Below are 55275 nucleotides of genomic sequence, written 5' to 3' on the forward strand. Positions count from 1 at the left end.
TTCATTGCGCAGCTGCTCCAGCTGAGCAAGCAATTGCTTGTCCATATCAAGTCCACTCCACCTATCTTTTCCACTTCGGGGGTATCCCTCTTAATAAGGACATTATACGACGAAGGGGTCAAAAAATACTGTCAGATGGAGTCGATCGAATTGTTACAATTATGTTACAAAAAACGCTACATTTTCGCGATAAATGCTGTAACAAGCCCTAGAAATTGGGACTTGACGCGTTCTGTTGTTTCCATCACTTCGCTATGCGACAAAGGCTGATCCAGAATGCCCGAGGCCATATTAGAGATGCAGGAAATGCCGGCGACTTCAATTCCCGCATGCCGGGCCGCGATAACCTCGGCGACCGTCGACATTCCGACAGCATCCGCGCCCAAGACGCGAAGCATGCGAATTTCCGCCGGCGTCTCGTAGGACGGTCCCATAAGGCCGGCATACACACCCTCTTGAAGCGGTATGCTGCTCTCTTCGGCAATTTCCAGCGCGAGCTTGCGCAGCCGCTTGCTGTAGGCCTCCGACATATCGGGAAATCTTGGTCCAAGCTGGGAATCATTCGCGCCAACCAGCGGATTTCGTCCAGTCAGATTAAGATGATCGGAAATCAGCATCAAATTGCCTGACGCATAGGATAGATTGATGCCTCCCGCCGCATTGGTAACGAGCAGCGAACCTGCGCCCAAAGCCTTCATAACGCGAACGGGGAAGGCGGTCAACTCCGGACCGTAGCCTTCGTACATATGGAATCTGCCTCGCATAAGCATCACGGCCCGATCTGACAATCTCCCCAGCACGAGCTCGCCGGCATGTCCTTCTACTGTCGATACCGGGAAATGCGGGATATCCTGATAGGGAATGATCACCGGCTGCTCCAACTGATCGCCGAGCACACCAAGACCCGAACCCAGAATCAGGCCGATTTCAGGCTTGATTGCGGTTATTGCGCTTATGTATTCAGCCGCTTCTTGAATATGGGCCGAGGTTATTGTATTCATCTTTTTAATCTCCTTTATGATTGATCTTTAGCATGAAGCATACTCAGAAAGCTGCTTCCGTTCGGCGGAGGAGGCGCATCGAAATTATCCGCGATCGTCGCGCCAAGATCCGCGAAGGTCGAGCGCGGCTGCAGCTCGCCTCCATTGCCGAAAGCAGGACTGTACAACAGAACCGGCACATATTCTCTCGTATGATCCGTTCCGGCGTAAGTGGGATCATTGCCGTGATCGGCCGTAATAACAAGCAAATCCTCCTGGGTCAGCTGCTCCAGCAGCGCGGGAACAGCCTGGTCGAATTGCTCCAAGGCTGCCGCGTAGCCCTCCGGGTCGCGGCGATGTCCGTACAGAGAATCGAATTCGACCAGATTCGTAAAGAGCAGACCGCGGAAAGGCTGCCCCAATCGCTCGATCGTTTGCCTGATGCCGTCTTCGTTGCTTACTGTGGAGGAGGCCTCCGTGATGCCCTCTCCATCAAAGATGTCATTAATCTTGCCGACAGCGATGACATCGAGGCCCTTATCCTTCAGCGAGCTGAGCACCGTCGGCTGCGGAGGCTTGACCGCATAATCATGGCGATGAGGAGTACGCTGAAAGCTTCCCGGCATCCCGATATAGGGCCTTGCTATGACGCGGCCGACCGCGAATCGTTCTTCGCTCGTAAGCCTTCTTGCCAGCTTGCATGCCTCGTACAGCTCCTCCAGCGGAATAATTTCCTCATGCGCGGCGATTTGAAACACGCTGTCCGCGGAGGTGTACACAATCCATGCTCCGCTTTTCATTTGCTCTTCCCCAAGCTCATCCAGGATAGCGGTTCCGCTCGCCGATTTGTTCCCAATTACCTTGCGTCCCGTTCCTCCCTCGAAGGCTTGAATAAGCTCTTCAGGAAAACCGTCCGGGAAGGTTCGGAAAGGAACCTCGATCTTCAGTCCCATCAGCTCCCAATGTCCGGTCATCGTATCCTTGCCTGATGAAACCTCCGCCATCTTCCCGTAATAGGCCGAAGACGACAGCTTCGGTTCATGACTCCAATCCGCAATGGGAGCGATTCGGCCGAGGCCGAGACTGCGCATATGCGGCAGCTTCAATGACGGAACTCGTTCCGCGATATGTCCTAATGTGTTGGAGCCCGCATCGCCGAAATCCGGCGCATCGGGCAATTCGCCAATGCCTACGCTATCGAGTACGATAACGGCTATTCTTCGAAATTTCATCCTCTGCCTCTTTTCTATTGACCGCGCAGCCTTGCCTTCAGAAGCATGCGGAATGAAGCTGCATGCTACGCTCTTGGATGCGCGCTTATGTATTGCTCCTTCAGTCTGCCTCTGGACAGCTGCGAATATTTCAAAGTTGTCGAGATATCCGAATGCCCGAGAAGCTCCTGCACCGTACGAACATCCGCTCCATTGTCGAGCAGATGCGCCGCGACGGAATGACGCAGCGTATGAGGGGTAATCTCATCCTCGATCTGCGCTTCGCGGGCATATTTTTTGATCATCTTCCAGAAGCCTTGTCTCGTCATGCGCGTTCCGAGATGGTTAAGGAACATCGCCGACTGGGAATCCCGGTCCGTTATTAATTGATCTCTTCCTTCGTCCAAATAGTCGGTAAGCGCCGTTCGAGCCGGCTTGCCTATGGGCACGATTCTCTCCTTCATCTGACTTCCCAAGCATTGAATGAAGCCAAGCTGCAAATTCAGATGCTCCACGTTGAGCGCGACCAGCTCCGACACCCGGATGCCGGTCGCATAAAGCAGCTCCAGCATCGCCTTGTCTCTCTTGCCTGAAGGATTGCAGGTCTTTGGCGTATCCAGCAATGCGTTCGTCGTTGCTTCTGTGATGACGTTCGGCGTCTTCTTCTCTTGCTTGGGCGATGCGATGTGCAGCGTGGGATCGCCGGGAATAATCCCGTTAAGAGTCAGATACAGGAAGAAGGCCTTAAGGGATACAAGATGGCGAGAAATCGTGGCCGTCTTCCTCCCCTGCTCCTTAAGCTCCAGCATATAACGGGAAAGATGGCTGCGTTGCACGTCGCAGACCTCAGCTATCCCTTGCCGCTCCAAATAGTGAAGGAACAAATTCAAATCCCGTTCATAAGAGGTAATCGAATTGTAGGAGAGTCTCTTCTCCTCTTTCAGATGATTCATGTAAGCGGACATATGCGTTCTCATCATAACTTCCTTTCAAGCTGCTTTCTTCTCCTGTCCAAAACATTCAACATTCGACGCGGCATTTCCTGCTTGAAGCTGCAACTATTCCCCGTACCAATAAAACCAGCGGAGCCGATCGGCTGAATTGCCGCCTTCCGGCGCTGCCGGGTCTGTGACGAACACTTTCATCGCATCCCCTTTCGGCTTCGCGTACGGATGAACGGGAGACACGACTTCAATGAGCCACCCGTAGCCTCCTGCGGCTAGCAGGAGCAGTGCAAAAAACAAAGCGATGAACAGCAGCCTGCTTGCCCATCTGCGCAAGGATACAACCATCGGACACCCTCCTATCCCTTCCTGCTATTAAGAGCCTGCTCCTAACAACTTATGAAGGACAAGCGTGGTTTATGAGCAGGAGCTTCGCATAGAAAGAGAGGGATTAGAAACATCCCGCTACCTGCGCGCTAAGGCTGGGGCAAGTTTCCAGTGGCACTGTCCGCCCAGTTCGAAAAGGATATATAATTCATGTTCGTCGCAGCCGCAACCTGCTCGTTCATGACCGTTCCTGCATGAGTGTTCACTCCGCGCTGCAGCGGCTTGCTCATCGTTACTTCATACATGCCGTGATTGGCTAATTCCAGCACATAAGGCATAGTGACATTCGTCAAGGCAAAGGTCGAGGTTCTCGGCACCGCTCCCGGAATGTTGGCGACCGCATAATGGATGACGTCATGCTTCACATAAATCGGATTCTTATGCGTAGTTGGCCTGTCGACCGTGGCGATCGACCCGCCCTGATCCACCGCGACGTCAACGATAACCGTCCCTTTTCGCATTCGCTTCACCATATCCTCGGTTACGAGGTGCGGCGCTTTGGCCCCTGGAATAAGCACCGCCCCGATGACAAGATCGGCCTTGCTGACCGCTTCCGCGATATGATACGGACTTGACATCAGCGTCCGGAGTTGTCCCCGGTGCATATCGTCCAGCGCTCGCATGCGATCTGCGCTTTTCTCGATGACGACGACATTCGCTCCCAATCCAAGAGCCATTCTCGCCGCATTAACGCCCACAATCCCTCCCCCGATTATGACCACCTCTGCCGGAGGAACTCCGGGCACGCCGCCAAGCAGCACGCCTCTCCCGCCGTTGAAGGCTTCCAAAAATTGTGCGCCCACCTGCACGGACATGCGTCCCGCAACCTCGCTCATCGGCGTCAGAAGGGGCAGACTGCCGTTATCCAGCTGTATCGTTTCATAAGCGATCGCTGTCACTTGCTTTTCGACCAGTTCCTTCGTCAGCCCGGGAGAGGCCGCAAGATGAAGATACGTGAAGAGCAGCAAATTCTGCTTGAAATAGCCATATTCCTCCGGAAGCGGCTCCTTCACCTTCATAATCATATCCGCCGCAGCCCATACAGCCGCAGCTGAATCTTCGATCGAGGCGCCTTCACGCAAGTAATCCTCATCGGGAAAGCCGCTTCCTTCCCCCGCGCTTTTCTCGACAACAACCTGATGTCCTGCCGCGACAAGCATGGTCACTCCTGCCGGCGTTATCGCAACGCGGTATTCGCTCTCCTTGATTTCCTTCGGAACGCCTATAATCATTTCAGCTCGCCTCCATATTTATAACTTCCTCAGCGATACCTTATCCAGCTTGCTCCCTATTTATGCCGCGCCATACTTCATCCTATGTGCGACAAGACGATGCGGAAGAATTGAAAAACGACCGCGATCCCCGTCAATCGGTTCACACAGTCGTCTATTTGGATGAGTCCTTGCTATCTTCTCTATCTTCTTGTTTTTCCTTCTCTCTGCATCTGCGGCAAACGCCTTGAAAATCCAGTCGATGATCCACGACAAAGAAGTTGAACTCCTTCTCCAGACGTTCCTCAAGCGGAAGCAGCCAGTCCTCCTTGATCTCGTCCATCGCTCCGCATTGCACGCAAATCAGATGATGATGATGATGCTTGTTGCTGTCCGTACGCAGATCATATCTGGCAACACCGTCACCGAAATTCATCTTCTCGACAACATGCATCTCGCTGAGCAGCTCCAGAGTTCGATAGACCGTCGCAAGCCCGATATCGGGAGCGATGTCTCTTACGAGCATGAATACATCCTCGGCGCTTAAATGATCTTCCTCGTTCTCCAGCAGTATGCGCACGGTTGCTTCCCGCTGCGGGGTCAGCTTGTAGCCCTGCGACTGTAATTGTTGCTTTATCTTCTCAATCCGGGCTTCCATAACTCTCCCCCTACGATGGTCCAACACATTAAAGCAGAAATAACTTCAACCCATTATAGAGGCTAAAAGGCTTCAAAGTCAAACCTTTTGACATCACGCGAGGGGAGCGGGCGGCTCGAGCAACGAGACAGCCCAACTGATGAAGGAAGGAGACACATACGCCTCGAACAGCGAGACACCCGCCAACAGCAGCAACATCAGAATGACCGTGGAAGCGAGCGAGCCCAACTGAGGCATGAGCTCGCCGCCCTTCTGCAGCAGCCTGTGCTTAATCAAAAACAACGAGAACGAAATCGCCGCTCCGCTCGTAATGATTATGGCGGGCACGATGACCACATTTTGCGGCGCCACGGCCGCCATGGCAATCAGAATACCCTTCCAGGCATACTCGCTGACAATCGCACCTACCGAGAAGCCTACCAGAGTTCCTTTCAAAAAATTCAAAATTAATATCCCCGGCGATCCAATAACCGTAACTCCGAGCACGCCGATCAGTATAATCCATTTCATGTGAAAGAAAAACCGGTTCCAGAATATCTCGGTTTCGCTCATGCCAATCCCTGTACCCGATATATCCATATATCTTTGAAGCTCCGCTGTCAAATCCTGCTGTTGCTCGAAGGTCAGCGCATGGAAGAGCAAAGCGCCGAACATGCCGCCGACCAAGAAGAGAACAGAAACGAATACGTACAAATTCAGATGGGTTTTCACCAGCGCTTGTCCCTCCTAAGCAGAATGGCCGATCCGAAGCCGGCAGACAGCCAAGCTTGCAGCCTCTCCCTTAGGATATGTCGGGACAAGGACGGGTATGATGAATCTTTATCCTTGCCATTGCCCACGCGCAATATATAGCTTCCAGGCGTACACGGCAAGCACGGTCTTCGCGTCGTCAATACGCCCTTCCGCCAAATACTTCTCCGCTTGCTCCATCGTAATAGCCTTCACGATCAATTCTTCGTCCTCATCCGGATTCTGAACGCCTTGTTCAAGCTCATCCGCAAAATAGAGATAGAGCTTCTCGTCCGCAAATCCCGGCGATGTATAGAACGAGTTAAGGAGGGTCAATTTTTTCGCGCGATAGCCCGTTTCCTCCTCCAGCTCCCTGGCAGCCGCCTCCATCGGATCTTCACCCGAATCGAGCTTGCCTGCGGGAATTTCGATCAGACATTTCTCAAGCGGCTTTCTGAATTGCTCCACAACCAGCAACTTTCCATTCAGAAGCGCCATTACCGCTGAAGCCCCCGGATGCTTGACAATTTCCCTCGTCGCATGTTTGCCGTTTGGCAGAGCGACAGTATCTACTTGAAGCGAAATCATTTTCCCCTTGAAAATTTCGTCGGATTTCACCGTTTCTTCCCTATTAAGCTCACTGTTCGAGTCCGTGTTCATGCGCATCCCACCTCCGCTGCTTTTCTGGCATAACTTGTCCGTGCCGTTCATATCATGGTCTATAACCTTTGGATCGGAGTGATTATGAATGAAACAATATATATCGCATCGACACTTGCGTCTTGTCGGCAAAGGCTGGGAGCTGCGCCATCAGCTGCGAAAGCTTGCCTCATCCGCCGAAGGCGCATCTCTGCTCGCTCATCTCACTAACTGCCGCTCTTCTATCCGTACTCAGTCCGGCTCCTCCATCGCGATCGATCGAAAAAACCGGGCATGGCGCAAGCTTAAGCTGGCAAAGAAGCGGCTTGTTGAATAATTGAAACGACCAGTTCAGCCACCTTCGCCAAGTCATCCGCTTTGATCTGTTCCTTGGTCGTATGGATATGCTCGTACCCAACAGCCAGATTAACCGTAGGCACGCCCAGCCCGTTAAAGACGTTCGCATCGCTGCCGCCTCCCGAATGGAAAGTTCCCGGCACAGCGCCAATCGCCTCAATCGCCCTGCTAGCCAGTTGGACGACAGGATCGCTGTCGTCATACCGATACGCCGGATAGACAAGCTCGCTGTCGAATTCAGCCCGCGCGCCATGCTCCGCCGCCGCAGACGCGACCGCATTGCGCATGGCCTCAACCTGCGCGTCCAGCTTATGCTGGACGATGCTTCGAGCTTCCGCGCTCAGCAGTACATAATCACAGACGATATTGGTCGCGCCGCCCCCTTCGAATCGACCGATATTGGCTGTTGTCTCTTTGTCGATCCTGCCAAGCGGCATCTTCGAGATCGCCTTCGAAGCAACTTGAATAGCGCTGATGCCATCTTCTGGATTCACGCCGGCATGGGCTGATTTGCCGAACATCTTGATCGTAATCTTCGCCTGAGTTGGCGCGGCTACTGCAATATCTCCAATTTTGCCGTTCGAATCCAGAGCATATCCGAATTTCGCCTTCAGCTTCGTTCGATCCAGCGACCTCGCTCCGAGCAAGCCCGATTCTTCTCCGACCGTAATGACGAATTGAATCCTTCCATGAGAGATTCCCTGCTCCTTCACGACGCGAATCGCTTCAAGCATTGCCGCAATCCCCGCTTTGTCATCGCTTCCGAGAATCGTCGTGCCGTCGCTGCGGATGTATCCGTCATCGTCAAGCTGAGGCTTGATGCCTTTGCCGGGCGCAACGGTATCCATATGACAGGTGAAGAAGATCGTACCCGCATCGGCATGCTCGCCGAATCCCTCCAGCATCGCGAACAGATTGTTCGCGCCATGACCCGTCTTGGCAGCCGCATCATCTTCGCTGATGGCGAGGCCGAGAGCCTCGAATTTTTGTTTGAGCACCTTGCTGATTTGCTCCTCATGCTTCGTCTCGCTGTCAACCTGCACGAGCTCCATGAATTCCTGAATCAATCTCTCCTTTTGAATCACAGGGCTTTCCACCATCCTTCCGTTTCGTATACAATAGCAAGACAGGCATCTTGCTTCATGCCCATACTATTCTCTCCAAGGAAAGGAGCTTTCTTCACTATGCGTCAACAAAAAATCGTCCGCATTGTCGCCATTGTCGTGGTGTCCGCTCTGGTTATCTCCACTTTGCTGGCCGGAATCGGCTCATTATTCGGCAGTTAAGGTTCAATCTTCCTTACAGTTTGCCGAATTCCTTCTGGAAATAAGGCAGCAGTTCCATGGAGGCTTCCTCGACGGATAGAGACAATCCGGTCAAATCATTAAAGGATGTCACGCCGTATTGCTGAATGCCGCAAGGCACAATTCCCGCGAAGCCTTCCGCCGCAATGCCGGATTTAATATTGAGCGCAAAGCCGTGACTTGTTATAAAGCCTCTGCGATGCTTCGCTTTGTTGAATTTCACGCCAATCGCGGCTATTTTCTCGTCACCGACCCACACCCCTGTATATTCCGGCTTTCTGCCCCCTTCTATACCATATTGCGCGAGCCAGTTGATGATAACCTGCTCCAGCTTTCGCAGATACGCGTGCAGATCAAGGCCGACCGCATCCAGATAGAGCAAGGGATAACCGACCAACTGTCCAGGTCCATGATAGGTAATATCGCCGCCGCGATCAATCTGGAACAGCGATATGCCCCGTTCGTTCAACTCGTCCTCGCCGAGAAGCAGATGCTCCGGATGCTTGTCCGAGCCCATCGTATAGGTGGGCGGATGCTGAAGAAGGAGAAGCGTCTCCGGACGCTCCTCCTTATCGATTTCCTTCACGTATGTCTTCTGCAGGTCCCATGCTTCCGCATACGGAAGGGTGCCCAAATAATTCGCTTCAATGATTCTGGTCTCCGTCGTCATGCCTTCGCCTCCAGCCATGTTGTACTCCATACCTCTTAATACAGCTTGCTCTCCAGATTGAAGCTTTCAAGATTATCCTTCACCCGCTGCAGAAATCTGCCGCATATAACGCCGTCAAGAATACGATGGTCGAGAGACAAGCAAAGATTCGCCATGGACCGCACAGCAATCATGTCGTTGATAACGACCGGGCGCTTCACGATCGATTCGAAGGTCAGAATCGCCGCCTGCGGATAATTAATGATCGGGTAGGAAAGCACGGAGCCGAAGGAACCGGTATTGTTCACCGTGAACGTACCGCCCTGCATATCGGACAACGAAAGCTTCCCTTCCCTTGTCTTGCGAGCCAGCTCATCAATTTCCTTGGCCAGGCCGGCTACGTTTTTGTGATCCGCATTTTTGATAACCGGCGTCAGAACCGAATCCTCTGTGCCCACCGCAAGCGAAATATTAATATCGCGCTTCACGATAATCTTGTCAACCGCCCAAGTGGAATTCATGATGGGATAATCCTTGATTGCGTTGACGACAGCCTTGAGGAGGAATGCCAGATAGGTCAAATTAATGCCTTCCCGCTTCATGAATTCATCCTTCAGCTTATTTCGCAGCATGACCAGATTGGTGACATCCACTTCGATCATCGTCCATGCATGCGGAATTTCGCTGGCGCTATGCTTCATATTTCTCGCTATCGTGTTGCGCAGCGGCGTCACATCGATAAAGGTCTCGCCGCGACCCGGATTCGAGCCGTTTTCCACCTCAATCTTCGGAATGCGCGGTGTTTCGGACAGATGGATGCCAGAGGAACGCACCTGCGACTTCGGATCGAAGGAAGCGGCAGAGCTGCCGACTGCGGATGTTTGCTTCGGCTTGGATGCGGCAAACGCAAGCACATCCTTCCTGGTAATCCGTCCCCCGAGTCCTGTTCCGGGAACATCCGCAAGACGGATGCTGTGCTCCGCGGCCAGCTTCTGAACAGCAGGCGAGAAACGATTGCGCATCGGCGCGTCTTCGTCGAACTCGACAGTCTGCTGCTCAACTCGAACATCCGACGCCGCGGACTCCCGAACGTCCGAATCGCTTGCGCTCCCGCTATCTGAAGAGGAAGAAGGCAGCTGACCTTCCGTCTCAATGATGCATACAGCCGTCCCGACAGGCACAGTTTCGCCATTGCCTACAAGTATCTTCCGCAAGGTTCCCGACACAGTCGACGGCAGCTCTGCGTTGACCTTGTCCGTCAATATCTCGCAAATCGGCTCATAGATGTCCACATGATCTCCGGGCTGCTTCAGCCATTTATCGATTGTGGCGGATACTAGCGACTCCGCCAGTTGAGGCACGGCAATCTCTATCATTGTTTTCAATCCTATCAACTCCCAACTGATACCCATGCTATTCGCGCATAATGAATAAATTAATATTGCGCCAGCTTTCGCATTGCGGTTATAACCTTTTCTTTGTTCAGCATGAAAAACTTCTCTCCCGGCGGGTTGATCGGCATGGCGGGCACATCGGGTCCGCACAGCCGCATGATCGGCGCATCAAGCTCGTAGAGCAGCTCCTCGGAGATCATCGCGGCTACTTCCGCGCCGACGCCGCCTGTCTTGTTGTCTTCATGAACAATAAGCACTTTCCCCGTTCTGCGAACCGCCTCGAGAATCGCTTCCTTATCGAGCGGCTGCAGTGTTCTCAGATCGAGAATATGCGCGCTGATACCCTCTTCCTCAAGCTCCTTGGCAGCCTGTTCAACGAAGACCAGCGGCATGCTGTAGCCGATAACCGTAATATCTTCGCCTTCTCGCAGTACATTCGCCTTGCCAATCTCGACAATATAATCCTCTTCGGGCACTTCGCCGTTAATCAGCTTATAGCATTTCTTGTTCTCGAAGAACAGCACAGGATCTTCATCGCGTACCGCCGCCTTCAACAAGCCCTTCGCATCGTACGCCCGGTATGGCGCGACAATCTTGAGACCCGGCGTGCCGAAGAAGACCGATTCCGGACACTGAGAATGATAGAGCCCGCCGAATATCCCTCCTCCGATCGGTGCGCGAATCACGAGCGGACAGCTCCAGTCATTATTGGAGCGGTAACGGATCTTCGCCGCTTCGCTTATGATCTGATTCGTCGCCGGGAACATGAAATCCGAATATTGCATCTCCGCTATCGGCTTCATCCCGTACATCGCGGCGCCGATCGCGACTCCAGCTATTGCGGACTCCGCCAGCGGAGTATCGAGAGACCGCTCCTCTCCGAACTGCTCGCTGAGGCCTTTGGTCGTGGTGAATACGCCGCCCTTGGCTCCGACATCCTCGCCAAGAACGAAAACATCCTCATCCCGTTCCATCTCTTCCTTCATCGCCAATCGAATGGCTTCAATATAATCCATAACCGCCATCAGCGTCTGCCTCCTTGCTCCATGTCATTGGCGTATACATGCTGCAGAATCGACTCCGGCGCGGGAAATGGCGCTTTATCGCCGTATTCGGTTGCTTCATCAAGCTCCTTGCGAATTGCGAGCTGCATCTCCGCATCCTGTTCCTCGCTCCAGATACCGCAATCGATCAAATATTGCTTGAACAACGGAAGGCCGTCTTTGCCCCGATGAAGATCAACCTCTTCCTTCGTACGATACGCAAGATCATTGTCGGAAGTGGAGTGAGGCGACAGGCGGTACATCATCGCTTCGATCAAAGTCGGACCGCCGCCGTTCGCCGCTTTCTCGCGTGCCTTCTTCACGATGCTGAATACCTCCAGCGCGTCATTTCCATCGACCCTCACGCCATCGAAGCCATAGCCCTGCGCCCGATCGGAAATTTTCCCGGCAACCTGCTTGTTCAGCGGAGTGGAAATCGCATATTGATTATTTTCGCACATGAAGATGACGGGCAGCTTATGTACGCCCGCGAAGTTGCATCCCTCGTGGAAGTCGCCTTGATTGCTCGAGCCTTCGCCGAACGTCACGAAGCTGACGAAACTTTTCCTCTTCATCTTCGACGCCAGAGCAAAGCCTACAGCATGCGGCACCTGAGTCGTCACGGGACTTGAGCCTGTCACGATTCGAAGCTTCTTCGAGCCGAAGTGTCCCGGCATTTGACGTCCGCCGCTGTTAGGATCCTCCGCTTTCGCGAAAACGGACAGCAGAAGCTCTCTGAGGGTCATGCCGACCGACAAAACAAAGCCATAGTCGCGGTAATACGGCAAGAAATAATCCTGCTCCCGATCGAGCGCGAAGGCCGCCGCTACCTGCGCCACCTCTTGGCCAATGCCGGAAACATGGAAATTGATTTTGCCAGCGCGCTGCAGCAGCAGCATTCGCTCGTCGAACTTTCTGGCGGCATTCATAATCCTATACATATCAATAGCTTGCTCATCGCTTAATCCTAAGGCGGAGTGACGATTATCATTCTTCGTTGATGCTTGGGCCATAAAGATATTCCTCCTTATTCGCCTGATATTATAACCTGGTACTAAGACCACATCATATTCATTATAACCTGTTGCGGGGCAAAAAGAAAACAGGCTTGCGAATTGAATTTAGAACGCAATCGCGTTGCCGTCAACCGCCAACATCGCTTCACCCAGCGCCTCCGCCAAAGTCGGATGCGGGTGTATCATCGCGCCAACTTCCCATGGCGTCGCGTTCAGCCAGCCTGCAAGCGCAGCCTCGGAGATCAAATCAGTCGCATGCGGTCCGATCATATGGACCCCAAGAATGTCATTGGTCTTGCGATCCGCAATTACTTTGACGAAGCCTTCCGCTTCGCCGAGTACAAGCGCTTTGCCAATCGCCTGAAAGGGAATTTTGCCGATTTTCATATCATGGCCCTTCGTTCTGGCGCCATCCTCCGTCAAACCGTAGGAAGCGATCTCCGGCTTGGAGTAGATGCATCTCGGAATAAGATGAGGCGGCGTGTGCGCCGGTGTGCTTCCCGTCAAATGCTGCACGGCAGCTATGCCTTCATGCGAAGCGGCATGAGCGAGCTGAACGCCGCCGACAACATCGCCAATCGCGTAAATATGGGGCTCGCTTGTTTGCCCGAATTCATTCGCATAGATGAAACCGTCGACAGTGCGGATATCGGTATTTTCCAATCCGATGCCCTCTACATTCGCTTGTCTGCCAATCGAAAGAAGCAGCTTCTCCGAGGTCAGAATAACATCCCCATCCGGCGTTGTCGCCGAAAGCGTAATTCCTTCATCGCCCGATTGATACGACTCCGTCTTCAAGCTGGCGCTCGTTATGATCCTTACGCCTCTTCTGCCAAGCTGCTTTGCAAGCGCTGCAGACACTTCCGTATCTTCGCCGGGAAGCAGTCTCGCACCAGCTTCAATCAGCGTTACTTGAACGCCGAAATCCTGCAGCATGGACGCCCATTCCACGCCAATGACGCCGCCTCCGACAATCAGAATCGAAGTCGGCAGCTCCTCCAGCGCGAGCGCATGATCGCTTGTCAGAATATGTACGCCATCCGGTTCGAGGCCTGGCAGCAGCCTCGGTCTTGAGCCTGTTGCGATAATCAGATTCGTTGAAACAACCGATTCCATCTCGCCATCCTCCAGCTCCACCGCCAGCGAGCCGCTTCTGGGTGAGAAGATGGACGGACCGATAATCCTGCCTTTCCCCTTCACAATCGTAATGCCATGCTTCTTCATCAAACCTTGCAAGCCTCTATGAAGCTGCTCCACTGTATCATCCTTGCGCCTTTGAACCTGACCGAAATCAACAGCAATATGCGAACGATCTACCGCAATACCGAATTGATCCGCGTCTAGCAGCGTCCGATAGACCTCTGCGCTTCTCAGCAGTGATTTGCTTGGAATACAGCCCTTGTGAAGACAGGTGCCTCCGAGCCTGTCCATCTCAACCAAAGCAACCCTCTTGCCTTCCTGAGCCGCACGAATTGCCGCCGTATAGCCCCCTGGGCCTCCGCCTAATATGGCTACATCTACTTCAATTGTCATCCTGCCGCCTCCAATATGCATCCATGTTCTTTCGATTATTATTAATAAATGCCGATATTCAATCAAACTCCAACTCTATTGTACCCCTTTTGGAACAGCATTTCACTTCACGATTGTCAAATAGACACATTTCCCCGAAAGCGTTATGATGATAAGAGCCGTCAGGCTTCTTTTCAATTCTTTTGTAAGAAGGAGCAGCAGTCGTTATGAGAATGATTATGTCCCGCTTTATCGCTGTTTTATTGCTTGTTATTCCAGGCGTTATAGCATGCATCGGTTTTTTGAAAATGAAAGATTCGGTTTTTAATTATTTCTCCGAATTCGGGGATGATACGATTACGCCTGATTTTCATTGGCTAACCTTTCTGCTTGGGTTGCTCATGTTTGCCGTAGGAGTCGGGTTTATCGGAGGCTGGACCTTCTTCAGAGATCGGAAACGGAATTACGTTGCGCCTCGATTCAAAGAGAAACGCCCGCGTCCGCCGAAGCCTCAAGGCTGAACCGGTTCGTTAACATGGAGATAATGATTAAGCATAACTTTTACAAATTTCAGGATTGCGAATAATACAGCAGAAATCTTACATGCGTATGATGGACAGAGTCCAGTAGGAATGAGGTGATCCCATGCGTATCGTTTTCGATGTTTTTGTTGAAGGAAAGGTGAAAGAAACAATACAGCCGCGTCAACAACGCCTGCAAGATATTCGCGGATTTGTCAAAGAAGAATCGAATCGTTTAATTCAGCTTTACGGCAGCAATGTTTATCTGAATCGAAGAGTCGATTACAAATAGGGTATCCCGCAAGGGCCTTATTTTTTTGCCATCATAAGATGAATCAGGAAAAAAAGAAGCCTCCGGCCGTCCAATGGACAACATAGAGACCCCTCCTATTTGCAAATAACCTTTCATGCACGCATTCGGCTATCCCTGGTCCTTGCGCATATATCAGCCTTGTTCCCGGCAGTCTAACGCTTTCATGAAACCTTATGCTCAATCCTCAGCTTATCCGCCACCATCGCGATAAATTCGCTATTGGTCGGCTTCGACTTGCTGATGTTGATGGTATATCCGAACAGATGCGAGATGGAATCAATGTTGCCGCGCGTCCAGGCGACTTCAATGGCATGGCGGATGGCGCGTTCGACGCGAGATGGCGTCGTTTTGAATTTCTCTGCAATTGCCGGGTAGAGCGTCTTCGTGATGGCGCCAAGAATTTCGATGTTATTATACACCATCGTAATCGCTTCGCGAAGATACTGATAGCCCTTAATATGTGCGGGAACGCCAATTTCGTGAATGATGCTCGTAATATTGGCGTCCAGGTTTTTCCCTTTGCCAAGCGGCACAACATTGGATTTGACTGTCGCCGAACCCGTGTTGTAGCTGGCGGATGAAGAGAAACCCGAGGTTCCCACCAATTGACGGATGCGATTGGCAAGAACGTCCATATCAAACGGCTTCAATATATAATACGATGCTCCGAGCTGTACGGCTTTCTGAGTAATATTCTCCTGACCGAATGCCGTCAGCATAATAATCTTAGGCATGGGTGAGAGGTTCATTTCCCTTAGGCGTTCAAGCACGCCAAGTCCATCCAAATGAGGCATGATTATATCAAGGATAAGCACATCCGGCACATTCCTGTCCTGCTCGAGATGTCTTATCACCTCCTCACCGTTATACGCAACGCCGCTTACATTCATATCACTTTGTTCGGATATGTATTCCGATAACAGGTTTGTAAATTCTCTGTTGTCATCTGCTAACAATACCTCGATCTTCTGCAAAGTTTTATCCTCCCTTAAATGATATTTATGCATGAATTCATTGGCTGTCTGACTTAAGTTTTCGACATTAAGAATGGAATTCCTTCTGTCGAAAATCTTTTTTCTTTATTTTTTTATCCTTCTTCGATATAATAAATATTTTGTTCCATGTTTCGAATTTATTCGCTTCGCTTCGACAGACGATGTCGAAAATTATAGTCAATGAAAACAAACGCCTTCGCAATGCCTACATTGCTGAAGACGTTTCTTTTTTGAGAAAACCTCTATCGAGGCCTTCCTGATGTGGTAAGGAAGCTTGACTCAGCTTTCCATAATCATGCCGCTTCCTTCAGCCAATTGGGAGAAGATTTCATCAATATGCCCGCATCTTGGAGCATCCATTCGATAAAACAACCGTAACCCGAGGTTGGATCATTCACGAATACATGCGTTACTGCCCCGACCAGCTTACCGTCTTGAATGATCGGGCTGCCGGACATGCCCTGCACAATGCCGCCGGTCTTCGTAAGCAACCGCTTATCGGTAATCTTGATAACCATGCCCTTCGTAGCCGGTCCCGTCTGCTTCGACACATGTGCGATTTCAATATTGTAACGCTCCACCTTCTGACCATTAACAACCGTAAGAATCTGAGCGGGCCCTTCCTTTACATCCTCCGCGAATGCGACCGGCATTGACTTGGGGCTGTAGCTGTGTTCAGGAGCGATCGCCATCTTGCCGAAAATGCCGAAAGGCGTATTCTTCTCGATATTGCCGAGAATGCGGCCTTCTTTGACGAATGTGGCATGCTTTGATCCTGGATCCCCAGTCTCGCTTTTGTTAATTGAAGTCACGCTGGATTGCAGAATTTGACCTGTCCCCACTTCAATCGGCGTCTGAGTATCCATGTCCGTAATCACATGTCCCAGCGCTCCGTACACGCCATGATCGGGAGCATAGAAGGTCAATGTGCCAACGCCGGCAGCCGAGTCGCGAATATACAAGCCTAATCGCCAAGCTTTGTCGTCCGCATCGAAGATTGGGCTCAGCGTTGTGCTGCTTAATTTCCCATCGCGCTTATAAGTAATATGAAGCGGTTCTCTCGTTTCGCCGAATTGCTCGCAGATCGCCCCCACTTTGTTCACTTCATTGATCGGCGAACCATTGATCGAGGTAATCAAATCGCCAAGCTTTAATCCGGCCGCTTCCCCGGGCGATTGTTTATGCCCTGATTCATCCATCACTTGATGATGCCCAACGATTAGAATCCCTGCCGACTTCACCTTGACTCCGATGGTTTGCCCCCCCGGAATGACTCGTAAATCTGGTACGACATTTACTTTGACCGTCTTAAAAGGAATTTTACCAAATAATTTCACCTTCATGTTCGTCTGTCCGCTTTGATTTGGCTGCACCGACAGCGGTTCGTTTAAATTAACGGATAAAGATTGCTTTGTTGATCCGTTAATTTGCAGCATCTGTGGATCAACCGTTACCTCAGCATGCACAGGAACTCCATATTGAAGTCGTTTCATCTGGCCGGAGAATAAACGCAGTTCATTCGGAAATGCGGCGAATTGCTGAAACGGAGAAGAGAACCCGACCGTGCAAATGAAGATAACGAGAACCAGTCCAAACCATCGCTTCCTTTGATTGGAGTTCAATGATTTCACGCTCCCTGTCATTCCATCGCATGACGAAAAAGGATAATCGCCAATGGCGTACCTTTAAGTTACCCTTCGCCCCATCTTTTATGTCAGCAAAAACATTCCCAGAATGCCTTCCATTACGCTCCCTTCAATTCAAGCGCCAAATCAAGCATTTCTTGAGCATGATGCCTTGTTTTTTCCGTGATTTCCACGCCTCCGAGCATTCTCGCCAATTCGTCAATGCGCTGTGCAGCATGCAGCTCGCTGACGGAAGTCGATGTTCGTTCGGCTTTCACCGCCTTGCGAATTTCATAATGATGATCCGCCATGCAGGCCACCTGAGGCAGATGTGTTATGGAGAAAACCTGGCATCTCAAAGCAAGAGCCGACATCTTCTCCGCAATGGCTTGCGCTGCGCGTCCGCTCACACCCGTGTCCACTTCATCGAATACAAGCACCGGCACCTGATCAATCTCGGCGAATATGCTCTTCAGAGCAAGCATAATTCGCGACATTTCGCCTCCGGAAGCGATTTTGTTAAGCGGCTTCATCGGCTCTCCCGGATTCGTCGTCAGCATGAACACGGCCTCGTCCAAGCCGTTCGCATGGAGCTTCCGTTCCGGATTCTCTTCCGAGGAGCCTTGCATAAAGCCCACTTCAAACTCGGCATTCATCTGCAATTGACGCAGCTCCTCTTTTATATGCCCTGAGAGACGTTCCGCCGCTGCTCTGCGAAGCTTGGATAATTGACCGGCAAGCTCGAGCGCCTGTTCGCGAAGCTTGATCTCCTGCTGCTGAAGCTCCTCGAGCATGCAATCGCGATTCTCGATTTTGTCGCGCTCCAGCGTGATCTCTTCAAGATAAGCGAGTATATCAGGTATGGTCTCCCCATACTTCCGCTTTAATCCATGAATAGTATCAAGCCGATCCTCGACAATGGCCAGCTCTTCCGGATTCGATTCAATCCCGTCGCGATAATCGCGCAACTGGAAGACAGCATCCTCCGCTTGGTAATACGCAGACTGCAATTGTTCGATAATTGGACCGAGAACGGCCGAATCGTAGGTAATGATATCATTAAGCTTGGTTATCGCACGATTCATGACGTCGAGGCCTTTCCCGCCGCTGAGCGACGCATGCGCTTCCGCTGCCGCATCCATCCGCTTCTCGGCGTACATCAGAATCCGCTTCTGTTCCGTCAATTGTTCATCTTCGTCTTCTTTCAACTCCGCCGTCGATATCTCTTCAATCTGGAATCGGTACAAATCAAGCATTTGTTCATTCTGCCTGGTAGATTCCTCCATGCTGCGCAACTCATTGCGTACCCCGGTCAGCTTCGTATAAGCCTGTCTATAAAGAACCCTCTTCTCCAACAACGCCTTGCCTCCGAACAGATCAAGCCATTCCAAATGCCGGTCCGTACGAAGCAGTGACTGATGCTCATGCTGTCCGTGAATATTGACCAAAGTTTCCCCAATCTCTCGAAGCATGGTTAAGGTTACAAGCTGCCCGTTCACTCGGCTGCTGCTCTTCCCGCCCGACGTTAGCTCCCGTCTTATAATAAGCATGTCCTCGGCGCTGTAAGCAACGCCAAGACTGTCTAGAATAGCCCAGACGGGATGGACTGCCCCAAGATCGAACATGGCTTCGATTTCGGCTTTGTCGCAATGATAACGAACCATGTCCGCTGAGCCTCTGCCTCCAACAACCAAGCTGAGCGCATCGATCAAAATCGACTTGCCCGCGCCCGTCTCGCCTGTTAATACATGAAATCCATTATGAAATAAAACATTGACTTGTTCGATGACCGCTAAGTTTCGGATGGACAGCTCCCGCAGCATGGCTGATGCCTCCCTAATTGAGTAGTGACAGCAAACGTTCTACAACTTGATCGCTTTCCTGCTTCGATCGGCAGATGACAAGGATGGTGTCGTCGCCGCATATGGTTCCCATGACTTCCTTCCACTCCATGCTGTCGAGCATCGCGCCTATTGCATTGGCCGTTCCCGGCAAGCACTTCAGCACCACCAGATTATCTGTATAGTCGATGCTGGTGAAATGATCGAGCAGAGCTCGCTTCAATTTGTGAATCGGATTGAACCTTTGATTGTCTTGAGGAAGCGAATATTTCGAATGGCCTTCCTCCAGCGGCACCTTAATGAGCATGAGCTCCTTAATATCTCTCGATACTGTCGCCTGGGTAACCTGCATCCCCGATTGCCGGAGCGCTTCGACTAACTCCTCCTGCGTTTCGATTTCCTGATTCGATATGATTTCTTTTATTTTGAACTGTCTGATTCCTTTCATACGCAGCAACCTCTCTTGTTCTAATCGATAAGGTGAAACACAATCTTGCGAACGATGCCTTCCTTGGCATCCACGAAGAGCACGCCGCTGCAATCCGGCAGCAGCAAGGCATACACGAGCAAGCGATCTCTCACACCGCTGGCCGTCCAATCCATCGGCATCCGCTCGCGGGCCGTCTTCACCAGATATGCGCTGTCGTCCTTCTCCGCGATATAATCAATGTACAACCGAGTACCGCTGCCAAGCGGTGAGTCGTCCATCTCGATCGGGATGCGAATCACATGCTTTCCCGACGTAACTTCATAGCCCCTCTTGCGAAGCAGCTTCACATTCTCGTCATTCGAAGAGACAGCCCCGCCTTTGCCCAGCTTTATTCGATTCACATTAGCCGGCTCATGCAGCCAACGATAGAAGGCTCGATATAACCAAAACAACAACAAACCGCCTGCAATCAGCATAATGAACCAATCGCCGTAAGTGCCCAGACGCCTCACCACCAATCATGAAGGTCAATCCATTAAGCGAACGTTTGTTTGGTATCAGTCTATCAAATTTTGCATCGATCTGTAAAGAGATTGTTTAAAAAGCTCACTTTGATCCTTCGCTGTAAAGCAAAAAAAGATGTCCATCAGCTGTTCACTGTCGACATCTCTTGCTGTCCATGCTCTTATTTGCTCCAACGAAACGTTTGATTCGCTTCTTTCACAAGCTCTTCAAGTTTCACTTTATCAGGAAACTCAGCCTCCGGAGCATCCATCCATTTCCAGTAAGCGAGAAACTCGATATTGCCCTCTCCTCCCGTTATCGGCGAGAAGGTAAGTCCCTGCAGCTCATACCCGAGTCCGGCGGCCATGCCAAGCACGGCTTCGAGCACTTCGAGATGCACGGAAGGCTCCTTCACGACGCCGGACTTGCCAACCTTCTCCCTGCCGGCCTCGAATTGCGGCTTGATCAAGGCAACAACACCAGAGCCTTGAGGCAGCAACGTCGAGAGAGTAGGCAGAATCAGCTTGAGCGATATGAATGAAACGTCAATTGTAGCGAAGCCCGGCGGAGGACCCGTGAGATCCTCTGGCGTCATGTAACGAAAATTCATCCGCTCCATCACGCCGACCTTGGCATGCTGTCTGAGCGACCAATCCAATTGGTTGTAGCCGACATCGATCGCATAGACATAAGCAGCGCCGCTTTGCAGCGCGCAATCCGTGAAGCCGCCCGTCGATGCGCCAATATCCAGCATGACGACGCCATCAACGCTTATCTCAAACTCGCGAAGCGCCTTTTCCAGCTTCAGTCCGCCTCTGCTTACATAAGGATGCAGCGCTCCCTTCACTTTAATAGGGGCTTCGCGGTCAACCTTCATGCCGCTCTTGTCGACAGGCTCGTTGTTCACAAGCACAAGACCCGCCATGAGCGCCTTCTTCGCCTTCTCGCGGCTGTCGAAAAATCCGCGCTCCACGAGCAATACATCGATCCGTTCCTTGCTAATAATAGTCATCGTACTCCTAACCGTAAGTGCCGACCGATCAGGCTTGGCCGGTTACCCTCTTCATTCTTCTCGGAAGCATGGTTCGAATTTCGTTCGCAACGCGCTCCGAGGTTAATCCGACCTCTTCCCTCTGCTCTTCAATCGAGCCATGCTCCACGAACAGGTCGGGCACGCCGATAATTCGGACTGGAACGTCATAAACGGCTTGCAAGGAATAGAATTCCAACACAGCGCTTCCGAGTCCGCCGAGCACCGAGCCTTCCTCAAGCACAATCAGGCGCTTGCCCGCCTCCGCCATCTTCATCAGCATAGCCTCGTCCAGAGGTTTAATGAATCGGGCGTTGACAATGCCGACATTTACGCCTTCGCGCTTCATCGAATCAGCCGTTTCCTCGGCTACGCCGATCATCGGACCGATCGCCAGAATGACATAAGTATCGCCTTCTCTCAGCGTCTCCCAGCTGCCGATCGGCAGCAGCGGCGGATCGGCATCAAGCTCTACGCCGAGCGCGCTTATACGAGGATAACGTACGGCGATAGGCCCTTCCTCATAGGCAATGGCCGTCTTCATCATCGAGCGAAGCTCGTTTTCGTCCTTGGGCATCATCAATACCAGATTAGGAATATGTCTCAGATAGGCTATATCGTAGACGCCTTGATGCGTTTCGCCGTCCGGACCGACAAAGCCCGCTCTGTCGATAGCAAATACCACATTCAAATTTTGGCGGCAAATGTCATGAACCACTTGATCATACGCGCGCTGAAGGAAGGTCGAGTAGACTGCGAATACAGGCTTCAGGCCTTCGATTGCCAGGGCGGCGCTCATCGTAGCCGCATGCTGTTCGGCAATTCCGACATCGATCATGCGTCCAGGGAAGCGCTCCGCAAATTCCACCAGCCCGGAGCCGCTCGGCATGGCGGGCGTCACGGCGACGATTCGCTTATCCTTCTCCGCGAGCTCGATCAGCATGTCTCCGAATATTTTCGTATACATCGGGGGACCTACCGCCTTAATCATCTTCCCCGATTCGATCTTGTAAGGCGAAGCTCCGTGCCACTTGTGCGAATCGGCTTCCGCAGGCGAATATCCCTTTCCTTTGACGGTAAGCACGTGCACCAGCACCGGACCTGGAATCGAGTCCGCCTGTTTCAGAATGTCCATCAAGCCAGCCAGGTCGTGGCCGTCGACAGGTCCGAGATACGTTAAGCCGAATTGCTCGAACAGTATGCCGCTGACCAGCAAATATTTGAGGCTGTCCTTGAATCTCTCCGCAGTCTTGGCCAGCTTGCCGCCAATTGCCGGCACCTTGTTCAGCAGGCTGTACAGCTCTTCCTTCGCCTTCTGATAATGCCGGTCGGAACGGATCTTGCCGAGATAATGATGCATCGCCCCCACGTTCGGCGCAATCGACATTTCATTGTCATTCAACACGATGAGCATATTCTTCTTCTCATGACCGATATGGTTGAGCGCTTCAAGCGCCATCCCGCCCGTCAAAGCGCCGTCGCCAATAACGGCCACCACGCGGTTCTTCTCCCCGCGCAAATCGCGGGCAAGCGCCATGCCCATCGCAGCGGACAGCGAAGTGCTGCTATGTCCGGCTTCCCATACATCATGCTCGCTTTCCGCTCGCTTCACGAAACCGCATAAGCCTTGATATTTGCGCAGCGTGTCGAAGCGGTCCATTCTTCCCGTCAATATCTTGTGAACATAGGATTGATGGCCGACATCGAATATGAATTTATCTTGAGGACTATTGTATAAATAATGCAGAGCGATCGTCAGCTCGACAACGCCCAGATTGGGCGCCAGATGACCTCCGGTAATCGACAGCTTCTCAATCAGAAACTGACGTATTTCCTCGGCCAGCTGCTCGAGCTGTTCGATGCTTAAGCCTTTCAAATCCTTTGGATCCTGTATTTGTTGGAGCAGCACGTTTCTTCCTCGCTTTCGAAGACAGCTTAAGTAAGGTGTCTTATGAACGTCAACATCTTAACTGATTATAGCACACCGCTTCGAGATTCCCAACCAATTCACGGCTTTCATGCCGTTAATGGTCGCGTGATACGAGGAAATCCGCTATTTGCAGCAATCGCTCCGGAGCATGCAGTCCCGCATCGAGTACAGCTTCTTTGGCATCCCGTGTCAACTGCCGAACAAGGGACTTGCTCTCCTCGAGTCCGATGAGATACGGATAAGTCACCTTCTGCTGCGCGACATCGCTGTTCACCTTCTTGCCCAGCTTCTTCTCGTCCCCGATCAAATCGAGAATGTCGTCTTGAATTTGGAAAGCAAGTCCGACATTTGTTCCGAAGCGAGACAGAAGCTCCAGCTGTTTCTGCGACGCTCCTCCAACCCGTCCGCCCGCTTTCACCGAGAATACGATAAGATCGCTGGTTTTGTGCTTATGTATATATTCGAGCTCTTCGATTGTCGTCTGGCCTTGCTCGCCCAGAATGTCGGCGGCTTGACCGCCTACCATGCCCGACGCCCCGGCAAGAACCGAAAGCTCCTCCACGATAGCAAGCGCTGTTATCGCGTCCAGCTCGCCTTGCTTCCCCGCATGGGAAATCAGGCGGAAGGCATGCGTGAGCAGCGCATCCCCGGCAAGGATAGCCATTGCCTCGCCGAACACCTTATGATTGGTCGGCTTGCCTCGACGGTAATCATCATCATCCATCGCCGGCAAATCATCGTGAATCAAAGAATACGTATGAATATACTCGACTGCCGCGGCAACCGGCAGCGCCTGCACTCCTGCGGCCCCTTCGCCTCTAACGGCTTCGGCTGCCATCAGGACCAGGCAAGGCCGAATACGCTTGCCTCCCGCCTCCAGAGAATAGCGCATGGATTCTCTAAGAGGCTCCGGAATGCTCCACTCCGGCGGAAGCGAAGATTTCATGTACTGCTCCGTTTGCTCGGCGCATTGCATCAGATAGGCTTCAATCGACGTGCTTACGTTCAAGCTGTTCCCCTCAATCCTCATTTGCGGCCGCAAACGGTTTTTTCTGAAAGCCTTCGTCGGCTTCCAATAACAGTTCAATCTTGTTCTCCACTTGCTCGAGCTTGCCTCCGCACAGCTTGGAGAGCTCCATGCCTTCCTGAAATAACTCAATCGCCTTCTCGAGAGGAACATCTCCGCTTTCGAGCTTCTCGACAATGGTTTCGAGCTGCGTCATTGCTTGCTCAAAGCTTAGCTCCTCGTTCTTCTTGCCCGCCATATCTTTCGTCTCCCCTCTTCGAGTTCACTTGACAATCCAGTTTCCCGTCGCTCAGCTTGATCGTAATACGATCGCCGGGAGAAGCGTCCTCAATCGATTTCAGCAGCTTCCGCTCCTGATCGTCGTACACCAGGCTGTAGCCCCTTGACATTACCTTCAAAGGACTTAACGCGTCCAGTTGTCTCATCTGCCCATGAAGCGCTTGCTTTCGCTCTCTCACAATCGCCGCCGCAGCCGCTTCTAATTGGCGCGAAGCTCCGCCGAGCCGCTTCAGCGAGTAGGCAATCCTCTCGCCCGGATGATGCCGGTTCAATCTCGCTTGAAGCTTCTCAAGTCTGGAGCGTTCCTTCATCGCCATTCGATTCAGCCGGTCCCGGAGCTTCTCGTCCAATCGGTCGAGCTGCTGCGCTTGCGCCAGCAAATACTTCTGCGGATGCATGAAGAAAGGCGTCCTTCTCAATCGTTCCAGCCGTTCTCTCTCCTGCTGCATTCTCGCAGCCATGGCGCCTTCCAGCCGCTGCTCGAGCCGCGCGCGCTGCTGCTTCAGCTCCAGCACATGGGGAACCGCCAGCTCGGCTGCGGCGGTCGGCGTCGCCGCCCTGAGATCTGCGGCAAAATCGGATATGGTGAAATCCGTCTCATGGCCAACGGCGCTAATGACAGGAATAACGGAAGAAGCGATCGCCCTGGCCACTTCCTCTTCATTGAAGGCCCAGAGCTCCTCTAATGAACCTCCTCCGCGTCCAACGATCAGTACATCGACCTCGCCGAATCGATTCATAGCTTGGATGGCTCCTGTAATCGAAGGCGCCGCAAGCTTGCCTTGAACGGATACCGGATAAATGTAGACCGGTATGAACGGATATCGTCGCTTAAGCGTTGTGATGATGTCTCTGACCGCCGCCCCCGTCGGCGACGTTATCACTCCGATCGCTCCGGGGAACGACGGAATAGGCCGCTTGCGCGAAGGAGAGAACAGCCCCTCCTTCTCAAGCTTGCCCTTTAATTGCTCATACGCCAAATACAAGCTTCCAATGCCGTCAGGCTGCATGGAAGTTACGTAGAATTGATAATTGCCGTCCCGTTCGAATACCGAAATATTGCCTCTTGCAAGAACCTTTGTCCCTTCGCGCGGAATGAACGGCAGCTTTGCGTTATGGGAAGCGAACATCACGCATTTCAGGCGGCTGTCGCTATCCTTCAAGGTGAAATACATATGTCCGCTCGAATGATGCGTGAAATTGGAAATTTCGGCGCGAAGCCACACATCTCCTAATACAACATCGCTTTCCAGCTTCATTCGAATATATTTGTTCAATTCCTTAATCGAAAAGATGCGGGGCTGATTCGCCATTAGGGCTTCTACACCTCGATTCCGTTAATCCTTCTTGCCGCAGTAATCGTATTGTTCATCAGCATGGTGATCGTCATGGGTCCAACGCCTCCAGGCACCGGCGTAATCGCCCCTGCCGCCTCCAGGCAATCCTCGTAATCGACATCGCCCGCAAGCTTGCCGTTGTCCAAACGGTTAATGCCGACATCAATCACAACGGCCCCCGGTTTCACGTAATCGCTGTCGATCGCTTTTGCCTTGCCGATCGCAACAACAAGAATGTCGGCTTGTTTCGCGAGCTCCTTCATATTCGAAGTGCGCGAATGACAGATGGTTACCGTCGCATGCTCTCGAAGCAGCAGCATCGCGACCGGTTTGCCTACAATATTGCTTCGGCCGATCACAACGGCATGCTTGCCGGAAATATTCGTCCCGCTGCGCTTGATCAGCTCGATAATGCCGGCAGGGGTGCATGGAAGAAGGCTATCGTCTCCAATGACCAGGTTGCCGACGCTTTGCGGATGAAAGCCGTCAACATCCTTTTCCACTTTGATTGCGTCAATTACCGCTTTCTCGTTAATATGCTTTGGAAGCGGAAGCTGCACGAGAATGCCGTGAACCGCCGGATTTTCATTCAAGCCATGAATGAGTGCCAGAAGCTCCTCCTCGCTTGTCTGTTCTGCCAGTCGATGCACCTCGGAGTAAATGCCGAGCTGAATGCAAGCCTTCTCTTTCGAGCCCACATACACTCTCGATGCGGGATCTTCACCTACCAGAACGACCGCAAGACCGGGCACAACGCCTTTCGTTTTAAGCTTTGCCACTTCTTCTATCATTTCCTGACGCATTTGCTGGGAAACTTTCTTTCCTTCGATTACTTGTGCGCTCATCGCTAGTTCGATCTCCTTTGACGATTAGAAATTTTGGACAGAATGACTGATTCACGCGAATTGCAAGCACGATTCAGGCTTTCAATTCATTGATGTCTTGAAGCAGCTTGCCAAGAACTCCGTTAACGAATTTGCCCGATTCATCCGTTCCGAAATGCTTGGCGAGTTCGATCGCTTCATTGACAGCCGCCTTCGGCGGGATGTCCCCGCGGAACACCATCTCGTAGCATGCAAGACGCAGCACCTGGCGATCCACTCTCGATAAGCGGTCTACCTGCCACCCCGTTAGAAATTGCTGCAGCATGCCGTCGATCTCGTAGCGATTCGCCATGACGCCATCCACAAGCTCCCGTACAAATTCATCCGTGCTGCCGATTTCCGAAGGATCCGCTCCCAGCTCGTTTTCCTGACTGAGCTCCTCCATCAGCATAGCGACCGCTTCCGAGGCCGAGACCTCATTCATTTCCATTTGATATAAGCTCGATACCGCTATTTCTCTTGCTAATCTGCGTTTCATGTGAACTCCACATCCGTTCTAGCCTTAAATTTGTACCAAAAACAATGATCTCCTCCCTGCTCCGAATTAGCAGATCGCAAAATCCGGAAAACGGAGGAGATCACGCATTATCGAAACGGCCGAAACCTGTCCATCACGGTTTGCCATATGCGCTGCCATGGAACAACAGGAAGCGCTCCTTGCTCTTTCAGCTTGCCGACCCAATAACCCGCATAGACGAGAAGCGCTACGAATAGCATGTCCCAGAAGCCGGCTGCCAAATAAATAAAACCGAAAAACAAGCCCGCCGCCGCACCGATCAATCGCTTCCAATAGATATTCCAGAACTCCCTCCACATCGGTACGTTCACCTCTATTCTACGCGGCTTTTAAATGTAGTAGCCTGAATCACATTGGCGACAAAAACGGCAACGTTCATCACGGGAATGCCTGTAATTTCTTCAACATGCTCCTTGACCGCTCTTTGAATATCCTCGGTTAACGCTGGAATGGAGGTTTCTCCGTCAATGACCGCGCGAAGAATAATTTCAAGTCCGGCATCGGTAGCCCTCACCCGGGCTCTCAGCTCCTTCACGCCGCGCTGCTTCGTTGCCGCCTTTAGCGCCAGGTTCTCGATCGTCTCGATTGAGATGCGAATATCTCCGTATTCCGTCCGTTGATCAATCGATTGCGATGACGCAGAGCCGTGCTGAAGAGATACAATGAAGAAGCGAAAGCTGAGTAGAAACACGGCAATTCCGACGCTGATCACGCTAATGGCTGCCGCGTCCTGTTCATAGAGTCTGTCCAACAGATCGCGGGCCGTGCTTCGCGAAATCCAGTGAAACCCCATACAGACAGCGCATACGGATACGATGCCTATGATAAGGCTGTACAAAAACAACAGCATTTTGTCCACAACTTTGATCAATGCAGCCATTCCTCCCGTCAGACCGAATGAAAACCCCCAAGTGCCGAGCGGCATGCCCAATCACCAGGGGGTTGTACAATTGCAACGCCTATCATTTTTTTATTTCACGCGATTGCCCTGCAAATCAAATTCCTCCGGCTTCTCCGCTTGCTTGAAGTGGACGTCATGGATATGTACATTCACTTCAACCACGTTCAGCCCTGTCATCATCTCGATGGAGCGCTTCACATTGCGTTGAATGTCGGATGCAATCTCCGGAATTTTGTTGCCGTATTCCACAATAATCGATACATCGACGGCAGCCTCTCTCTGACCGACCTCGACCTTGACGCCCTTGGACAAATTTTTGCGTCCAAGAAGCTCGACAATTCCGCCGGCAAAGCCGCCGCTCATTCCCGCAACACCATTAACCTCGATAGTAGCAAGCCCGGCAATAACCTCAATGACTTCAGGAGCGATCTGAATGGTTCCGATTTCTGTTTTCTCGTATTCCGCAGCGATCGTACTCATGTTCGTTGTACACCTCCTTAGACTTGAGCGTTCCCCGGCCCGTGGCCAAGTATGGATCCGCATCTTATCTCTATACTATAACATTCAGCCCGAAATATGACAAACTATACCTGTCGAATCGCAACGCTGCTGTTAAGCGCGTTCCCCAGCGTTAATATCATGCTCTTCCAGAAATTTAATATCGAAATTCCCGTCGACAAACAAGGGATGATTAAGCAGCTTCAGATGGAACGGAATCGTCGTGCGAATGCCCTCGATGGCAAACTCCGCGAGCGCGCGCTTCATCCGCGCGATAGCTTCCTCCCGGGTCGCTCCCCATACGATCAGCTTCGCAATCATGGAATCATAATGCGGCGAAATCGTATAGCCGGGATAGACGGCGCTGTCGACGCGAACGCCGATGCCTCCAGGCGCCAGATAGAACGGAATATGGCCCGGCGAAGGCATGAAATTCCGTTCGGAATCCTCCGCGTTGATTCTGCATTCGATCGACCAGCCGTTAATCTTCAGATCCTCCTGAGCGAAGGATAACGGATTGCCCTCGGCAACCGAGATCATCTCCTTGATGAGATCGACGTTCGTAATCATCTCGGTTACGGGATGCTCCACCTGTATCCGCGTATTCATCTCCATGAAATAGAAGCTGCCGTCTGGACCCAGCAGAAATTCGAGCGTTCCCGCTCCGGCGTATTCGACGGCAAGCGCTGCGCGAACAGCCGCCTGCCCCATCTTCTCCCGAAGCTCGGGCGATAATATCGGACATGGCGCTTCCTCGACCAGCTTCTGTCTTCTGCGCTGCACCGAGCAATCGCGTTCGAACAGATGCACGGCGTTCCCGTGCTTGTCCGCCATAATCTGAATCTCGACATGCTTCATGCCGGTCAAATATTTCTCAAGATAAACGCCGGCGTTGCCAAATGCCTTCTGGGCTTCCTGCTGCGCGGCAGTGATGCCGCTGATCAAGGCTACCTCGTTTTCGGCGATTCGGATGCCTTTTCCGCCTCCGCCCGCCGTAGCTTTGATGATGACGGGATAGCCGATCTCGCGGGCAATCTCAACCGCTTCCTCGACGGTATCGACGAGACCGTCCGAGCCGGGAATGATCGGCACGTCCGCGTGCTTCATGGTAAGCTTGGCAACGGCCTTGTCTCCCATCTTGCCGATCGCCTGCGGCGACGGACCGATGAACGTTATATTGCAGGACTCGCAAATTTCAGCGAAGTCGGCATTCTCCGAGAGGAAGCCGTATCCGGGATGAATGGCGTCGCAATCGGTCAACGTTGCAATGCTCATAATATTCGTAAGATTCAAGTAGCTGTCTTTGGAGGCAATCGGACCGATGCAATAAGCTTCGTCGGCCAGACGGACATGAAGCGAATCCCGATCCGCTTCCGAATAGACGGCCACGGAGCTGATGCCCAGCTCGCGGCAGGCGCGAATAATTCGCACTGCGATTTCTCCGCGGTTTGCGATTAATATTTTGTGAAATTTCACTTAGGATCTCCTTTCAGCTGCGGAATCTCGGGCCGAGCAGCCTAACATTAGTCCGCTTTCACAAGGAACAACGGCTGTCCGTATTCGACAAGCTGTCCGTTAGCTACCAAAATCTCGACGATTTCGCCGCTGACTTCGGCTTCCAGCTCGTTCATAAGCTTCATCGCTTCCAGAATGCATACAACTGATTTCTCTTGCACGCGATCTCCCGCCTTCACGAATGCCGCGGCGTCCGGAGAAGGAGAGCTGTAGAAGGTTCCGACCATTGGAGAAGTAATCTGATGCAGGTCCTGCGCAGGCTTCGCCGGAGCGGACGGGGCTTCCTGGGCTGCCTGCTGCGGAGCTGCAGCGGCCTGAGGGCTTGTCTCTGCCGGAGCAGCGCCGTAAGGAACTTGCGAATATGTATGCGTAATTGGAGCCGCTTGCACATTCACCACTTCTGTTTTGCCCGGCTTACGGATATGCAGGCGCGCTCCTTCATTTTCAATTTCCAGCTCCTGAACGGAGGTTTGATCTACTAATTTGATCAATTCTTTGATCTCGCTCAACTTGAACATCTTCGTAATCACTCCTCTTCTTCACATAACGTTTAACATTATAGCATAAATACGCATTAAGACGAATCAATTTTTTTCCTCGGTTATTTTCAGCAAAAATCCGTTCAGAACGGGAGCAGTCTCCCCTTCTGAACGGATGATTTGCTTGCGGCAGAGCCGCTCTATGGAGCCGGTACGAATTGAACCGACACTTGGCTCGGCTTCACTTCCATAACGGTTATCACTTGATCGATAATGCTTGCCGCATCCTTTTTCTCAAGAGAATCGCTTGTCACGACAACCTTGTAATTATCATTGGATTTGTCAATCAGCGCAATCTCATACGTCTGCATGAGCTGCTCTTCCAAATTCGTAATTTTCGAATAATTATCTTGCAATGCATCGTATTCGGCCGCGGCGGCAGTCGACGCTTCCGTATCCGTGCTGACATCGGCGATCGTTGCCATAATTTTGTTCTCCGCATCCGCGTATTGCTGATCCCGCTTGGCCAGCAATTCGCTGAACAGGCCGCCGCTGGCAAAGCCTTCCTTCTTGAGCTTATCCAGAATTTGCTGGTTCAATACGGATATCGCCTCGCCGTCCTTCGCATCGACTTCATCGACGACAACCTGATTGTCGTTGTCGGCCACTTCAGTCACATCCTGTCCCGGCTGCACATTGCCCGACAGCTGGTCTGGATCATTCAGATCCTGCGTGAACAAGTAATAAGCGGAGAGCACCACCATTAAGCTCAACATGGAGACCAGCCAGATCGTTTGACGTTTCGTGTTCATTCCCGTTTCCTCCTCTTTATCTTCACAAATTGGAATTATTGCTTGCTTGGCACGACGGAGATCCGATTGACGGGGACATTCACGCCCTTCTCCACCGCATCCATGATCAGCCGTCTGACCATCCCGTCCTCCGCTCCCATCGCCACGATGAGAATGCCGCGAATTTTCGGATTGATGACCTTCGTGACAACGGGCTTCTGATCGCCGGATACCTCATAGAAAACCACTTGTCCGTCCTTCGTAATTGAGGTTTGATGTCTTGTTCCGCCATTCTTGTCGCTTTCATTCGTTATCGCTTGCGACTCCTTCTCATTCCTGGCGAATACCGTTTCCTCGGTTGAATCGATAGTAACCAGCACATCAACGGAGCCAACGCCGACAATCTTCTCCAAAATATCCTTCAGCCTCGATTCAAGCGTCTGCTCGACTGCCTCGAAAGGCGTTCTAGGCGAATCGCTTTGACTCCATGTTTCCTCCGCTTGCGGCGGCGGAGTCGCCTCCGTCTCCGGCGGTTCGACGCCCTTGAATGATAGGAAGGAATTAAGCAGCATGAGCGCGGCGCCAAGCCCCCCGATAATGAGCAGCCAACGGAGCGTCTTCACTCTCTTCACGCCGCCGGGGCCGCCTCCGACGGCCGACTCGATATTTTCCAGCCACTTGGCCAAGTGCGGCAATCCTCCTTCCCGTCGCCACAAAGGCGTCTTAATCATTCCTGTCCATCATGCTCGAGATCATTACCTTCATGCTGCCCTAAGCTTGCTGCCTGATTTCAATCCTGTTCTTGCTGAGGCCCCAGCCTTGCGTGAGAATGCTCTGGATTCGCGTTGCATCTTTATCCGCCACAGCCGCGTATCCTTGCGGCAGCTCCTCCGTTTCGGCTTCGCTACCCTGTGAAGCTTCGTCGCCGCCAGGGCCGCCTGTTGCTCCTTTGCCACTCTCCAATTCAACATGGATCCGGATTCCGTCTACGATTACAGGTTCGACCGGTTTCATGCCATTGTCCGATTCCTTGGCTCCCGCAGCATTCAAGATCACAGTAACGCCTTCGATATAGGGTTCTCTCGCCTGCGCTTTGCTGTCTTCCCAGTCTAGCGTTACCCTAACCGACTGCACGTTCAGATTCTGCTTCTTCATCTCATTTCCCATGGCGTCCGCCAGAGAAGCTTCCATTAGTCGGGCTGCCGCATCGTCCTGCCGCTCCCTGAGCTCCTTCGCTTTCTGCTGAATCTCCTCAAGGGAAGGCATTGTCGCTCCATTCTGACTAAGCCGTTTGTCCCATAGCACCATGCCGGCGTCGAGCCTCTCCGCAATATTCGATTGCATCAGCCGAAGCAGAGGCGAGAGCAAGGTTAGCAGAATGAACAATCCGACAACCAGCCTCGCATATCGCTGCATCGTCTTGTTCGGAAGCAGCAGCTCGACGAGCACCGCCAGCAGAATGACGGATACAATGTCTCTCAGCCAGTCGCTAATCCAAGCGATCACATTCAACTCACCTCCCAACAAGGTATGAAACCGCTTAGCGGACCATCATCGCCGCATTGCCTGCGGTCAGAATAATCGTTACCGCCAGGAAAAACATGAGACTGACGGCCGCCAGCGCGGCGAATACATAGATCATCGTCTTGCCTATCGTCTGCAGGCAGACAACAATCGGGGATTCGCCGAGCGGCTGCATGACGGCCGCCGATACTTGATAGATAAGCGCGAGCGCCAAAATTTTAAGCGCCGGAAACGCGCTTAGGAACAAGAGAATAATAACGCCCGCCAGGCCAACCGCGTTCTTCGCCAGCATCGAAGCGGAGATGACCGTATCCGCCGCGTCCGAGAAGGTTCGCCCGACAACCGGAACGAAGCTGCCCGTCACATACTTCGCTGTTTTGAGCGTTACGCCGTCCGTTACGGCGCTGGTTGCTCCTTGCACCGAGATTACGCCGAGAAAGACCGTGAGCAGGACGCCCAGCACGCCGATGGCGATCGTACGAAGCAAATTCGCCAGCTGCGTCACCTTGAAACGATCCGTCAGCGAGCTCGTAATATGCAGCACCGCCGAGAAGAAGAGCAGCGGGAAGACAAAGGTGTAGACGGCGATGCCGACAATATTGATCATTGCGATAATGAGCGGATGCAGCACCGATACGGTGACGACGCTGCCCATCGAGGCGATCAGCGTAAGCAGCAGCGGTATCATCGCGAGCATGAACGCGATCATATTCTCGATAGCGCCTCGTGCATATCCGATGGCGACATGAAAGCTGTTGACGGCGATAATGAGCAGCACCATGAAGGTGACGGCGTAGGCGATTTTGCTCACCGCATTGCGCTCGAAGGCGTTCTGCAGCGTCTCCAGCACCATGCTGAATATGGTAAGCATCACTATCGTTACGAGGAGCTTGCCGTTATACAGCACTTCATGCCAAATGTATCTGAGAATGCCCATCAGCATATCGGTGAGCTTGAGGCCGCCTCCTCCCGGCAGAAGCATTTCCGTAAAGCTCGGAATTCGCTGATCGGGGAAAAATCCGCCGTATTCGTCTCTCAGCTTATTCCAGTAATCCTCGATCTTCTCCGTGTCCAGCCCGTCTGCGCCTTCCTCGCTTATTTCCTGAACAAGCGAATCCGCATCGGCTGCCGCCGTCTCTTCGAATGCGCTGACCGTCGTCAGGCAGCACAAGAACTGAATGGCAATGACGATAAGCAGAAGCGCACCCGTTTTCCTCTTAACAACGGTCCTCGCAATCATTCCCATCAGCTCCCCGACGGCAGCATGCCGATGACCGTCTCAACAATTACACTTATAATCGGAATGGCCATAACCAGGATGAAAACTTTGCCGGCGAATTCGATCTTGGAGGCTATGCTTTCCTGTCCGGCGTCCCGGACAATCTGTGCTCCGAATTCAGCGATATAGGCTATGCCGATAATTTTGAGCACCGTCTTGAGATACAGGGAAGGAATGCCGGATCGATTCGCAAGATCATCCATGACCGTAATTACCGCTTCGATCTTGCCTATGACATACAAGAAGATGAATAGTCCTGTAAATGCCGCAAGCAGAAAGGCAAACATCGGCTTCTGCTCGCGTATGACCAGAATCAGCACCGTGGACATCAAGCCGAGTCCGACAATTTGGATCATTTCCACTGCGTTCACCTACTGAAACAGAAAAATCGTCTTGATTTCCTGAAACAATTCATTGAGCATATGCACGACCATAAAAAGCACGACAACAAAACCGATCAAAGTAACCCAATGCGCCATATCTTCCTTTCCCATCTGCTTAAGCACGGAATGGATCATCGCAATGATGATGCCGATCCCGGCGATCTGGAAGATGGCACTTACATCCATTTCCATATGAAGCGCACCCTCTTACATCATCAATATGACGATCAAAATGCCTGAAAGCAGACCGAGACTCTTCCACATCTTCTCGTATTTCCCTTGATCGTCTCTGGCTCCGTCCTCTTCCGTTTTAAGCTGAAGCAATGCCAGACGCAGATGCTTCATCTGATCTTCCTTGTCGCTGATGCCGAGCGTTGAGCCAAGCCTGAGCAAAACGCCTTGTTCATTGCTTCGCATCGCGGTCTCCTTCCAACCCCCTTGAATGGCAGCTTCCCAGCTTTCCCGGAAGGACAGCTCTTCCGATCCCGTCAATCCTTCTGCGGCGTTTCTGAGCATGGAAGCGATCGGCTCGGGTGAAGCTTCCGCCGTTCGAAGGATCGCTGTTGGAAGCGGAGTGTGACCATAGCCGATTTCCGTTTCCAATCGCTGCAAGGCATGGGCGAGAGCTCTGAGCTGCTTCGGCCTAAGCGCATATCGCGCGGCCTGCTGGAAGCCGATCAGCGTTCCCGACAGCACAATGAGCAAAGCTCCGATCAGCTTGATCACGGCTCATCAGCTCCCGCTCTGCCTGTCACGCTGACGGCCGGCGAGAGCTGCTTGGCAGGCTGCTCTCTGCTTCGCGGAGTGACAGCCTGCTGTCTCGGGGAGATGGGAATCATGCGATGCATAATGCCCGCATGGCTCCGTTTAAGCTCAACGGCTTGCGCGAATACGCCATCCTGAATAAGTCTCAGCAGCTCCGGCCTCCCTCTTGCGTCTTGAAAATCATAGGCATGTGCGGTGGCCACAACACTGACGCCGGCATGAGAGGCTTCGCGAATGGCCTTGGCATCCTCTTCTCTGCCGATTTCATCCACTACCAGCACCTCGGGCGACATCGAGCGAAGAAGCATCATCATGCCCTCAGCCTTGGGACAAGCGTCCATAACATCCGTGCGGGGACCGACATCGAAGGTGGGTATGCCTCTGACGCATGCCGCGATTTCGGAGCGTTCGTCTACGATGCCTACCTTCCTGCCCCTCCAGGGAATGCTTTCGCCGTTCGACCAATAGCCGTAGCTGACTGCTCTTGCAATATCTCTGATCAAGGTTGTTTTCCCTTGCTGCGGCGGAGCAAGAATCAATGTCGAGGAGATTGTCGACCTGGCGTGATCCAGCAGCTTCGGCAGCAGCTTAGAGGCCGCTCCCTGCACTTCTCTCGCGATTCGTATATTGAATCCTCCGATATCCCGAATGCCCCTAACCTCGCCGCTGTCCAGAATGGTTCTTCCCGCCAGACCGATGCGATGTCCTCCGGACACCGTAATATAGCCCCTGCGCAGCTCTTCCTCCATGGCGTACAAGGAATAATTCGTAATGCGTTCCAGCAGCTTGCGGCATTGCTCGTCTGTCGGCCTGTACGCTTCGGTCGGCTCATGATGAAGCGTCCCGTCGCCGCTTATAAATCTCGATCTTCCGCCATAGGCGATCTCCAGCGGTCTATTCTCGCGAATGCGTACTTCCTCCAACTGCTGTTTAATCTCGGCTGGAAGCTGTTCCAGCAGCCGCTTCACTTCAAGCGGCAGCAAATGTGCGATTTGCGACAGCATGCTTCCATCACTCCCGGAAATGTTAGTCGTTACATAATGTATGCTTGTCTGATAGAAATATGTCAGATGCGCATGTTTTGATAGAGTCGCCCTCTCTTATTTTTTCAAAATGCCGACCATGAGACAGATTACGCCGACCGCCACCCACAGAAACTTGGATGGAGACAGCTTATCCGATAAACCGATTAACCCGATGGTCGTTGTGGCCATTAAGATAAGCGGCCCGACCAACGCCAACGAGGAATTGACGACCAGCGCCTTGTCTATGGAATTAAGACGCAGCATCAATATCGCTGCGCATATCTCGATACTGCCTGACAGCACGCGAAGAGACGCCATGCTCATTACAATTTTGTTCAACATCCCTCTAACCTCCTCTACCGTTTTTCATATATATGCATGCTTGTCTTCCATTCATGACGGACACCTGCCTACGGATTGCCGCATATAGTAGATTATTGACCGCTCTTGGCGGGTCGACCATGAAGGCAGATGAGGAGATTGGTACAATGAGAACGGCAGACATAAGCATCTGGCATAAGCAATTGATGGACCCCAGCGGTCGGAGAATCGCTGATCGGCACAACCGGCTTGGCAAGACTATGGTAATCGACAAGGGCATGGGGCTTAGCGCCTTTCGGGATTTTCTTGACGTGTCCGGGCAGTATGCGGATATGATCAAGCTTGGCTTCGGCACGGCTGTGCTGTACCCGCCCGAACTGCTTCGCGGGAAGCTGGAAGCGGCGTCAGAGAAGGGCATTATTATTCTTCCCGGCGGCACGCTGCTCGAGGCCGCCATAGCCCAGCAAGCGGTATCTTCGTTCCTGGACACGATCTGCGAGCTAGGCTTCAGCGGATTGGAGGTTTCCGATGGCACGATCGAGCTTGATCGCAAGCGTCGCACCGCTCTTATCAACGAAGGCGTGAAGCGCGGTCTGTACGTCATGACGGAATATGGCAAGAAAGCTGCCGGTTCGGCGATAGATCCGGATGAGCTCGCATTCACTGCCGAATGCGATTTTGACGCAGGAGCGGAGCTGGTCACGATTGAAGCGAGAGAATCCGGCATTGATATCGGTCTATTCGATGAACAGGGGCGCTGCAAGGAGGATGTACTGCATGAAGTGCTGGAGAAGGTCGGCAGCTGCGGCCGCATAATGTGGGAAGCTCCGCTGAAATCCCAACAAGCGGAGCTGCTGAATCAATTCGGACCGAGCGTGCATCTCGGCAACGTCGCTCCGGCTGACGCGCTTGCTTTGGAAGCGATGCGACGGGGTCTTCGTTCCGATACGTTCGACTTCGGCAATCGCGAGGAAATGATCGACTATATGATTTAAGAAGGAAGGAATCGTCTTATGCACGCTCATGTCATCTCCTCTGTGAATGAAGCCTGCGCTGCAAATTTCCATCACAAAACAGCGATTGTCATTGACGTTCTAAGGGCGACAAGCACCATAACGGCGGCATTGGCGGCCGGCGCTTCATGTGTCATTCCTGCCGAGACCGTCATGGATGCGAAAGGCTTGCAGCAAGAAGGAGATATTCTTGGAGGAGAGAGATTTTGCAAGAAAATTGCAGGGTTCCATCTTGGCAACTCGCCGCTCGAATATCAGCCGAGCCTCGTAGAGGGACGAAGAATCATTCTTACGACGACCAATGGCACTAGAGCGATTCACAAATCGCTTCGCGCGGATCATGTGCTCGCCGCCTCGCTTCTCAACGCGGAAGCCTGCGCCAAGCTGGCGATTGAGCTTAGGCGAGATCTTGTCATTGTATGCGCGGGCACGAATGATGATTTCGCCATGGAGGACGGCCTATGCGCCGGACTATTAATCGATTGCTTGCGAAGTCTTGCCGGGATTCCCGTAGAAGTCAATGATTTCGGCGAAGCGATGCACAGCATGTATCGATTCAAAGCCGAATGCATAGAGCAATCGCTCATCTCCTGCGCTTCGGGCAAACGACTGTCGAAGCTTGGGCTGCAAGAAGACATCGTCGCTTGCTCGCTAGTGAATTCATGCTCCCATGTGCCAAGGCTCGTCGATCACAAGCTGATCTGATAGACATATCCTGGTCAGCCCGTCCATATACTTTCATAAGGTTAATTCTTCTTAACCTTTCATCATTATCGGATGGGAGTTCATCGCATGGCGGGAAATATAGTATTAGTCGCATTAATCATAATAGGCGTTATCGGCCGATCCTCCATTATTGCAACCGCAGCCTGCCTGCTTCTCGCAGTCAAGCTCGTTCATCTCGATCGATTCCTTCCGGGAATCGAGAGACGCGGGCTGGAGCTCGGCCTTTTGTTTCTAACCTTAAGCGTGCTGGTGCCTTTTGCCGCAGGGAAAATTCAGATGAAGGATTTCACCGCAGCGCTTACATCCTGGCCCGGCATTCTGGCTCTTCTCGGCGGCGCCGCCGCCACTTATATTAACAGCAAGGGACTTGATCTGCTCCGACTTGATCCTCAGATTATCGTCGGCCTTGTGCTCGGCTCCATCATCGGCATCGTCTTCTTGAGAGGCATACCGGTAGGTCCGTTAATGGCGGCGGGCATTACGGCAATTCTGTACAAGCTTTTTCGATTAATCAGCGGTTGAATGACAAAAGAAGAGGATGCCGGGGAATGGCCATAAGCCCTTCTCCGGCATCCTCTATTCTCGAACATTGACGCTTATCTGCGCTCCGCCGGCCCGCCGACGAATACTTGCTCCTCGGTATCGAGTCCATATGCGGTATGCAGCGATTTAACAACCTCGTTAAGAGCCTCGGAAGCAATGACGCAAGAACATTTGATCTCCGAGGTGCTGACCATCTTGATGCTGACGCCAAGCGTGGAAATCGCTTCGAACATCTTCGCTGCTACGCCAGGATTGCTGACCATGCCTGCGCCGACGATAGACACCTTCACTAGCCCGTCCTCGGAGTCCGTCTCCCGATAAGGTACTGCGCCGCGAATGCCTTCAATAACGGAGATGGCCTTATCCTTATCCGTTCCCGATACCGTGAACGAGAAATCCGCCTTCCCGTCCTGCACGCCGCTTTGTACGATAATATCCACGTCGATTCCATTATTCGCAAGCGCGCCGAATACATTCGCCAGCACGCCGGGCACATCCTGAACGCCCATGATGCTGATTCTCGCCACATTCTTATCGAATGCAATGCCTCTTACGACGATTCCCTGTTCCATAATCGCTTCCTCCTTCACGCTCGTTCCTTCGTTTCTTGTAAAGCTGGAACGCACAACGAGCCGTACATTGTTGTGCTTGGCGTATTCAACCGCGCGCGGATGCAGCACGGCGGCGCCCAAATTGGCCAGCTCCAGCATTTCATCATAGGATATCTCATCCAACTTACGCGCATTCTTCACAACGCGCGGATCCGTCGAATAGACTCCGTCCACATCCGTATAGATTTCGCACACATCCGCTCCTACAGCTGCCGCCAGCGCGACTGCCGTCGTATCGGAACCGCCGCGTCCGAGCGTCGTAATCTCGCCTGCGTCGCTCACGCCTTGGAAGCCTGCGACAATGGCGACATTGCCTGCTTCCAGAGCCTTGAATATTCTTGACGGCTCAATGTTCGTAATCTTCGACTTTCCGAACGAGTTGTCCGTCTGCATGCCGGCCTGCCATCCCGTGAAGGACATCGCCTTGCCGCCTATTCCATCGATTGTCATGGCAAGCATCGCAATCGAGATTTGTTCCCCCACGGTCATCAGCATATCCATCTCCCTCGCAGGAGGATGCGGATTCAGCGCCTTCGACTGATCGATGAGATCATCGGTCGTATCTCCCATTGCAGAAACAACGACAACAATTTCATTGCCCTCTTTCTGCCTTTCCATAATGCGGTTTGCAACCCGCAGCATTCTCTCCGGCGTTCCTACCGAACTGCCACCAAACTTCATCACAATTAAAGACAAAGCGGTTTCACTCCCCAAACCTTGACGTATACATACAAGATCATATTATAACACAACTGCCCTTTATTTGGGCGATAATCATGAAAAAACCGCCCAATTGTTTGGGCGGCTAATCCGTTTTAGCGCAATTTCAATTCCTACGCACGGGAAATATATTTGCCTTCGCGCGTGTCGACAAGAAGAACATCGCCTTCGTTGATGAACAGCGGAACCTGTACGCTGTGGCCGGTTTCGAGCTTTGCGGATTTCGTCGCTCCCTGCGCCGTATTGCCTTTTACGCCCGGCTCAGTTTCCGTTACGGCAAGCTCGACGCTGTTCGGCATTTGAATGCCGAGAATTTCGCCTTGGTAGGAGGTAATGTTAACAGTCATATTTTCCTTCAGGAAGTTTAGCTCCCACTCGAGCTGTTTCTTGTCCAGGTTGAATTGGTCGTAGGTTTCATTGTCCATGAACGTATATTCCGAACCGGAATTGTACAAATATTGCACCGCGCGGTTCTCGATAATGGCACGGCCAATCGTTTCACCGGCGCGGAAGGTTTTCTCGACAACGTTGCCGTTGCGAAGATTTTTCAGCTTGGAGCGAACGAAAGCCGCTCCTTTGCCAGGTTTGACATGCTGGAAATCCAGAACGGTGAAAATGTCGTTGTCCACTTGCACGGTTAAGCCTGTCTTAAAGTCGTTTACTGAAATCATTGCTGATTCCCTCCTGAATGAATAGTTCCTACCCCAGGCAGATTAGCTCTTTCGGGGATGAGGTTAATATTTTAATACCGGAATCCGTAATAACGATATCATCTTCAATACGCACGCCGCCAAAGCCGGGTATGTATATGCCAGGTTCAACCGTTACTGTCATTCCGGGGGTTAAAATCGTATCGCTGAGCCTGGACAATCTTGGAGATTCATGAATCTCCATGCCGAGACCATGTCCCGTTCCGTGCCCGAATTGCTCGCCATAGCCATGCTTGGTTATGATATCGCGGGCCAGCGCATCCGCTTCCAGTCCCGTCATGCCCGGCATGATATGCTCCAATGCATGCAATTGGGCCTCAAGCACGATGCTATAGATTTCGCGGTGCTTGTCGGATGGCTTGCCGATGACGACGGTTCGCGTCAAATCGGAGCAATAGCCCTTGTAGTAGGCGCCGAAGTCCAGCTTGATGAACTCGTCCATGCCGATCGTTCGATCGCTGGCCACCCCATGCGGCAACGCCGATCGTTCGCCCGATGCTACGATTGTGTCGAAGGAAGAGCTCGTTGCGCCATGACTTCGCATGAACACCTCCATCTCGAGAGCAACATCCGTCTCCTTCATTCCGCTCTTGATAATGCCCGTAATATACTCGAACGTGCGATCTGCCAGATCAGCGGCTTCAAGCATGACAGCAAGCTCCGCTTCATCCTTGATCATTCTCAGCTTCTCCACAAGGCCAGAGGTCGGCTTCAGGCTTACGCCGTCCAACGTATTCGTCCATGTCGTAAATTCGGAATACGTGACATGCTCTTGCTCGAAGCCGAGCTTCTTCACGCCAAGCTGGACGAGCAGGTCCCGAATCTCCTCAAGAGGCTTCATGCCGTGCTCAATAACTTCAAAGCCGACGGCCTGCTCGACCGCCTGCACCCGATAACGGAAATCGGTAATCAAGCAGCATTTCTGCGGCGCGATGAGAACATAACCCGCTGAACCGGTGAAGCCGCTTATATAGCGCCTGTTATGCGGACTAGCGATCAGCAAAGCTTCTATTCCAGCATTCTCCATTAACGAAACAAGCTTTGTTACCCGATTATTCGTCATAGTGATCTCCTCTCGAGACTAGCTTCCATCCGATTGCGCCTTCCTGTGCAGTGCGTCGAGCGCCAGCTCATAGCCTATTGCTCCGAGTCCAACGATTTGACCGAGGGATATCGGGGCGATTACGGAATGATGCCGGAACTCCTCCCGCTTGTGAATATTGGACAAATGCACTTCAATGACCGGTATATTCACCGTGCTTAACGCATCGCGAATGCCATAGCTGTAATGCGTCCACGCGCCTGGATTCATAATAATGCCGTCCTGCTGCTCGTATGCGCTATGTATGCGGTCGATCATTTCGCCTTCATGATTCGTTTGGAAGAAATCGATTGAAACGCCGAGGCGATCCGCTTTCTCCCCGAGCCTTTGTTCGATCGATTGCAAGGTGTCGACGCCGTAAATGCCGGGCTCCCGGACGCCAAGCATATTCAAGTTCGGCCCATTCAATACAAGAATTCGAAGCATGTCAGCACCTCCTAATCAGCATTCTCCCTAGAGATGTCGAAGATCACTAGACATTTTACCACAAATGCCCTCCGCTTGAGAAGCGCATTGTCGAAATGGGTTTATTTCGCGGGAAACGGCTCTCTCGAGGCTTCTTCCGTAAATTCGAAGGCGATGGAATAGCCGATGAACAATCCCCATAACGTAAAGATGCATAGCTCCGTAAAGATGGAATTCCATCCGGCATTCGTCAGCTTCACCGTCATGCCCATGAACGGGCCTCCCGCAATGAACAAGACCGCCCACCAGCCAAGCCCGTAAAAAATGCCCGGCCATGGCCCGCGCAGCTTGCCTAGAATACGATAATAAAGCGCCGCTGCCGCCATCGAGAATACCATATACGCCGCAAGCCCCATAACGGAGCCTTGGATCGAGGCAAGGAAGTCATGCTTGAAAAAAGGCTCCAGAAAAAATCCCGGCAGCTCTTTCGTGAAATTCATGCCGTAAAGAAGCCAGCGAAGCAACCCCCATATCGCTCCTGCGAAGAAGCCGATCTTCAAGCTGAACGTCCATGGATTCGTGTGATGCTCTTCCTCGGCTCGCCGGCTCTGCCCGCTACTCCTATGATTTCGATCCTCCATACGCGAATCTCCCTTCGTTGAATTTGCTTGTCTGCTTGTCCTTAGTATGCGAAATAATGCCTCGCCATAACCGTCATTATCCATGGCTTGCCATTTAAGCCTTGCGCAATCGCTCGCAATTGGAGATTAGATCAAGTACAATAGTAGAGACATGCTACTGTCTTTCTTATTTGATGGAGAGATGAAACTTAATTAAGGATGGTGACCTACATTTGCCTCAGAATTCCAAGAATATATATGGCGGGCAAGCCGTTATTGAAGGCGTCATGTTTGCAGGCAAACATGTCAATGTAACGGCGGTCAGGCGCAAGAATAATGAAATCGTGTATTATGAAGTGCCACGCACCTCGAAGAGATGGGTGCAGGCGCTTAAGAAAATCCCGCTCGTGCGAGGCGTTGTCGGCATTATTGAGTCCAGCGCCAAAGGCTCGCAGCATCTCAATTTCTCGATGGAGGCATATGCCGAGGACGAGACGAAGGAAGCGGCTCAGGATGGAGCGGCGGTATCCGGGGAAATGCCGGCAGAAGAGAAAAAATCCGGCTTTAGCCTAAGCATGATTGTCGGCGTCGCCGTTGCGGGCGTCATCTCGTTCATCTTCGGCAAGCTGATTTTCACTGTTGCTCCGGCGGCGCTGGAACAAATCCTGTTCAAGAGCGTATTCGAGAGCCAAATCGGTCATAATCTAATAGAGGGACTCATCAAAATCGTTTTGTTGCTCGCCTATTTATACGTCATTTCCATGACCCCGTTAATCAAACGTCTGTTCCAGTATCACGGAGCAGAGCATAAGGTCATTACAACTTACGAGGCAGGTGAAGCGCTGACTGTAGATAACGTGAAGAAGCATACCCGCTTGCATTATCGTTGCGGATCGAGCTTTATCGTGTTCACCGTCATTGTCGGCGTCATTATTTACTCCCTGCCGATGTTTCATTGGGATTCGATGTGGGAGCGCATCTATATCCGCGTTCTGCTTCTGCCGGTTACGCTCGGCGTGTCTTATGAGGTACTTCGCTTGACGAATTCGGTAAGGGACGTTCCTTTCTTGCATTTCCTCGGCTACCCGGGGCTATGGCTGCAGCTGCTCACCACCAAGGAGCCGAACAACGAACAAATCGAGGTTTCGATTGCCTCCTTTAATCGCATGATGGAGCTTGACAAGCAAATAGCTGCCGTGCCGCATCAACAAGCGAATGTATCTTGATCGATGGATTCATTGATTTTGAGAAAGGCGTGATGAAGATGTTCAAATCTTCCAAAGGCATGAGTGTGATTGGCATCATTGTACTCTCGCTTATGATAATCGGTTTTCTTTTCTACTTGTTTAACAATCCGCTAGCCATGCTTCTCCCTATCGTCATATTCGGGGGAATCTTTCTCTTGTACAAATACCCTCCGTCCTTCCTGCGAGGCTTCAACAGCTCGCAGTATCAGCGAGCCGCCAAAGTAACGCAGATGAAAAAGCCCTCAGCCAAATCCCGCAAGGATCGCCCGAAGTCCAAGACCGTTCCATTCCGGGTCATCGAGGGCGGCAAGGATGACGATCTGCCGAAATATCATTAGCAGCTTATAAGCGCACCGCATAAAGCAAAAGAGCTGCCCCGTTCAACGTCATTGTTGACTTGAACGGGGCAGCTCTTGTTTTGTCGGCAGCCGCTATTTAGTCGCTTTCCATTTCGGCATGAATCGCTTTCAGCTCGTCCTGCCTCGATGAATCCCGGCGAAAATATTCAACCAAGGTTTCAATGCATGTAATGGAGTCCCAACTTAGATGATGCTCGATTCCTTCGACATCCGTATAGATATTCTCATCTTGCACGCCAATAATCGTCAGGAAATTTTCCAGAAGCTGATGGCGGTCCACTAACCGCTTTCCCATCTTCTTCCCTTTGTTCGTCAGAACAAGGCCGCGATATTTTTCATAGATGAGATAACTGTCCTTGTCGAGCTTCTGTATCATCTTCGTTACGGAGGAAGGATGCACCTCAAGTCCTTCGGCGATATCCGAAACTCTTGCGTAGCCCTTCTCATCGATTAGTTTATAAATGCGTTCCAAGTAGTCTTCCATGCTCGGAGTCGGCACTTTCAGGAACCCCCTATCTTGTGATCCAGCCCCGTAATTAAGGCGCCATCTTATTATCATACACTTTCCGTTATGTAACCTGCAAGCTTATCCACAGGAGACGGAACGGTTAGAATTTCATCCATTCCGGCGTAATCATGTTGAGCCAAACCGTAATCTTGGTCATTTGATCCGTGAACAAGAGCACGCCCATCAGAATCATAACGGCTCCGCCGATCTTCATTACTACCGCGGAATATTTCAGAATCCACCTGGCGGTTCCGAGGAAAAACGCGAGCACGAAGAACGGCACGGCGAATCCCAGAGAGTAGGCAGTCGTCAGACCGAACCAGGTTCCGGGATGCGAGGCCGCAAGCCCGAGAATGGCCGATAATGCAGGCCCCGTGCAAGGCGTCCAGCCCGCGGAGAAGCCGATCCCGAAGATGAAAGAGCTCAAGTATCCGGCCCGTTTCGGAACAAGATCCATTCTTCTCTCTTTCATAAGCAGCTGCGGCTTGAAGACGCCAATCAAGAACAATCCCATTAGTATGATCAGAATCGCGGATAACTGTCGAATAAGTTCATTATAATCATTAAAGAATTCGCTGAAAACGTTGGTGCCGTAGCCGAGCGTATAATACACCGTGCAGAAGCCGAATACGAAGAACAAGGTGTGGGTCATCATCAGCATTCGCTTCTGCTTCGACATCTTCGAATCTTTCAGCTCCGACACCGATATGCCGGTTATGTAGGACAGATAGGATGGATATAACGGAAGGCAGCAGGGGGATACGAATGATGCAAAGCCGGCGCCTACCGCCAGCCAGATGTTAATGTCGGACAATGCTTTCCCTTCTTTCTCTTCTTTCTCTATTGGCTCTCCAATCTTTTGAGATCAATGGCTTCATCGGACTCGCTTCAAGCCTCCCCTGAATGCGAGCAGCAGCATAAGAATAAGAATGAGCAGAAGAACGATGGTTCCGCCCGGAGCCAAATTCCAGATTCCCGCTATCAACAATCCGGCAATGACTGCGATTTCTCCGATGACAATTACAATCATCAAGCTTTGTCGAAAGCTTCTCGCAATTAGAAGCGTGCCAGCGGCAGGAATGGTCAGCAGCGCGGAAACGAGCAGCGCGCCTACGATCTTGATGGCGACGCTGATAACAAGCGCCGTGAGCACGCTAATCATAACATTGTAGAATCGAACGGGCAACCCGCTTACCGATGCCGCTTCCTCGTCGAAGGTCATTTGGAACAGCTCCTTCGCCTGCAGCCCGATCACGAGCAGAATAAGCAGCGTGACGCCTCCGATCAAATACAGATCCGTGCTGTTCAGCGTATAGATGCTGCCGAACAAGTAGCTGTCGATATCAACGGGAAAGCTCTGATCGAGTGTGAACAGTATGGAAGCTATCGCGATGCCTCCCGACATAATAATCGCAAGCGACAGCTCGGCATAAGCCTGGTACGCCTTGCGCAGCTTCTCGATTGCGAAGGATGCGGCCAAAGCGAACAGCATGCCTCCGGCCAGCGGATAGATGCCGACCAGAAATCCAAGCGCCACGCCCGCAATCGAAACATGCGACAGCGTATCTCCAATCATTGACAATCGGCGAAGCACAAGAAAAAGCCCGATCAGCGGCGCCGTAATACCGATTAGAACGCCTCCGATCAACGCCCGCTCAAAAAAATCAGCTGTAAGAATATCCAAGCTCCGAAACCTCTCTCTCCCGGTCCAGCTTCTCACGCAGCCCTTTCAAGCTGTGAGCCAGATTGCTCTCCACGCAATCTTGCGTTTCGTGAGAATGCTTGATATAAAATTTCAATTTGCCCGCGCTCGCCGCAGGCTCCTGTCCCAAATAGCCTCGTATCATGTCCATGTCATGGGACACCATGAGGAAGGTCATATGATGATGCTGATGCATATGCTTGATCATATGGAAGAAGCTTTGCTGCGTCTCCGCGTCGATGCCGACCGTCGGTTCGTCAAGAATGAGCAAGGAGGGACTGTTAATGAGCGCACGGGCAAGGAACACCCGCTGCTGCTGCCCTCCGGACAGCTCGCCGATTCGCTTGTCCGCAAGCTCCTGAATGCCCATCGCTTCAAGCGCGTCCGAGGTCATGGCATGCGATTTCTTCGTCAGCCGCTTGAACAGCATCTTCCTTCCATATAAGCCCGATTGCACAACCTCTCTGACGGTCGCCGGAAACTGCGGATTAAGCGCGTTTTTCTGCGGCACATAGCCGATTCGGTCCCAATCCTTGAACCGTTCGATAGGCTCGCCGAACAGCTTGATCACTCCGGAGCTTGGCTTGCTAAGGCCGACCAGCATGCGAAGCAAGGTCGTTTTTCCTGCGCCGTTCGTGCCGATCAGGCCTACGAAATCTCTTTCCTTCACGCTGAAGCTGATATCGTCGATGACCGTTTTATGCTGATAAGAGAAGGAAACATGCTCGGCCGATATCACTTCGCTGTGACAATTGTTATATTCGGTTGACGGGTTCGTATTTTGCGCCATATGGACTCTCCTGACAACGAAAAAGGAGCTGATCCCAGCCCCCGATCCGTTCATTCTCTTCTCTTATTGTAATGCCTGCTCTAAATTTTGCAAGTTCGAGGCCATGAGATCGAAGAAGGTCACGCCTTCCTTCTCCTGCTTCTTGGTTAAGCCCTCCAGCGGATTCAAGACCATCGTGTCGACATTCGCCTCGCTGGCGAGCGTCTTGGCCAATTGATCGGAAACCAGCTCCTCGAAGAAAATATATTTGACGCCGTGTTCCTTCACGAATTTCGCGATATTGAGAATATCCTGCGCCTTTGGCTCCGCCTCCGGACTCAGCCCCATAATCGACAGTTGATTCAGCCCATAATCACGAGCCACATAGCCGAAGCTTTGATGCGAAACCACGATATTTTTCTGCGGAACCTGCGACAACGCCGTCTCATATTGCTGATCCAACTGCTCCAGCTTCCCCTTCACCGTCGCAAAGTTCTGTTCGTAGATATCGGCATGCTCCGGATCCGCTTCCGCCAAGGCGTCTTTCACATTGGCAGCCTCGATCAAGACCGATTTGGGACTTACCCAGGTATGGGGATCCTTGTCGTAATCATGGTCATGATGATCCTCTGACGATGCTACTCCCGCTTCCTCGTCATTCATATCAAGCAAAGAAATGCCTTCGGACATCATCTTCACCGTTACTTTGCTGTCCTTCGACAGCCCTTGCCGGAAATCATCCACCCATCTCTCCAGACCAGCGCCGTTATAGAGCAAGAGATCGGCGTTCGAAGCTGTGATCAGATCTCTGCTCTTGGGCGTCCAATCATGCGGTTCCACCCCTGCCGAGATCAGATTATTCGCGCTCACCAGATCTCCTCCGATTTCGGTAACGAGGAAATAAAGCGGATAGAACGAGGTCACAACCTCCAGTTTTCCTTCTCCTGACTGATTCAAGTTCGAATCACCGCCGCCGCAGCCTGCCGCAAGCACTATGACGAGCAGCATCGATAAACCAAGCAAGCTTCCCTTGCTTGCAAGCTTTCCCTTCAACTTCTCCACATCCATTTCCAAATAAACCATATCTATAAATCAATTTAACGGTAATCGTTACGATTACCGTTAAAATTATAGGCGTATTCAGCTCTGATGTCAATACATGCTTATTCGCTTCGTTATTTCACGATTGCGCCGTTCGGCATATGCTCCGGTACAGTGGCGAGAGTCAGTACATCGCCTTGCGAAGCCGCGAGAATCATGCCCTGCGACAGCTCCCCCCTCAGCTTTACCGGCTTCAGGTTCGTGACGCATATTACCTTGCGGCCCACCAGTTCCTCCGGCTTGTAGCTCTTCGCGATGCCGGAAACAACCTGCCGCCGTTCATCGCCGAGATTCAGCTGAAGCTTGAGCAGCTTATCCGCCTTCGGAACAGGCTCGCATGCGATGACTTGCGCGACTCTCAGCTCTACCTTGGCGAAATCGTCGATGCCGATTTCCTCCTTGCCTTCAGTTGCCGAGGCTGATTTGGCTGCGCTTGAGTCTCCCTTGGAAGCTTCTGCCGCTCCCTCGTCCTTGTTTGCCGCCGGCAAGCCCCCGCTCATCGATGCTGCGATGAAAGCCGTCTCTTCCTCCATATCGAGCCTTGGGAAGATCGGAGTTCCCTTGCCTACCTTCGTTCCGCCCGGAATGCGTCCGAATGCGTTCATGCTGTCCCATTCCGTCAGCTTACCCGCGTCCAGACCGAGCTGCTTCCATATTTCAACAGGAGCATGGGTCAGGAATGGCTGCAGCATAATCGAAATATAGCGCAGCGACTCCGCGAGATGATGCATGACGGAAGCGAGTTCCGCTTTTCTGGATTCTTCCTTCGCCAATGTCCACGGCTGGGTCTCGTCGATATATTTATTCGTGCGGCTGATGTATTGCCACAGCGCCGTCAGCGCTACCGAAAATTCCATTCGCTCCATCGCGGCTTCCACCTTGTTCACGGTCTGGGAAGCAAGCTCCTCGAGCGAGGCATCGAAGTCTGTCGCTTGACCTTCATACGCCGGAATTTCGCCGCCGAAATATTTGGTAATCATCGCGATTGTCCGGTTCAACAAGTTGCCCAAATCATTCGCCAGATCAAAGTTGATTCGCTCGACGAAGTTATCCGGCGTGAACGCGCCGTCCGCTCCGAACGGAACCTCCCGAAGCAAATAATAACGCAGCGCATCAAGCCCATAACGATCGATCAATACGACGGGATCGACGACGGTGCCCTTCGATTTCGACATTTTTCCTTCCTTCGTCAGCAGCCAGCCATGCGCGAACACCTTCTTCGGAAGCGGCAGCTTAAGCGCCATGAGCATGATCGGCCAATAGATTGTGTGGAAGCGGACGATTTCTTTGCCTACGAGATGCACATCCGCGGGCCAGTAGGTTTTGAACTTATTATCCTTGCCCTCTTCGCCATAGCCAAGCGCCGTAATATAATTCGACAAAGCGTCAATCCAGACGTAGATAACATGCTTCGCGTCTCCGGGCACCTTGATGCCCCAATCGAAGGTTGTTCGCGATACCGCCAAATCCTCCAGCCCCGGCTTGATAAAATTATTGATCATCTCATTCTTCCGCGACTCCGGCTGAATGAACTGCGGATTGTCCTCGTAATGCTGCAGCAGCTGATCCGCATATTTGCTCATCCGGAAGAAGTAGCTCTCCTCCTTTACCAGCTCCACGGGTCTGCCGCAATCCGGACAATTGCCATTCACGAGCTGGCGTTCAAGGAAGAAGGATTCGCAAGGCGTGCAATACCAGCCTTCATAGGTGCCCTTGTAGATGTCATCCTGCTTCAGCAGCTGGTCAAAAATTTTCTCTACGATTACCTTGTGGCGATCCTCCGTGGTACGGATGAAATCATCGTTGGAAATTTCCAGCTTGCTCCAAAGCTCCTTGATCCCCACGACGATGTCATCGACGAATTGCTGCGGCGTGGTGCCCTTCTCCTCCGCCTTGCGCTCGATTTTCTGTCCATGCTCGTCTGTTCCGGTCAAATACCACACATCATAGCCGCGAAGCCGCTTGTATCTCGCCATCGCGTCTCCCGCCACCGTCGTATACGCATGTCCGATATGCAGCTTGTCGCTTGGATAATAAATCGGCGTCGTGATGTAAAAGGATTTTTTATTGGCCATTTGCTCCTAACCTCCGTCTTCTAGTCGAATCTTTCCCAAAACACAAAAAAAGCCCTCATCCAACATGGGACGGGAGCTGCAGCTCACGCGGTACCACCCAATTTCCAACAGCTCCGCGCATGCGCATGAACTGCTGCTTCATTCACCGTCACATCTTGTGACGGCTTCCGCCGCTAACGCCGGCTTCGCGTCATCCCCTGGCTGCTTCAGGCAGTTCGAAGACAAGGCCTCCCGGACCATCTTCAGGCGGTTTTCCTTGCCGGCTCGCAACATCTTGCCCGGCTCTCTGTGAAGGTTACACGCCTTACTCTTCCGTTCAATGGCTCCTATCATATTCTAAAATATACCTAATCCCGCATCCCCGTGTCAAGGCACCGGATCATAGCCTCCGGGATGGAAAGGATGGCATTTCGATATACGCCTCACGGCAAGCCAGCTTCCCTTCGCCGCTCCATACTTGGTAATCGCCTCCAGCGCATAGGCCGAGCAGGTCGGATAAAATCTGCAGGTCGGCGGCTTGAGAGGCGACAGCGCTTTGCGATAGATATGAATTCCGCCGATGAAGATCCTCTGCATCACGCGGGGTCTTTTCATTCGGGTCATGACAGTGCGTCAGCTTCTTCTTCCCGAACGCAAGAAGCGCAATATCCGAATACTTCAAATTTATGCTTTACGACCTTGAATTGCTGAGGGACGGCGGTCTGGTCCATGGGACAATGCTTGATGGGATAAGTCTTTCCGCATTGCAAACAGATCAAATGATGGTGATGTTGTTCTTCGCGGCAATGCAGCTTGAATTTGACGCCGTCCTCGAACATAATCTGCTCCAGCACGCCAAGCTCCTCCATGACTCTGAGGTTGCGGTAGACCGTATCGAAGCTGAGTCCGGAATATATCTTGCCCATATATTCATAGACATCCTTCGGCGACAGATAGCCCTGCTCCTGAACGAACAGCTTCGCCAGCGTCTTGCGTTGATCGGTCACCCGAAGGCCTTGGCTTGACAATCTAGCAATGATTTCTTCTACCGTATGCATCGCCGCATCTCCGATCTCTCTTCGTTTTTTCTCTTCCATCATGCACAAAAAAAAGACTCCCGTCAAATAAAGAGCCTGAGAAACGCTCGCATCCCGGCTGCCTTTACTTTCCGCTTCAGCAAAGGCTAGCCGTTCTGAGCCATATTCATGAGAAAGCTTGCGGACATGGCGAGGAACAAGAGCGTGCTGCCCGCAGCAATCAGCTTTCTCCTCCTGTTTAGACCTTCAATACGCCGGGCATCCTCGCCCATTCGCAGCGCCTCCGAATAAGCGCGTTGCTGGAACAAGTAGAAGATCACGGAAGCGACGAATAGAATATTTACGATTAACCATACTGCTGTCCAAAACACAGGCATACCTCCGCTTGTTAGCGTTTTCGTTCGATTGTTTTTGGGGCGTGTATGCATGCACGCCCTAGAGATACCATTTGTTTAGAGCGAACATGAATACGACAAAGCTGACGACCGCCCCGCCGAAGCTGTACCAGCCTGCCGCAAAGCGCTGTTGAAACATTTTGAGAATACCGAAGCTGAGAAGTCCGAATATGAGCATGATGAAGACAATGCCGAAAATAAATAACGAAGCATCTACGTTGCTGACATCCACTAATTCCAATGACGACACTCCCCTTGGTGAATATAGACACAATATACACCATTATACGGGAAGACCTGTCCATTATCCAGAGGCAGAGAAAGCGAATTCCCGTCAATTTTATGACAATCCCGCTCTACCAATCAATCGTATGCTCAATTGTTCTTCGATTGGTTCCGCGCTTTCGAAGCTTGATCTTCAGAATACCGCCCTTGATGCTAGCCTGGCAATAGCGAGGGCTGACAAGGGTCGGCAGCTTTACTGCCTTGCGTTTGCCTCCGGGCAAGCCTTCCACAAACACGCGATCCTCTCTTGCTTTCAGTCGAATATCTTCGTAGACGGCATGATGGGGCAATTTGATTTGAACGAAGAGATGGGTTTTGGACTCTTTGATTGCCGAGGATTTCACGCCGGACATATTGCTGGCCGCCTCAGGCAGCGTCTTCGTCATCATTCTTCTCACGAATTGCTCTACCCAATCCGGCTCGCGCAGCATCTCGAAGCCCTTCGGAAGCTGTTGTCCTTCCATCCATTGCTCCAGCTCATCCCAGTTCGCTGCCATCCCCCATCCCCCCTTCGACAATACTACGGCGTTGCTTTCAGCATATGCGGCTTTTCGCCCGACGGATACATACGCTGAGGTAACGTCTGGGCGAATGCCGCATAGGATATAGCAGAATCGAGAACACAACAAAAGGGTGATGCTTATGCCGGCTGTCGTCGGTTTTATTAAAATTGTAAGTGTCGGAGGCGGTTCGATTATTCAATTCGGCGATACGCTGCAAGCTTCTCCATCTTCCACGTCGAAAACTTACGCGGGTTCCGGCTCTTTCCTGACCGGCTCCTTGACCAATTCCAACAATGCGGTCAGCGCTACGAATTCATTGGATCCCGATGTGCAGGACAGCAGCAATAATGAGGCTAATCTTGTATGAATTGGACGATTCATCAGAACATTACAATCCATCAGCTGCGCGTGGACAGCGTCTCCAACAGCTCTGTGCTCCAAATCGGCAGCTCCGGCGCGATACGTTCATTATCCCAGCTGTATAATACGGGCGGCTTCACAGGTCCCGCACCGCAGCTCGGAGGAGACAATCCGATTTCCTTCGTTCCCTTGCCAAATCCCTCATAGGCTTGAAGCTTTCGTTTCGATGAATCTCGTTATTGAAAGGAGGCTCTTATGATGAAAGAACCTAATCAGCCCTCGCCTTGGCAGCTTTGGTCGATGGAAGTGCAGAAGAAGCTGCATTCGCAGCAGGAGCAGATCCATCGTCTGGAGAAGCTGCTTGCCGACTTGTTCGGCAAGCTGAAAGAGCTGGAATCGAAGCCTACCTACAATATCGAGAAAATCGAATATCAATTCGACCAGCTCAAGGTGGAAAAGCTTGATGGAACGCTTAATATCGGCATGACGGCACCGGGAAACGATGATACTCTCACGCCGGGCAATATTGAGCAGCTTGCCGTCAACAAGCATTTCCCTTCGGCTTCCCATTCCATTGTAGCGAACGATGACAGCAATTATTCGAAAATTCATGAAAAAATGGTGCAATATCTGGATTCGGCGAATGCCGAGAATGGCATGGATGCGGTTCAAGAAGCCGCTTCCTCGAATGACTTCGCCCTGCAGCTTGATCCTCAGCATCGTCGAATGGTGATGGAGGATTTGAAGAAACAGCTGCCCGAGAGAATTCGATACTATCTTCAGCAACTGAAGAAGGAAGATCAGAGTCAATCATCCCTTTACCCCGATTTGCTCGTAAGCAGAGTGTTCGAGAAGACAAGAAGAGACGCGGATGCTGCGCTGCAAGCCTATATCCGTCAATTGCAAAGCCAATCCGAAACTACAGGAGGTTCGCATGATTCAATTTAAAGTTATCAATCATTGTCTGTCTGTCGGGGAAATCGATATCCTCGGTCTGGCAAGCTCGTCCATGCTGCAAGTCGGCGATACCGACCAGGTCGCGCTCTATTCCATGTTCGACACGCCTCCGGAGTCCGTCATTGTTGGTCCGCTCGCGCCGCTTCCTCCACCGGAGGATGAAGAAGCGGCGATCGGTGAAATCTGATGCTTACGCAAAGCGATTCTTTTATTCCTCCCAAGCTCTCCGGGGCAAATGAGGTCCGAACAGCTCGATTAGGCTGCATACGAGTCATCAGCATCGCTTCCTCCGGTATGCTTCAAATCGGCGACCGCTGCGAGACGAGAGCGACTATTAACGCCCTGGCTGTGCAGAGAGCTGAAGATCATCTGACTGCCGGCAGCGTCTATTTCGAATCTTATCCTTTCTTCGAACGCCCGTGGCCTTCTCTCCAGGATACCGAATTCGATGAAGACCAGGCACTGGAGCTGTCGCATGTTCATTGCTCGAACGCCATACTCGTCGGCGCCATTTACCTTATCGCCGCCGGCTCCTCTTCGAGCATTCTAGTCGGAAACAGCAAGAAACTAACCGCGACGACGCGCATAAAGCATATTCGTCAATTTCCCCTTCCGAAGCCCGAGCCTTCCGCCGAGGATAAGCCATACGGCGGCTTGAACAGCTGTCGGGCGCTGCTCGCGCAGGCAAAGGAGCAATGAGAAGAACCGGCCGCATACGAAGCGCGCAGCCGCCGGTTCTTCTTCCGTTCAATCAGTCTTCGTGCCTGGAGTTAAGCTCCTTGTATTTGGCAGCATATTTG

Annotated in this window: 72 protein-coding genes (2 of these 72 cut by a window edge); 14 read left to right on the forward strand and 58 right to left on the reverse strand. The window is 52.0% G+C overall.

Translation table 11 applies throughout. From position 1 onward, the window contains the following. The 9 genes from HFP08_RS03985 to HFP08_RS04025 form a co-directional block, all read right to left on the reverse strand. Window positions 1-45, reverse strand: partial view of an aspartyl-phosphate phosphatase Spo0E family protein gene (locus HFP08_RS03985; RefSeq protein WP_168119214.1) — the 5' portion only. 123 nt of this gene lie to the left of the window's left edge; the window shows 45 of its 168 coding nt (coding positions 1-45); its start codon is at window positions 43-45; the stop codon falls past the left edge of the window. A gap of 131 nt (window positions 46-176) precedes the next feature. Then, window positions 177-1001, reverse strand: a complete 825-nt coding sequence (locus HFP08_RS03990) for a purine-nucleoside phosphorylase (protein WP_168119215.1) — start codon at window positions 999-1001, stop codon at window positions 177-179. 14 nt (window positions 1002-1015) lie between these two features. Continuing rightward, a complete protein-coding gene (locus tag HFP08_RS03995; RefSeq protein WP_168119216.1) occupies window positions 1016-2212 on the reverse strand; it encodes a phosphopentomutase in 1197 nt (398 codons plus the stop codon). A 65-nt stretch (window positions 2213-2277) separates the two neighbouring features. Next, window positions 2278-3171, reverse strand: coding sequence for a site-specific tyrosine recombinase XerD (gene xerD, locus HFP08_RS04000; protein ID WP_346768715.1), 894 nt, complete (start codon window positions 3169-3171; stop codon window positions 2278-2280). Window positions 3172-3249: 78 nt separating this feature from the next. After that, complete coding sequence (locus tag HFP08_RS04005) at window positions 3250-3483, reverse strand: DUF4227 family protein (protein WP_168119218.1); 234 nt, start codon at window positions 3481-3483, stop codon at window positions 3250-3252. A gap of 128 nt (window positions 3484-3611) precedes the next feature. After that, a complete protein-coding gene (gene ald, locus HFP08_RS04010) occupies window positions 3612-4754 on the reverse strand; it encodes an alanine dehydrogenase (RefSeq protein ID WP_168119219.1) in 1143 nt (380 codons plus the stop codon). 154 nt (window positions 4755-4908) lie between these two features. Then, a complete protein-coding gene (gene fur / locus HFP08_RS04015; RefSeq protein ID WP_168119220.1) occupies window positions 4909-5391 on the reverse strand; it encodes a ferric iron uptake transcriptional regulator in 483 nt (160 codons plus the stop codon). A gap of 93 nt (window positions 5392-5484) precedes the next feature. Beyond that, entirely contained in the window at window positions 5485-6102 is a 618-nt protein-coding gene (gene spoIIM / locus HFP08_RS04020; protein ID WP_240941064.1) for a stage II sporulation protein M, read from the reverse strand. A gap of 108 nt (window positions 6103-6210) precedes the next feature. Continuing rightward, the gene (locus HFP08_RS04025) at window positions 6211-6780 is read right to left on the reverse strand and encodes an NUDIX domain-containing protein (protein ID WP_168119221.1); all 570 of its coding nucleotides are present in this window, start codon (window positions 6778-6780) and stop codon (window positions 6211-6213) included. Between the two features lie 88 nt (window positions 6781-6868). Here HFP08_RS04025 and HFP08_RS04030 point away from each other — a divergent pair, with 88 nt between their 5' ends. Beyond that, complete coding sequence (locus HFP08_RS04030; RefSeq protein ID WP_168119222.1) at window positions 6869-7096, forward strand: hypothetical protein; 228 nt, start codon at window positions 6869-6871, stop codon at window positions 7094-7096. On the opposite strand, the gene HFP08_RS04035 is transcribed toward HFP08_RS04030, so the two are convergent. Then, window positions 7065-8201 carry a M20/M25/M40 family metallo-hydrolase gene (locus HFP08_RS04035; protein ID WP_240941065.1) on the reverse strand — a complete coding sequence of 379 codons (1137 nt, stop codon included), beginning with the start codon at window positions 8199-8201 and terminating at the stop codon, window positions 7065-7067. The genes HFP08_RS04030 and HFP08_RS04035 overlap by 32 nt on opposite strands. 99 nt (window positions 8202-8300) lie before the next feature. Here HFP08_RS04035 and prli42 point away from each other — a divergent pair, with 99 nt between their 5' ends. Beyond that, on the forward strand, window positions 8301-8402 hold the full coding sequence (gene prli42, locus HFP08_RS04040) for a stressosome-associated protein Prli42 (protein ID WP_168119224.1): 102 nt from the start codon (window positions 8301-8303) through the stop codon (window positions 8400-8402). 13 nt (window positions 8403-8415) lie between these two features. Here prli42 and lipB read toward each other — a convergent pair whose 3' ends face one another. The 5 genes from lipB to lpdA form a co-directional block, all read right to left on the reverse strand. Next, on the reverse strand, window positions 8416-9090 hold the full coding sequence (lipB, locus tag HFP08_RS04045) for a lipoyl(octanoyl) transferase LipB (RefSeq protein WP_168119458.1): 675 nt from the start codon (window positions 9088-9090) through the stop codon (window positions 8416-8418). Between the two features lie 35 nt (window positions 9091-9125). After that, window positions 9126-10445, reverse strand: coding sequence for a dihydrolipoamide acetyltransferase family protein (locus tag HFP08_RS04050; RefSeq protein ID WP_168119459.1), 1320 nt, complete (start codon window positions 10443-10445; stop codon window positions 9126-9128). Between the two features lie 59 nt (window positions 10446-10504). Beyond that, window positions 10505-11488 carry an alpha-ketoacid dehydrogenase subunit beta gene (locus tag HFP08_RS04055; RefSeq protein ID WP_168119225.1) on the reverse strand — a complete coding sequence of 328 codons (984 nt, stop codon included), beginning with the start codon at window positions 11486-11488 and terminating at the stop codon, window positions 10505-10507. Then, on the reverse strand, window positions 11488-12519 hold the full coding sequence (locus HFP08_RS04060; RefSeq protein WP_168119226.1) for a thiamine pyrophosphate-dependent dehydrogenase E1 component subunit alpha: 1032 nt from the start codon (window positions 12517-12519) through the stop codon (window positions 11488-11490). The genes HFP08_RS04055 and HFP08_RS04060 overlap by 1 nt, the downstream gene beginning before the upstream one ends. 108 nt (window positions 12520-12627) lie before the next feature. Further along, window positions 12628-14055, reverse strand: coding sequence for a dihydrolipoyl dehydrogenase (lpdA, locus tag HFP08_RS04065; protein WP_168119227.1), 1428 nt, complete (start codon window positions 14053-14055; stop codon window positions 12628-12630). 206 nt (window positions 14056-14261) lie between these two features. On the opposite strand from lpdA, the gene HFP08_RS04070 reads away from it, so the two are divergent. After that, a complete protein-coding gene (locus HFP08_RS04070) occupies window positions 14262-14555 on the forward strand; it encodes a DUF2627 domain-containing protein (protein WP_168119228.1) in 294 nt (97 codons plus the stop codon). Window positions 14556-14679: 124 nt separating this feature from the next. Next, a complete protein-coding gene (locus HFP08_RS04075; protein ID WP_168119229.1) occupies window positions 14680-14847 on the forward strand; it encodes a hypothetical protein in 168 nt (55 codons plus the stop codon). Between the two features lie 182 nt (window positions 14848-15029). Here the strand turns inward: HFP08_RS04075 and spo0A are convergent, their stop codons facing one another. The 26 genes from spo0A to HFP08_RS04205 form a co-directional block, all read right to left on the reverse strand. Continuing rightward, window positions 15030-15842 (reverse strand): sporulation transcription factor Spo0A, encoded by an 813-nt coding sequence (gene spo0A, locus HFP08_RS04080; RefSeq protein ID WP_168119230.1) that lies wholly within the window; start codon window positions 15840-15842, stop codon window positions 15030-15032. Between the two features lie 314 nt (window positions 15843-16156). Continuing rightward, a complete protein-coding gene (spoIVB, locus tag HFP08_RS04085) occupies window positions 16157-17485 on the reverse strand; it encodes a SpoIVB peptidase (RefSeq protein ID WP_206109172.1) in 1329 nt (442 codons plus the stop codon). Window positions 17486-17607: 122 nt separating this feature from the next. Beyond that, window positions 17608-19311: a DNA repair protein RecN gene (gene recN / locus HFP08_RS04090; RefSeq protein ID WP_168119232.1), complete on the reverse strand. Its 1704-nt coding sequence runs from the start codon at window positions 19309-19311 to the stop codon at window positions 17608-17610. A 13-nt stretch (window positions 19312-19324) separates the two neighbouring features. Then, window positions 19325-19777: a transcriptional regulator AhrC/ArgR gene (gene ahrC / locus HFP08_RS04095; RefSeq protein ID WP_168119233.1), complete on the reverse strand. Its 453-nt coding sequence runs from the start codon at window positions 19775-19777 to the stop codon at window positions 19325-19327. A 20-nt stretch (window positions 19778-19797) separates the two neighbouring features. Then, the gene (locus HFP08_RS04100) at window positions 19798-20274 is read right to left on the reverse strand and encodes a hypothetical protein (protein ID WP_240941096.1); all 477 of its coding nucleotides are present in this window, start codon (window positions 20272-20274) and stop codon (window positions 19798-19800) included. 170 nt (window positions 20275-20444) lie between these two features. Further along, window positions 20445-21275 carry a TlyA family RNA methyltransferase gene (locus HFP08_RS04105; RefSeq protein WP_168119234.1) on the reverse strand — a complete coding sequence of 277 codons (831 nt, stop codon included), beginning with the start codon at window positions 21273-21275 and terminating at the stop codon, window positions 20445-20447. 28 nt (window positions 21276-21303) lie between these two features. Further along, a complete protein-coding gene (gene dxs, locus HFP08_RS04110; protein ID WP_168119235.1) occupies window positions 21304-23202 on the reverse strand; it encodes a 1-deoxy-D-xylulose-5-phosphate synthase in 1899 nt (632 codons plus the stop codon). A 115-nt stretch (window positions 23203-23317) separates the two neighbouring features. Continuing rightward, on the reverse strand, window positions 23318-24232 hold the full coding sequence (locus HFP08_RS04115; RefSeq protein ID WP_481856534.1) for a polyprenyl synthetase family protein: 915 nt from the start codon (window positions 24230-24232) through the stop codon (window positions 23318-23320). Window positions 24233-24242: 10 nt separating this feature from the next. Next, a complete protein-coding gene (gene xseB, locus HFP08_RS04120; protein ID WP_168119236.1) occupies window positions 24243-24488 on the reverse strand; it encodes an exodeoxyribonuclease VII small subunit in 246 nt (81 codons plus the stop codon). After that, window positions 24454-25842, reverse strand: coding sequence for an exodeoxyribonuclease VII large subunit (gene xseA / locus HFP08_RS04125; RefSeq protein WP_168119237.1), 1389 nt, complete (start codon window positions 25840-25842; stop codon window positions 24454-24456). The genes xseB and xseA overlap by 35 nt, the downstream gene beginning before the upstream one ends. 8 nt (window positions 25843-25850) lie before the next feature. Then, complete coding sequence (gene folD / locus HFP08_RS04130) at window positions 25851-26711, reverse strand: bifunctional methylenetetrahydrofolate dehydrogenase/methenyltetrahydrofolate cyclohydrolase FolD (protein ID WP_168119238.1); 861 nt, start codon at window positions 26709-26711, stop codon at window positions 25851-25853. A 73-nt stretch (window positions 26712-26784) separates the two neighbouring features. Then, window positions 26785-27228 (reverse strand): transcription antitermination factor NusB, encoded by a 444-nt coding sequence (gene nusB / locus HFP08_RS04135; RefSeq protein WP_168119239.1) that lies wholly within the window; start codon window positions 27226-27228, stop codon window positions 26785-26787. A 107-nt stretch (window positions 27229-27335) separates the two neighbouring features. Next, window positions 27336-27566 (reverse strand): DUF2273 domain-containing protein, encoded by a 231-nt coding sequence (locus HFP08_RS04140; RefSeq protein WP_168119240.1) that lies wholly within the window; start codon window positions 27564-27566, stop codon window positions 27336-27338. A gap of 14 nt (window positions 27567-27580) precedes the next feature. Further along, on the reverse strand, window positions 27581-28138 hold the full coding sequence (amaP, locus tag HFP08_RS04145; RefSeq protein ID WP_168119241.1) for an alkaline shock response membrane anchor protein AmaP: 558 nt from the start codon (window positions 28136-28138) through the stop codon (window positions 27581-27583). A gap of 99 nt (window positions 28139-28237) precedes the next feature. Continuing rightward, on the reverse strand, window positions 28238-28648 hold the full coding sequence (locus HFP08_RS04150; RefSeq protein WP_168119242.1) for an Asp23/Gls24 family envelope stress response protein: 411 nt from the start codon (window positions 28646-28648) through the stop codon (window positions 28238-28240). A gap of 132 nt (window positions 28649-28780) precedes the next feature. Continuing rightward, entirely contained in the window at window positions 28781-30142 is a 1362-nt protein-coding gene (gene accC / locus HFP08_RS04155; RefSeq protein ID WP_168119243.1) for an acetyl-CoA carboxylase biotin carboxylase subunit, read from the reverse strand. Window positions 30143-30189: 47 nt separating this feature from the next. After that, complete coding sequence (accB, locus tag HFP08_RS04160) at window positions 30190-30699, reverse strand: acetyl-CoA carboxylase biotin carboxyl carrier protein (protein WP_168119244.1); 510 nt, start codon at window positions 30697-30699, stop codon at window positions 30190-30192. Between the two features lie 161 nt (window positions 30700-30860). After that, window positions 30861-31472, reverse strand: coding sequence for a SpoIIIAH-like family protein (locus HFP08_RS04165; RefSeq protein WP_168119245.1), 612 nt, complete (start codon window positions 31470-31472; stop codon window positions 30861-30863). Between the two features lie 35 nt (window positions 31473-31507). Then, a complete protein-coding gene (spoIIIAG, locus tag HFP08_RS04170; protein WP_168119246.1) occupies window positions 31508-32137 on the reverse strand; it encodes a stage III sporulation protein AG in 630 nt (209 codons plus the stop codon). Between the two features lie 85 nt (window positions 32138-32222). Further along, window positions 32223-32957 (reverse strand): stage III sporulation protein AF, encoded by a 735-nt coding sequence (spoIIIAF, locus tag HFP08_RS04175; RefSeq protein WP_168119247.1) that lies wholly within the window; start codon window positions 32955-32957, stop codon window positions 32223-32225. Window positions 32958-32991: 34 nt separating this feature from the next. Next, window positions 32992-34215: a stage III sporulation protein AE gene (gene spoIIIAE / locus HFP08_RS04180; RefSeq protein WP_168119248.1), complete on the reverse strand. Its 1224-nt coding sequence runs from the start codon at window positions 34213-34215 to the stop codon at window positions 32992-32994. Window positions 34216-34220: 5 nt separating this feature from the next. Continuing rightward, complete coding sequence (spoIIIAD, locus tag HFP08_RS04185; protein ID WP_168119249.1) at window positions 34221-34616, reverse strand: stage III sporulation protein AD; 396 nt, start codon at window positions 34614-34616, stop codon at window positions 34221-34223. A gap of 9 nt (window positions 34617-34625) precedes the next feature. Then, window positions 34626-34829, reverse strand: coding sequence for a stage III sporulation protein AC (gene spoIIIAC, locus HFP08_RS04190; RefSeq protein WP_168119250.1), 204 nt, complete (start codon window positions 34827-34829; stop codon window positions 34626-34628). Between the two features lie 15 nt (window positions 34830-34844). Continuing rightward, window positions 34845-35363, reverse strand: coding sequence for a stage III sporulation protein SpoIIIAB (spoIIIAB, locus tag HFP08_RS04195; protein ID WP_168119251.1), 519 nt, complete (start codon window positions 35361-35363; stop codon window positions 34845-34847). Then, a complete protein-coding gene (spoIIIAA, locus tag HFP08_RS04200; protein ID WP_168119252.1) occupies window positions 35360-36406 on the reverse strand; it encodes a stage III sporulation protein AA in 1047 nt (348 codons plus the stop codon). The genes spoIIIAB and spoIIIAA overlap by 4 nt, the downstream gene beginning before the upstream one ends. Window positions 36407-36502: 96 nt before the next feature. Then, window positions 36503-36769, reverse strand: coding sequence for a YqhV family protein (locus HFP08_RS04205; protein WP_168119253.1), 267 nt, complete (start codon window positions 36767-36769; stop codon window positions 36503-36505). A gap of 146 nt (window positions 36770-36915) precedes the next feature. Between HFP08_RS04205 and comA the strand changes: the two genes are divergently transcribed. From comA to HFP08_RS04220, 3 genes are all read left to right on the forward strand, one after another. Further along, complete coding sequence (gene comA, locus HFP08_RS04210) at window positions 36916-37743, forward strand: phosphosulfolactate synthase (RefSeq protein WP_168119254.1); 828 nt, start codon at window positions 36916-36918, stop codon at window positions 37741-37743. An 18-nt stretch (window positions 37744-37761) separates the two neighbouring features. Continuing rightward, window positions 37762-38466: a 2-phosphosulfolactate phosphatase gene (locus tag HFP08_RS04215; RefSeq protein WP_168119255.1), complete on the forward strand. Its 705-nt coding sequence runs from the start codon at window positions 37762-37764 to the stop codon at window positions 38464-38466. Between the two features lie 87 nt (window positions 38467-38553). Next, window positions 38554-39009: a DUF441 domain-containing protein gene (locus tag HFP08_RS04220; RefSeq protein WP_168119256.1), complete on the forward strand. Its 456-nt coding sequence runs from the start codon at window positions 38554-38556 to the stop codon at window positions 39007-39009. 74 nt (window positions 39010-39083) lie between these two features. On the opposite strand, the gene HFP08_RS04225 is transcribed toward HFP08_RS04220, so the two are convergent. From HFP08_RS04225 to HFP08_RS04245, 5 genes are all read right to left on the reverse strand, one after another. After that, window positions 39084-40337 (reverse strand): aspartate kinase, encoded by a 1254-nt coding sequence (locus HFP08_RS04225; RefSeq protein WP_168119257.1) that lies wholly within the window; start codon window positions 40335-40337, stop codon window positions 39084-39086. A 137-nt stretch (window positions 40338-40474) separates the two neighbouring features. Continuing rightward, the gene (gene efp, locus HFP08_RS04230; protein WP_168119258.1) at window positions 40475-41032 is read right to left on the reverse strand and encodes an elongation factor P; all 558 of its coding nucleotides are present in this window, start codon (window positions 41030-41032) and stop codon (window positions 40475-40477) included. Window positions 41033-41060: 28 nt separating this feature from the next. After that, window positions 41061-42134, reverse strand: a complete 1074-nt coding sequence (locus HFP08_RS04235; RefSeq protein ID WP_168119259.1) for a M24 family metallopeptidase — start codon at window positions 42132-42134, stop codon at window positions 41061-41063. 18 nt (window positions 42135-42152) lie between these two features. Continuing rightward, window positions 42153-42599, reverse strand: a complete 447-nt coding sequence (gene aroQ, locus HFP08_RS04240) for a type II 3-dehydroquinate dehydratase (RefSeq protein ID WP_168119260.1) — start codon at window positions 42597-42599, stop codon at window positions 42153-42155. A gap of 101 nt (window positions 42600-42700) precedes the next feature. After that, on the reverse strand, window positions 42701-43219 hold the full coding sequence (locus HFP08_RS04245) for a YqhR family membrane protein (protein ID WP_168119261.1): 519 nt from the start codon (window positions 43217-43219) through the stop codon (window positions 42701-42703). 212 nt (window positions 43220-43431) lie between these two features. On the opposite strand from HFP08_RS04245, the gene HFP08_RS04250 reads away from it, so the two are divergent. Beyond that, complete coding sequence (locus HFP08_RS04250) at window positions 43432-44424, forward strand: DUF1385 domain-containing protein (RefSeq protein WP_168119262.1); 993 nt, start codon at window positions 43432-43434, stop codon at window positions 44422-44424. A gap of 32 nt (window positions 44425-44456) precedes the next feature. Beyond that, window positions 44457-44783: a hypothetical protein gene (locus HFP08_RS04255; RefSeq protein ID WP_240941066.1), complete on the forward strand. Its 327-nt coding sequence runs from the start codon at window positions 44457-44459 to the stop codon at window positions 44781-44783. Between the two features lie 97 nt (window positions 44784-44880). Here HFP08_RS04255 and mntR read toward each other — a convergent pair whose 3' ends face one another. The 11 genes from mntR to HFP08_RS04310 form a co-directional block, all read right to left on the reverse strand. Continuing rightward, window positions 44881-45303 (reverse strand): transcriptional regulator MntR, encoded by a 423-nt coding sequence (gene mntR, locus HFP08_RS04260; protein WP_168119263.1) that lies wholly within the window; start codon window positions 45301-45303, stop codon window positions 44881-44883. Between the two features lie 109 nt (window positions 45304-45412). Next, window positions 45413-46126, reverse strand: coding sequence for a cytochrome c biogenesis CcdA family protein (locus tag HFP08_RS04265; protein WP_168119264.1), 714 nt, complete (start codon window positions 46124-46126; stop codon window positions 45413-45415). 60 nt (window positions 46127-46186) lie between these two features. Then, the gene (locus HFP08_RS04270; RefSeq protein WP_168119265.1) at window positions 46187-46996 is read right to left on the reverse strand and encodes a metal ABC transporter permease; all 810 of its coding nucleotides are present in this window, start codon (window positions 46994-46996) and stop codon (window positions 46187-46189) included. Further along, window positions 46977-47804: a metal ABC transporter ATP-binding protein gene (locus HFP08_RS04275; protein WP_168119266.1), complete on the reverse strand. Its 828-nt coding sequence runs from the start codon at window positions 47802-47804 to the stop codon at window positions 46977-46979. Before HFP08_RS04275 ends, HFP08_RS04270 begins: the two co-directional genes overlap by 20 nt. A 63-nt stretch (window positions 47805-47867) precedes the next feature. After that, window positions 47868-48845, reverse strand: a complete 978-nt coding sequence (locus tag HFP08_RS04280) for a metal ABC transporter solute-binding protein, Zn/Mn family (RefSeq protein WP_346768720.1) — start codon at window positions 48843-48845, stop codon at window positions 47868-47870. A 113-nt stretch (window positions 48846-48958) separates the two neighbouring features. Continuing rightward, window positions 48959-50959 carry a methionine--tRNA ligase gene (gene metG / locus HFP08_RS04285; RefSeq protein ID WP_168119267.1) on the reverse strand — a complete coding sequence of 667 codons (2001 nt, stop codon included), beginning with the start codon at window positions 50957-50959 and terminating at the stop codon, window positions 48959-48961. A gap of 366 nt (window positions 50960-51325) precedes the next feature. Further along, window positions 51326-51562 (reverse strand): membrane protein insertion efficiency factor YidD, encoded by a 237-nt coding sequence (gene yidD, locus HFP08_RS04290; protein WP_240941071.1) that lies wholly within the window; start codon window positions 51560-51562, stop codon window positions 51326-51328. Further along, entirely contained in the window at window positions 51559-51996 is a 438-nt protein-coding gene (locus tag HFP08_RS04295; protein ID WP_168119465.1) for a Fur family transcriptional regulator, read from the reverse strand. The genes yidD and HFP08_RS04295 overlap by 4 nt, the downstream gene beginning before the upstream one ends. 125 nt (window positions 51997-52121) lie before the next feature. After that, a complete protein-coding gene (locus tag HFP08_RS04300) occupies window positions 52122-52346 on the reverse strand; it encodes a hypothetical protein (RefSeq protein WP_168119268.1) in 225 nt (74 codons plus the stop codon). Between the two features lie 64 nt (window positions 52347-52410). Further along, on the reverse strand, window positions 52411-52620 hold the full coding sequence (locus HFP08_RS04305) for a hypothetical protein (RefSeq protein WP_240941072.1): 210 nt from the start codon (window positions 52618-52620) through the stop codon (window positions 52411-52413). A gap of 106 nt (window positions 52621-52726) precedes the next feature. Continuing rightward, window positions 52727-53152, reverse strand: a complete 426-nt coding sequence (locus HFP08_RS04310; protein WP_168119270.1) for an Hsp20/alpha crystallin family protein — start codon at window positions 53150-53152, stop codon at window positions 52727-52729. 145 nt (window positions 53153-53297) lie between these two features. Here HFP08_RS04310 and HFP08_RS04315 point away from each other — a divergent pair, with 145 nt between their 5' ends. From HFP08_RS04315 to HFP08_RS04335, 5 genes are read left to right on the forward strand one after another with little or no spacing between them, the layout of a single operon-like run. Further along, the gene (locus HFP08_RS04315; protein WP_168119271.1) at window positions 53298-53525 is read left to right on the forward strand and encodes a spore germination protein; all 228 of its coding nucleotides are present in this window, start codon (window positions 53298-53300) and stop codon (window positions 53523-53525) included. Next, a complete protein-coding gene (locus tag HFP08_RS04320) occupies window positions 53522-53725 on the forward strand; it encodes a spore germination protein GerPB (protein WP_168119272.1) in 204 nt (67 codons plus the stop codon). The genes HFP08_RS04315 and HFP08_RS04320 overlap by 4 nt, the downstream gene beginning before the upstream one ends. A gap of 48 nt (window positions 53726-53773) precedes the next feature. Then, complete coding sequence (gene gerPC, locus HFP08_RS04325) at window positions 53774-54466, forward strand: spore germination protein GerPC (protein WP_168119273.1); 693 nt, start codon at window positions 53774-53776, stop codon at window positions 54464-54466. Beyond that, window positions 54456-54662, forward strand: coding sequence for a spore gernimation protein GerPD (locus HFP08_RS04330; RefSeq protein ID WP_206109184.1), 207 nt, complete (start codon window positions 54456-54458; stop codon window positions 54660-54662). The genes gerPC and HFP08_RS04330 overlap by 11 nt, the downstream gene beginning before the upstream one ends. Further along, window positions 54662-55174, forward strand: coding sequence for a spore germination protein GerPE (locus tag HFP08_RS04335; protein WP_168119275.1), 513 nt, complete (start codon window positions 54662-54664; stop codon window positions 55172-55174). The genes HFP08_RS04330 and HFP08_RS04335 overlap by 1 nt, the downstream gene beginning before the upstream one ends. A 52-nt stretch (window positions 55175-55226) precedes the next feature. Here the strand turns inward: HFP08_RS04335 and HFP08_RS04340 are convergent, their stop codons facing one another. After that, window positions 55227-55275 carry the 3' portion of a glycoside hydrolase family 15 protein gene (locus HFP08_RS04340; protein WP_168119276.1) on the reverse strand. 1925 nt of this gene lie beyond the right edge of the window, so 49 of the gene's 1974 nt are visible here — the last part of the coding sequence; its start codon lies off the right edge, out of view; its stop codon occupies window positions 55227-55229.

This window comes from Paenibacillus sp. HB172176 (assembly GCF_011947265.1).
Classification (GTDB): domain Bacteria; phylum Bacillota; class Bacilli; order Paenibacillales; family Paenibacillaceae; genus Pristimantibacillus.

What these genes read in the sequence shown, in the direction of transcription:
- HFP08_RS03990 (WP_168119215.1), bottom strand. Translation starts at nt 1,001, where the DNA reads ATGAATACAATAACCTCGGCCCATATTCAAGAAGCGGCTGAATACATA.
- HFP08_RS03995 (WP_168119216.1), bottom strand. Translation starts at nt 2,212, where the DNA reads ATGAAATTTCGAAGAATAGCCGTTATCGTACTCGATAGCGTAGGCATT.
- xerD (WP_346768715.1), bottom strand. Translation starts at nt 3,171, where the DNA reads ATGATGAGAACGCATATGTCCGCTTACATGAATCATCTGAAAGAGGAG.
- HFP08_RS04005 (WP_168119218.1), bottom strand. Translation starts at nt 3,483, where the DNA reads ATGGTTGTATCCTTGCGCAGATGGGCAAGCAGGCTGCTGTTCATCGCT.
- ald (WP_168119219.1), bottom strand. Translation starts at nt 4,754, where the DNA reads ATGATTATAGGCGTTCCGAAGGAAATCAAGGAGAGCGAATACCGCGTT.
- fur (WP_168119220.1), bottom strand. Translation starts at nt 5,391, where the DNA reads ATGGAAGCCCGGATTGAGAAGATAAAGCAACAATTACAGTCGCAGGGC.
- HFP08_RS04025 (WP_168119221.1), bottom strand. Translation starts at nt 6,780, where the DNA reads ATGAACACGGACTCGAACAGTGAGCTTAATAGGGAAGAAACGGTGAAA.
- HFP08_RS04030 (WP_168119222.1), top strand. Translation starts at nt 6,869, where the DNA reads ATGAAACAATATATATCGCATCGACACTTGCGTCTTGTCGGCAAAGGC.
- prli42 (WP_168119224.1), top strand. Translation starts at nt 8,301, where the DNA reads ATGCGTCAACAAAAAATCGTCCGCATTGTCGCCATTGTCGTGGTGTCC.
- lipB (WP_168119458.1), bottom strand. Translation starts at nt 9,090, where the DNA reads ATGACGACGGAGACCAGAATCATTGAAGCGAATTATTTGGGCACCCTT.
- HFP08_RS04050 (WP_168119459.1), bottom strand. Translation starts at nt 10,445, where the DNA reads ATGATAGAGATTGCCGTGCCTCAACTGGCGGAGTCGCTAGTATCCGCC.
- HFP08_RS04055 (WP_168119225.1), bottom strand. Translation starts at nt 11,488, where the DNA reads ATGGCGGTTATGGATTATATTGAAGCCATTCGATTGGCGATGAAGGAA.
- HFP08_RS04060 (WP_168119226.1), bottom strand. Translation starts at nt 12,519, where the DNA reads ATGGCCCAAGCATCAACGAAGAATGATAATCGTCACTCCGCCTTAGGA.
- lpdA (WP_168119227.1), bottom strand. Translation starts at nt 14,055, where the DNA reads ATGACAATTGAAGTAGATGTAGCCATATTAGGCGGAGGCCCAGGGGGC.
- HFP08_RS04070 (WP_168119228.1), top strand. Translation starts at nt 14,262, where the DNA reads ATGAGAATGATTATGTCCCGCTTTATCGCTGTTTTATTGCTTGTTATT.
- HFP08_RS04075 (WP_168119229.1), top strand. Translation starts at nt 14,680, where the DNA reads ATGCGTATCGTTTTCGATGTTTTTGTTGAAGGAAAGGTGAAAGAAACA.
- recN (WP_168119232.1), bottom strand. Translation starts at nt 19,311, where the DNA reads ATGCTGCGGGAGCTGTCCATCCGAAACTTAGCGGTCATCGAACAAGTC.
- ahrC (WP_168119233.1), bottom strand. Translation starts at nt 19,777, where the DNA reads ATGAAAGGAATCAGACAGTTCAAAATAAAAGAAATCATATCGAATCAG.
- HFP08_RS04105 (WP_168119234.1), bottom strand. Translation starts at nt 21,275, where the DNA reads ATGACTATTATTAGCAAGGAACGGATCGATGTATTGCTCGTGGAGCGC.
- xseB (WP_168119236.1), bottom strand. Translation starts at nt 24,488, where the DNA reads ATGGCGGGCAAGAAGAACGAGGAGCTAAGCTTTGAGCAAGCAATGACG.
- xseA (WP_168119237.1), bottom strand. Translation starts at nt 25,842, where the DNA reads ATGGCGAATCAGCCCCGCATCTTTTCGATTAAGGAATTGAACAAATAT.
- folD (WP_168119238.1), bottom strand. Translation starts at nt 26,711, where the DNA reads ATGAGCGCACAAGTAATCGAAGGAAAGAAAGTTTCCCAGCAAATGCGT.
- nusB (WP_168119239.1), bottom strand. Translation starts at nt 27,228, where the DNA reads ATGAAACGCAGATTAGCAAGAGAAATAGCGGTATCGAGCTTATATCAA.
- HFP08_RS04140 (WP_168119240.1), bottom strand. Translation starts at nt 27,566, where the DNA reads ATGTGGAGGGAGTTCTGGAATATCTATTGGAAGCGATTGATCGGTGCG.
- HFP08_RS04150 (WP_168119242.1), bottom strand. Translation starts at nt 28,648, where the DNA reads ATGAGTACGATCGCTGCGGAATACGAGAAAACAGAAATCGGAACCATT.
- accB (WP_168119244.1), bottom strand. Translation starts at nt 30,699, where the DNA reads ATGTTCAAGTTGAGCGAGATCAAAGAATTGATCAAATTAGTAGATCAA.
- HFP08_RS04165 (WP_168119245.1), bottom strand. Translation starts at nt 31,472, where the DNA reads ATGAACACGAAACGTCAAACGATCTGGCTGGTCTCCATGTTGAGCTTA.
- spoIIIAE (WP_168119248.1), bottom strand. Translation starts at nt 34,215, where the DNA reads ATGATTGCGAGGACCGTTGTTAAGAGGAAAACGGGTGCGCTTCTGCTT.
- spoIIIAC (WP_168119250.1), bottom strand. Translation starts at nt 34,829, where the DNA reads ATGGAAATGGATGTAAGTGCCATCTTCCAGATCGCCGGGATCGGCATC.
- spoIIIAA (WP_168119252.1), bottom strand. Translation starts at nt 36,406, where the DNA reads ATGCTGTCGCAAATCGCACATTTGCTGCCGCTTGAAGTGAAGCGGCTG.
- HFP08_RS04205 (WP_168119253.1), bottom strand. Translation starts at nt 36,769, where the DNA reads ATGTTGAACAAAATTGTAATGAGCATGGCGTCTCTTCGCGTGCTGTCA.
- comA (WP_168119254.1), top strand. Translation starts at nt 36,916, where the DNA reads ATGAGAACGGCAGACATAAGCATCTGGCATAAGCAATTGATGGACCCC.
- HFP08_RS04215 (WP_168119255.1), top strand. Translation starts at nt 37,762, where the DNA reads ATGCACGCTCATGTCATCTCCTCTGTGAATGAAGCCTGCGCTGCAAAT.
- HFP08_RS04220 (WP_168119256.1), top strand. Translation starts at nt 38,554, where the DNA reads ATGGCGGGAAATATAGTATTAGTCGCATTAATCATAATAGGCGTTATC.
- efp (WP_168119258.1), bottom strand. Translation starts at nt 41,032, where the DNA reads ATGATTTCAGTAAACGACTTTAAGACAGGCTTAACCGTGCAAGTGGAC.
- HFP08_RS04235 (WP_168119259.1), bottom strand. Translation starts at nt 42,134, where the DNA reads ATGACGAATAATCGGGTAACAAAGCTTGTTTCGTTAATGGAGAATGCT.
- aroQ (WP_168119260.1), bottom strand. Translation starts at nt 42,599, where the DNA reads ATGCTTCGAATTCTTGTATTGAATGGGCCGAACTTGAATATGCTTGGC.
- HFP08_RS04245 (WP_168119261.1), bottom strand. Translation starts at nt 43,219, where the DNA reads ATGGAGGATCGAAATCATAGGAGTAGCGGGCAGAGCCGGCGAGCCGAG.
- HFP08_RS04255 (WP_240941066.1), top strand. Translation starts at nt 44,457, where the DNA reads ATGAAGATGTTCAAATCTTCCAAAGGCATGAGTGTGATTGGCATCATT.
- HFP08_RS04275 (WP_168119266.1), bottom strand. Translation starts at nt 47,804, where the DNA reads ATGGCGCAAAATACGAACCCGTCAACCGAATATAACAATTGTCACAGC.
- metG (WP_168119267.1), bottom strand. Translation starts at nt 50,959, where the DNA reads ATGGCCAATAAAAAATCCTTTTACATCACGACGCCGATTTATTATCCA.
- yidD (WP_240941071.1), bottom strand. Translation starts at nt 51,562, where the DNA reads ATGACCCGAATGAAAAGACCCCGCGTGATGCAGAGGATCTTCATCGGC.
- HFP08_RS04295 (WP_168119465.1), bottom strand. Translation starts at nt 51,996, where the DNA reads ATGCATACGGTAGAAGAAATCATTGCTAGATTGTCAAGCCAAGGCCTT.
- HFP08_RS04310 (WP_168119270.1), bottom strand. Translation starts at nt 53,152, where the DNA reads ATGGCAGCGAACTGGGATGAGCTGGAGCAATGGATGGAAGGACAACAG.
- HFP08_RS04315 (WP_168119271.1), top strand. Translation starts at nt 53,298, where the DNA reads ATGCCGGCTGTCGTCGGTTTTATTAAAATTGTAAGTGTCGGAGGCGGT.
- HFP08_RS04320 (WP_168119272.1), top strand. Translation starts at nt 53,522, where the DNA reads ATGAATTGGACGATTCATCAGAACATTACAATCCATCAGCTGCGCGTG.
- gerPC (WP_168119273.1), top strand. Translation starts at nt 53,774, where the DNA reads ATGATGAAAGAACCTAATCAGCCCTCGCCTTGGCAGCTTTGGTCGATG.
- HFP08_RS04335 (WP_168119275.1), top strand. Translation starts at nt 54,662, where the DNA reads ATGCTTACGCAAAGCGATTCTTTTATTCCTCCCAAGCTCTCCGGGGCA.